Below are 45,892 nucleotides of genomic sequence, written 5' to 3' on the forward strand. Positions count from 1 at the left end.
AAACAGTCGTAGCTGAACAAATAAAAGCTCCGTCAGTTTATTAAAAGAAAAAATTATATTTTAATTATTTTGAAATACTAGTTTTTTATCTTTATATTGGAAAAATTTGTAATAAATTAGTTATTTAAATGGGGTTTAGTATAAGATATTTGATTTGAAATTAAAAGGTATCTTTGAAAATAAAAATAGGATGGATTGGTGTTGATAAAGATAATGAAGAGTTAATATTTATACCCGTAGAAATACAAAATAAATAATTAATGAGAAAGGAATAAAAATATGAGTTTAGTAGCAGGAAAATTAAAATATCAAAGAGGTTTGGAAAGATTAGAGAAAACAAATATATCAAAAGAAGAAATAGAAGAACCTTTGAATTACATACAAAATAAAAAAGGGGATCAATTTTCTTGTATGGAAAGTCTTTCAAGAGGTTTTTTACAATTATCATCTAAAAATTTATTAATAGAAAAAAATATCAAAGAACACAGATTAAATTGTTATATAGGTGGAAAGTTACAAATATTAGGTTGCGATAGAGATAGCAGGTTATTCACTCAGACTTCTCAAATGTTTGAAATGCTGATGTCTAATAATCCAGATTTTATAACATTTTTCAAAAATAATATGGATATGATAATGCCTGATGATTATGACAGTGAAAAAAATAAATATGGATATTTAAAAAATGATTATGGATTATTTTTCTTAATTCGTGTAATTCCTCATGCAATAAGAGGAGATTTTGAAGAAGTGAAAAAAAGATGTGATGCATATTTGAAAAATCCATTGAAAGACAGTTATTATAGATATGGGGAACTGCACTATGAATTTTTAGGTGCTCTGGCAGATAAAGATATTGATGGAATGAAAAAAGCAATAAATGGAATGATGGAACAGAAGGTGGCAAGAAAATTTTCAAATGATAACAACCCAAATTATGAATTTTACTTGCATGTATATGTCATAATATATGCCAAAATAGCCTTATATCATGGAATAGATTTAGAAATAGACCATGAAGTGGCACCAAAAGAATTGATAGACAACACACCGCTAGAAAGTTACGAAGATCCGTATGATTTTATGAAAGATTTTGATTTAGCAACAGTAACTCCGAAAGAATGGAAGGAATGGAAAAACAGCTGGAATTTGAATTTTTAACATAAGAAAATTAACTAATTAAATAAATTATGAACTGTTTTTTTTACATGAATTTATGTACTTTTTAATTTCAATTCGTTATGTCACGTTTTTAGAATTTGTTCAATAAGAATGATTGAAAATCTTTGTTAAAAGTGATAAAATTATAGATATAATGCTAAAAGATAGATTAATTTAACAAATAAAAAATGAGGGGGATAATATGCTGCATGGACTGGCTATAATTATTTCAAGCTGGATAATTCCGTTTGAAAGGCTGCATTATCTGATAATTATTGTATTGGGAGTATCTGTGCTGTTGTCGGATAAATCACCGAATGCGATGCTTGCCTGGATTTTTACAATTTTTACATTTCCACTTGGAGGAGCGGTTTTGTATCTTTTGTTTGGGATTAACTGGAGAAGGAATAAGGTAATTTCTAAGAAGATGAAGGGGGAAGAAAAAAAGCTGTATTCAAGGATTTTTAATTTTATGCAGCGGGATGTGTCGGATATTTTTAGATCACAGGACTTTTTTTATTATAATCGTCTTGAAAATGTCGATGGAAACACAGCTAAAATGACTGAAGCAGAAATAAAAGCTACAATACGGAATCAGATTGATACAATGATAAAAAATATTAATTTAGGCAGTCAGCAAAGTGAACTTGTAAAAATGCTGTATGAGGCTGAAGGTACTTTTTTGACTAATAATGATTCGTATAAATTGTTTTTTCATGGGAAAGAAGCATTTGATTCGATTATTTGTGATATAGAAAATGCAAAAAGTACGATTTATATGGAATATTTTATTTGGAGAGCCGATGAACTTGGGGAAAGAATAAAAAATGCACTTTTGAAAAAGGCTAAGGAAGGAGTTAAAATAAAACTGCTTTTTGACGGAGTGGGAACTTGGAAATTGCCTAGAAAATATAAAAAAGAACTTAGAAACGCTGGAATTGAGATAAGATGGTTTTTAGATGTTAAATTTTTTATTTCCAAGATGAATTATCGTAATCATAGAAAAATAGCGTTAATTGATAATAATATAGTGCATACTGGCGGCATGAATGTAGGGCAGGAATATATAGACGGTGGAAAGAGATTTGACAGCTGGAGGGATACGAATATTCGGATTACAGGAGAAATAATTGGGCAGTATCTGGCAATTTTTGTTACAGATTGGCTAAACAGTGGTTGGAAAGACGATTTTATTGAAGATATAAAAAAAGAGGCAGTTCACGAACTGGAAGAGCAAAAGCCGATAGATAAACAAGAAAAACTGGAATATTTGATGCAGGTTTCATCAAGCGGGCCTGACACCGAATGGACCACTTTGAAATATCTGTATTCTAAAATGATTGCAACGGCGAAAGAGGAAGTGCTGATTCAAAGTCCTTATTTTGTTCCCGACACTGATTTGATTTCACAGTTAAAGATGGCGGCTCTTTCGGGAGTAAAAATAAAGATAATGGTTACAGGAGTGCCGGATAAGAAAATGCCTTACTGGATAGCAGAAACTTATTTTGCGGAATTAATTGAAGCAGGCATTGAGATTTACCGTTATACAGCGGGATTTTTACACAGTAAAAATATTATTGTGGATGAAAAAATATCAACACTTGGAACATGCAACTTTGATATGCGGAGCTTTGAAATAAATTACGAAGTAAACTCGGTATTTTATAATCAAGAAATTAGCAGAGATTTAAAGGGACAGTTCATAGAAGATTTGGAAGTGTGTGAAAGGTTTGACGAGATAAGGCTAAAAAAGGTTACTTTTTTTAAACGGCTAAGAAATTCTGTGTTTAAGCTGATTTCACCGATAATGTAAAGAATATGGCGGGTATAGGAAGGAGTAAAATGGAGAAGAATTTTACAAAGGATGGACTGATACTTTTAAATAAAAGCAAAGGGATAAGTTCGTTTGGGGCGATAAATCATTTGAAAAGAGTGATAAAGGCCAAAAAAGTAGGACATGCTGGAACCCTTGATCCAATGGCCGAGGGACTTATGATTGTTATGATTAATGATGCTACAAAATTTTCTGACAGTTTGATGAAAAAAGATAAGGAATATTATGTGGAAATGGAACTTGGCTATAAGACAGATACTTATGATTCAGAAGGGACAGTTGTTGAAAAATATACTTCTGAAATTAATATAAGTGATTCTGAAATAATACAGGCTGTAAATAGTTTTAAAGGCAAGGTAAAGCAAATTCCTCCAATGTATTCCGCAATAAAAATTGACGGTAAGAAACTTTATGATTTGGCAAGAAAAGGGATTGAAGTGGAAAGAGCCGAAAGAAATGTAGAAATATCAGAAATTAGAGAAATAAATATAGTGCATCCAGAAAAAAATTCAGAAAATGCTCAAAATATTAAAATTTCATTTTATGCAAAAGTCAGTAGTGGAACTTATATCCGTTCATTAGTTTACGATATTGGAGAGAAATTAGGAGTTTTTGCCACAATGACAAGACTTGTGAGAACTAAAATTGATAAATATGTTATCGAAGATGCAATTTCATTAGAAAAAGTTGAAGATGAAATTGAAAAATTGAAAGAACTTGTTCGAGGAAAAAAAGAAATTGACTCTTTTTGGGCTACAAAGGATGATGTTGATATATGGGCTGAAAAAATTAGTGAAATAGCCAGTTTTGTAAAAATAGAGGATGTGCTGGATTATTTTGGAATAAATGTTTCTAACGAGAAGTATGGAAAGTTGAAAAATGGTATGACAGTTATTGATACGTTTAAAAAATTTGAAAACATAGGTAAAGAAATCAGTGAAGTAAATGTGAGAGAAAATCAGAAATTTAAGGTATATGTGAGAAATAGGAGTACAAATATAAGAGAGTTCAAGGGAATTGTGAAAATTGTAAATATTAGAGGAGATAAAATCTATTTGAAGAGAGATAAATACTTTTTGTAACTTTCAGAACTGAAAAGTGGTGATAATGATATATGAAAAAATCAAATAAATATGTATTTGATATTGAAGTTTTTCCAAATTACTTCTGTATTGTCTTAAAAAAGTTAAATGATGACAAAATATTGATTATTGATTCAGATAATTTTAATCGTCAGAAAAAACTTTTATATGACATAATTTCTAAAAATGTTTTAATCTCGTATGCAGGACACGGATTTGATGATATTGTGATTAATAATCTTTTAAAATACAGAAATTCAAATGTAAACAGGAATAAATTAAATAGTGAAATAAAAATAATAAGAAATATGCCAAAGGATGAATATAAAAGTGAAAATCATGAATTTTACTCTTATGACCTGGCTTACGAATACAACTTGAATCTTGGAGTAAAAGGATTTGAGTTTAATTGTGGAGACAGTATTGAGGAACAGGATTTTGCCAATTTTAATTACGTAATTAAAAAAAATATATATGATGAAATTGTGGACAAAGTAATTGACTATTGTCTACAGGATGTACTGGCAACAGAAAAGATGTATAATTTTATAATAAAAGAAAAAAGCAACTGGGATGAAAAGGAAAATCTTTTGAATATTATTACAAAAGGAAGTTATAGCAATAGTATGAAGCTTAAAAATAAGATAAAGTATTTGAAGTACAATAATGACAAGCTGATAACTTTACTTTTAGATAGCGGATTCACAAATGCTAGTCAGTCTGGAATAAACTATTCAAAAAAAGTAAAGATGAATGATTATGACAATTATCTTCAAAAAAAGGTATATAAATTATCAATTCAAAAAGATTATCTGTATGAATGGCTGATTGAAAGTAAACTTTTAATTGAAAAGGATAAAAATATAATAAAAAAAATACCAATAGATATGCTTTTAAATTCATCATTTGCAAAACATACCTTAAATAGATATAAAACAAGTATCATAAAACGGTTAAAAAGAATTTTTGCAAAAGAAAATATAGAAATAGTTGCGGTTTTTGAAAACGATATTTTTATTACAAATATAAACGGTAATATTCTGAATAAAATAAAAAAGAAGATAGCTGTTCAATATAAAAATATTTTCGATATAAAGGATGTTGATAACTTCCTGAAAAATAAAAGTTCGCTCTTATATAGGATAGGCAATGAAGTTATAGGAACCGATGAATTTTACTACAGCAAGTTAATTATGCCAAGAAATCATATTTGGATATCAGAAGTTTTGAAACTATATTTTTGGGAAAAAAAAGAAATAGCAGTGGCAGTAGAAGAAGTTTTTTCCAAAAATCCAGATATATTCTTCATATATGCTTCTGTTTATGAAGATATCTATGCCTGTGATGAAAATGGAAAGATAGACTTTGAAAGTAATGAAGTGTTGTATAAATTTAGAAAATATCGACTATATTTTTCAAAGACGGGACTATACAAGGCAGTTATGCAGAAACAGGAAAAGTATTATGAAAAATACGGTTTTGGAGATATAAACAGCAATTTATACAAAATAAGAAAAGTTGAAACAAATGTAAAAGACTTTGTCAATTATGATGATATTGACTTGAGAAGCTATGTTGACTACACTCGGAACTATATACAAAAATATTTTGAATAGCGTATACGGAAATCTTGCATACAACCTTTAGGTGTGATATAATAAAAAATAAAGAAATAAGAAAGTAAATAAATAGGAGAAACATGAGGATTTTAGGGATAGATCCTGGTACAGCAATAGTAGGATACGCCGTTGTAGATTATGAAAATGGTAAATATGTGCCACTTGATTATGGCTGTATTTTTACGGATAAAGATGAGGATATGCCAGTAAGGCTGGAAAAAATTTATGATGAACTGGAAAATATAATAAAATTATGGAAACCGACTGATATGGCTATCGAAGACTTATTTTTCTTTAAAAATCAGAAGACGGTAATAAAAGTTGGACAGGCTCGTGGAGTTATAACTTTAGCAGGGCAGAAAAATAAGCTGAATTTATACAGTTACACTCCACTTCAAGTAAAAATGGGAATTGCAAGTTATGGTAGAGCTGAAAAAAAGCAAATTCAGGAAATGGTAAAATTAATATTAAAATTAGAAGAAATCCCAAAACCTGATGATGCTGCGGATGCACTTGCTATAGCAATTACTCACATTAATTCCAAAATAGGATTTGGTGGTTTTGATAGAGGAGATAACATTACCAAAAAATTAAATAAAATTACTTCTAATCGAATAAAACTGGAAGATTACAAAAAATTGATGAAATAAATAGATTTGTATGGTAAAATAAACTTGAATAGAAAGAATGGTAGATAAAATGAACATAGTTCTATTAAATCCAGAAATTCACGTAAATACAGGAAATATAGGAAGAACTTGTGTCTTAACAAACACAAAATTACATTTAATAAAACCTCTCGGTTTTGAACTGGATGATAAGAAAATAAAACGTGCGGGACTAGACTACTGGAAAGATGTACAGCTTTTCGTGTGGGAAAATTGGGAACACTTCTGGCAGGAAAACATCGAAAACAGCAATGCAAAAATCTATTTTGCAACAACAAAAACAAAACAGAGATATACAGATGTGAAATTTAATGACAGCGATTATATAATGTTTGGGCCTGAATCACGTGGGATACCTGAAGAAATATTAAATAAATACAAGGAAAGCAACATCACGATTCCAATGCTTCCCCTTGGGCGTTCACTGAATTTGTCCAATGCTGTCGCGATCGTGCTGTTTGAAGCTTTGAGACAGAATAATTTTGAATATTAATTTAAGCCTTATAAAATTAAAATAGGTGAGAAAAATAGAATTGGAGAGAAAATGAAACAATATCTGGATATGGTTAAGTATGTACTTGATAATGGGATAAAAAAAGAAAATAGGACAGGAGTTGATACAATTTCTACTTTTGCTTATTCATATAAAGTAGATTTGAGCAAAGGTTATCCCCTTTTGACAACAAAAAAAATGTATTTTAACTCAATGTTGCACGAACTTTTCTGGTATTTATCAGGAGAAGAGCATATTAAAAACTTGCGAAAAAAGACAAAAATATGGGATGCCTGGGCAGATGAGGAAGGAAGGCTAGAAACGGCTTATGGAAGATTCTGGAGAAGATATCCAGTACCTGAAATTTCATTAGATGGAGAAGTTTTTGCTGATGAGAATAATCCTTGGGTGACTAGAGAAAAAAATGGACAGCTTGTATTTGACCAGATTCAGTATATTATTGACACTCTAAAGGAAATGAAAACAAATCCTAATCACAAAAACGGAAGAAGAATGATAGTTTTAGCTTGGAATCCAGGGAATGCAACAATTAGTAAATTGCCACCGTGCCATTATACTTTTGCCTTTAATGTTCTTGGGAATAAACTTAACTGCCACTTGACTCAAAGAAGTGGAGATATTGCACTTGGGATACCATTTAATCTAGCTTGTTATTCATTGCTTACAATGATGATTGCAAAAGAATGTGGATATGAAGTTGGAGAATTTGCTCACACAATAATTGATGCTCATATTTATGAAAATCATATTGAAGGGCTAAAGGAGCAACTGACAAGAGAGCCGTTAAAACTTGCCAAAATTAATATTGCAGATAAGCCATTTAATGAATTGACATTCGAGGATATTACGTTAGAAGATTATGAAAGCCATCCTGTAATTAAATTTGAAGTTGCGGTTTAAGAATGGAAAAGTTTAAGAAGTAGTAGAATATAGTAAAATCAGTATTTTAAACTAATATATAAAGTTAAATAAAAGATAATGGTTTTTCTATATTTTATTACTTCGATTAAATTATAAAATTAAGGAGTATAAAATGTATAGCATAGTAGTTGCTGTTGGGAAAAATAATGAAATTGGAAAAAATAATCAGCTTTTGTGGCATATTCCTGAAGATTTGAAAAAATTCAAAGAAATTACAACAGGAAAAACAGTTGTAATGGGAAGACATACTTATGAGAGTATAGGTAAGCCGTTGCCTAATAGAAAAAATATTGTATTTTCAAAATCATTTTTTAATATAACTGAAGAAAAAGATATATATGAAACAAAAACTACAAAACTAAAAATATGTAATGATTTTTATAAGTTTGTTAAACAATATGAAAATGTAGAGGAGGAAATTTTTATTATTGGAGGAGAGCAAATTTATAAAAAATCATTAGAATTAGAAATTGTTAGTAAAATTTATATGAGTTATATTGATTTTTCTGATACAGCTGCAGATGCTTATTTTCCAAAGATAGATTTGGATAAATGGATAACTTTGACTGAGGAAAATCACGATGGATGGAAATTTTGTATTTATGAAAAAATTAATGGATAAAACAGATGAAAATCTGAAAAGGAGAAAACGATGCCTAGACTTAAGTTTACGAAAGAAGTGATAATTGAGGCTGGATATGAGTTAATGAAAAAAGAAGGCTTCCAAAATGTAAGTGTCAGAAAAATAGCAAGTTATCTGAAGTGTTCTACGGCGCCTATTTACTTTAACTTTAATACAGTAGATGAATTAAAAGAAGAAATTATAGACAAGTGTAAGGAAAAATTAAAAAAATACTTATATGGAAATTATGCTGAAAGAAAAATATTGAGTGGAGCAATTGGTTTTGTGATATTCGCTAGAGAAGAAAAGGAATTATTTAGGACAATTTTTCTTGATACAACAGAAAGATTTGAAAAACTTTACGAAGTAACACTTGGAGAGTTCTTGACAAAAGAAAATCTACTGGAAAGTTTTCCCGCATTAGAGGAAGAAGAGGCTAAAAATGTCATAAATAAAATATGGTATTTTCTATTTGGTTATGCAACTATGCTTTGTACAAGACTTGATAAAAATTATAGAAAAAATGAGACTAATGAAGTTATAGAAAATAAGATTTCCGATATAGTGAAACATTTTAAAATGCAAATATAATAAAAATTTAAATATCTACTAATTTAATATGGAAATTATAAATTAAGATTTAATCAATTTTGGTTAATTTGATTTGATAAGGATTGGTGTAATTTAAAAATAGTGGGAGAGAAAATGAATAAATATAAATTTTTAGGTTCTATTCTTCATCTTGTATACAGGATATTAAGTTTTATAACTAGAAAAGAATATTTTTATGCAGATGGCGTTAAAATAAATGAACCTAACATCATTGTTTTTTGGCACAGAAAAATTTTTACAGTATGTAATGCTACACGAATTATTGACAAAAAGGCTTCCATCGTAAGTGCCTCAAAGGATGGAGAAATCTTAGCAGAATTACTTAGAAGAGAAGGGAATGAATTAATACGAGGTTCGTCGAATAGAGACAATATAAAAAGTTTAAAGGAAGCTATGAAATATGCCAAGAAAGACTATACTCTTGGAATTGCGATTGATGGTCCGAGTGGTCCTATTTTTGAGCCAAAAGCGGGTGCAATTTTTATAGCACAAAAAACAGGAATGCCGATTGTTCCAGTCAGTTCTTACTGCAGTAAAAAATGGATTTTTAAAAATATGTGGGACAAACTTGAAATACCTGTTCCATTTTCTAAATGTGTTCATTATGTTGCAGAGCCATTTTACTTAACAAAGGAAATAACTTTAGAAGAGTCGATAAAATTAGTAAAAGAAAAAATACATCAGGCTGGAAATAAGGCATTTGAAATTTACAGTGAAAAATATAACAAAAATAAGAATGTTGAATTTAATGAAGAAAGTTTTAAATAAAAAGATAAATTTTTAGATATTGATAAATTATAAAATTATAGGGAGGAAAAATATGTCAAAAGCATTTTACATAACAACGCCAATTTACTATCCTAATGCGGTACCACACGTGGGAACAGCGTATACAACAATAATTTGTGATGTTGTTTCCCGATACAAAAGGTTAACTGGTGAAGAAGTTGGCTTTATGACTGGAGTCGATGAACATGGGCAGAAAATTCAGGAAGCAGCTGAAAAAAATGGATTTACGCCACAGCAGTGGGTAGATAAAATGTCTCTTAATTTCACAACTTTATGGGAAAAGTTAAATATTTCAAATACAGATTTTATGAGAACAACACAAGAAAAACATTTGAAAACTGTAAAAGAAATAATAAAGAGGGTACATGACAAGGGAGATATTTATAGAGGAGAATATGTTGGTAAATATAGTGTTTCTGAAGAAACTTTTGTACCTGAAAATCAGCTTGTTGATGGAAAATATATGGGAAAAGAAGTCATTGATGTAAAAGAAACTTCATATTTCTTTAAATTATCTAAGTATGAAAATGCACTGTTAGAACATATCGAAAAAAATCCTGATTTTATAAAGCCTGAAGGTAAGAAAAATGAAGTAATTGCCTTCATAAAACAAGGGCTTCAAGATTTATCAATTTCAAGAACTACATTTGACTGGGGAATACCATTAGAACTAGAAGAAGGGCATGTAATCTACGTTTGGTTCGATGCATTGAATATTTACTTGACTGGTGCAGGATTTTCGACTGATACAGAGCAGTTTGATAAATTCTGGACTAACGGAACTGTAAATCATGTTGTTGGAAAAGATATTCTGAGATTTCACGCTATTATCTGGCCTGCGATGCTAATGTCGGCTGGAATAAAGTTGCCTGATACGATTGCAGCACATGGATGGTGGACTGTAGAAGGTGAAAAAATGTCAAAATCACTTGGAAATGTTGTTAATCCAGAGGAAGAAGTTGAAAAATACGGACTTGACGCTTTTAGATATTATCTGATGAGAGAGGCGACTTTTGGTCAGGATGCTGATTATTCTAAAAAGGCAATGGTTCAGAGAATAAATGCTGACTTGGCAAACGATTTAGGAAACTTGCTTAATAGAACGATTGGAATGCAAAAAAAATATTTTAATTCAGAAGTTGTATTAAATGAAGTTGAAGAAAGTTTTGATATTGAAATTAAGGAATTATGGAAAAATACATTGATTGATTTGGATAAGCATATAAATAATTATCAATTTTCTGAGGCATTAAAGGATATTTGGAAATTTATTTCAAGAATGAATAAATACATTGATGAATGTGAGCCTTGGAAACTTTCAAAGGATGAAAGCCAAAAAGATAGATTGTCAACAGTCATGTATAATTTAGTGGATTCACTTTACAAAATTGCAGTGCTTATTTCACCATTCATGCCAGAAACTGCACAAAAAATGATAAATCAGTTAGGACTTGAAAAAGATATTACAAAATTACATTTAGATGATATAAAAGAATGGAAAAGTTATCCCTTTGGAAATCGGTTAAATGAAGCAGTTCCGCTGTTCCCAAGAATTGAATTGGAAGAGGAACCTAAAAAAGAATACAATGAGGACTTGAAAATTGAAAATCCAATTACAATAGATGATTTTAATAAAATTGAAATAAAAGTTGTTCAAATTGAAAAAGTAGAGAAAATTGAAAATGCGGATAAATTGTTAAAATTTATTGTAAATACTGGAAAAGAGAAGAGGCAGATTATTTCAGGAATTGCAAAATGGTATCCAAATGAACAAGAACTAGTTGGGAAAAAAGTACAGGCTATACTGAATTTAAAACCAGTAGAATTAAAAGGGGAATTATCACAAGGAATGCTACTGACAGCAACTGAAAAGAAAAAAACGAAACTTATAATTATTGACGATGAAATAAAAATTGGAACTACTGTGAAATAGCAGTATCAAAAATCAATAACTCTAGGTTTATCAGATTCTAAGTAAAAGCGGGGGGAAATTTTTTTACGAATAGGAAATGTGATAAAAGTATGAAAAAATGGATATATATAATAATTGCATTATTATTTTCAGTAGCTTGCTCAAAAACAGATGCTGGTTATGATGCACTTGAAAAAGGACTTATTGGAATTCTTGAAAAAAAGGATTATGAATATATTATGAAAAATATAAATGAATCAGCAAAAGCTGGAAATGAAGATGTTTATGGACTTGCCTATACTTATCTAGCTGAAAATGGAACTATGTTCTTTAATAGATATATGAAAAAAAGTAAAGGTCTTGCTGAATATTATCAAGCACTTTTGCTTCAGCAGACAAATGGAGACGAAAGTCAGATCATAGACCTTTTGGAAAGTTCTGCAAAACAGGGAAATGTAAAAGCCTATTATGTAATAGGAACTATATATGAAAATAAGCTTGAATTTACAAAGGCACAGGAATATTTGAAAAAAGGAAGAGACGCTAATGAAATTTATGCACTGTATTCTTATGAGTATAACAAAAATTTGATGAATTTTTATAAAAGGATAGAGGAATTAAATAAAAAATTAAATAATGGAAGTATTTCTGTGGAAGAAAAAAAGGAACTTGGAACTTTAGTTTTGGAAAAAGTTTCTAATATTGAAAAAGCCTATGATATTTTAAAAGATTTTTTGTCTGAAAATTACTCGCCTGCACTTTACGCAAAAGCAAAATTGTTGGAAAATGATGATAAAGAAGAGGAAGCAGTACAAATTTACAACCAGATATTTTCACAGAATAAATATTATCTTGCAGCATTTGAACTTGCTTCAAGGCTTGTAAAAGGGGAAAAGAATTATGATCTTGCATTAAAAATACTGGAAGATACAAACTCAGACGAAGTATTAATTCTCGGATATAAAGGATTTATCTATGAAAATTTAAAAGATTTTACAAAAGCAGAAGAACTTTATCAAAAAGCTGCAAATAAAAATGATATTGATGCAATGAATTATCTAGGTCGTCTATATGAGACTCAAAAGGAAATAAAAAAAGCAAAAAATATTTATAGTAAAGCATATTTACTAGGTTCAATCTCAGCTGGATATAAACTTGCTTATATTCTAGAAGATATGGAAAAAGAGAAAAATCCAGTAAAAGCTGAGGAAAATCAAGTAAAACAAAGCAAAGAAGCAAAAAAAATACTAGAAAGACTTGCAAGTAGCGGAGATGATTATTCAATGGTTGACTTGAGCCTTTACTATCCTGAAACTGACAAGATGGTAAGAATTCTGAATCTACAGGCTGCTGCAAAACTTAATACAACAGCCTTTTACAATCTAGGAGTTTATTATTATAATCAAAAAAATAAACAAAAATCAAAATTCTATTTTAAAGTCGCTAAAGAAAATGGCTATGATATTGGAGAAATTTTTGATGCTTATTTAGTAAACTAAATGAAATATTAGAAAGAGAGAATTATGAAAAAATATATCTTATTGTTGTTAAGTATGATTCTAATGACTATAAGCTGTGGAAGGGATGCTGTCGCTAAAAGAATATTTGAACAGCATATGAAAATTATTCAATCTGGAGATATGAATAAGATAAAAAAATGGGATTCATCAATGAATATTCCTGAAATTGGAATTGTACTTGAAGGATTTAAAAAAATTACCTACAAAATAAATAAAGTTGAGACAAAAGATAAAACAGCCACAGTAAATGTTACTATAAAGTATCCTGATTATAGCACTTTTGGAAATGAATTTCATAATATGATTACTGAAAAATATAAATCTTCAAATATAGCTTCAGAATCAGAGATCGATAAGATAGTTGTTCAGGAAGCAACTAAATTCTTTAATGAGAAAATAAAAGAAAACAAGTTATCTTATAGTGAGAAAACAATAAATATAATTTTGGAAAAACAAGGAAATAACTGGGTTTTAGATGGAGAAAAAAATTTAGAGTTTATTTCTATTTTAACACTTGGATTAGATAAATAAAAATAAATATTTTGACAGAAAATTCTAATAACAATAGTGTATAATTACAAAATTGTATAAACAATAAAAAATTAAGAAAAAGGAGAAAACATATAAAATGAAAAAAATAATTTTAATGATGTCATTGCTTTTATTATTTGTGGCATCTTGTGGAAAAGAATTTAGTGTTGATGTAGATGGGAAAGGGAAAGTTCCAAAATTTGAATTGAAGGAGTTAAATAGCAATAAAACTGTTAATAGTGAAAAAATTATGAACAATGGTAAAAAAACATTAATGATTGTTGCTGCTGAATGGTGTCCACATTGTAAGGAAGAATTGCCTGAAGTTCAGAAATTTTATGATGCAAATAAAGATAAAGTTAATGTAGTAGTTGTATTTACAAATTCTCAGACTGATTTAGGGAAAACACAGACTTATGTAAAGGATAATGAGTATACATTCCCAGCCTACTATGATGAAAGTGGTTCAATTGCTCGTGGTTTTGCAGTTGATGCATTTCCATATAATTTAAAAATAAATAATGGTAAAGTTGAAGAAAAGCTTGATTTGCCAGTTGATTTTGATTCATTAACAGCTTCGTTTGCAAAATAGGAAATTTTTGAAAAAATGAAGTTGGAAGCCTTTACAAATAGAAAAATATGTGATAGAATAACATTTGAATTTATACTATGAATATAAGTTTGCCGCTATATTCTTGGTTTAAATAATAATTATTAGGAGGAAAACAATGGCATTAAAACCAAAAAAAGAAATTATTGAAGCATATGGAAAAAATGCTCAAGATACAGGATCTGCTGAAGTACAAGTTGCACTTCTTACAGATAGAATCAGTCATTTGACAGCTCACTTAAAAACACATCCTAAAGATGTGCATTCAAGAGTAGGATTACTAAAAATGGTTGGTAAAAGAAGAAGATTATTAAACTACATCAAAAATAGAAACGTTGATGATTATAGATCATTAATCGAAAAATTAGGAATCAGAAAATAGTAATTAAGATAAAAGAGCGTATTTTATGTATGCTCTTTTTTTAAAAATAAATTTTTAAGGAGTTTAAGAATAAGATGAAATATAAAATAAGTGAAGAAATAACAGGATTTTTTGTTATTTTGATAAAAAAGATTTTGTCAATTTTTTCTCTTAAAACAAGATATAGAATTTTTGAAAGTTTCGGGATGGCAGCATATTATCTTATAAAAAAAAGACGTCTACTTACGATAGATAATATAAAAAATGCTTTTCCTGAAAAAAATGATAAAGACATTGAGAAAATTGCAAAAGAATCATATAAGACAATGGGAAAGATGATTATGACTTCTATTTTTTTGGAAGAGATTACACGAGATGGGAATACTGTTGTAGAAAATGAGGAGCTAATGAGACAGGCTTGTGAAAATAATGAAAAGGCTGTTTTAATTGTTTCGCTTCATCTTGGCGGATTTGAAGCTGGCAGCAGAATGAGGGATATAAGAAAGTTTTATGCTGTTTTTAGAAATCAGAAAAATAAAAAAATTAATGACTTGATGACAAAATGGCGTGAAGAAGGAGGTCTTAATTCCTTGCCGTTACATGATAGTGATAATTTGAGAAAAGCAATAAATGAAAAATCAATCATTGCTCTTGCTTCGGATCATTATGGAAAAGATGTGGATGTGAAATTTTTTGGACGTGAAACAACTGGAGTTGCAGGACCTGTTTTGCTTTCTATGAAACATAAAATACCAATAGTTCTTGCGTATGCGGTGTTTGATGGAGATGTAATACGAGTTAAAAATAAGAAAATTATTGAAATAGAAAAGCAGGAAAAATTAAAGGAAACAATGCGATATAATATGCAAAAAATTTATCACGAATTTGAGGAAATTATTAGAGAATATCCAGAGCAGTATATGTGGCAGCATAAAAGATGGAGAAATAAGAAAAAATAGTGGAAAAAAACGAAAAAATTTATTTTTTCTAACTTGAATATGTGAAAAAATTGTGATAAAATTAAATGACGAAGTTTTTGGAGGAAAATATGAAAAAATATTTATGTCTATTTATTTTGTTGATTCTTATGAGCTGTACCAGCCTTACTGCCTCTGAAAAAAAAGTAACTCAAATTGAAGCTAAGACAATTAGCTCTCAAATAATGCAAGTTACAGAAGAGTTAAAAGATGCTGCCAGTTCAAACGAATATAATAAATTAAAAGAAGTTTTTTTACCTACATTTAAAAATAATATTATTGTAAAAAAAATGCAAGAATACGATCTTTCGGGATTGACATTTGTTTTTTCTGATGTTAATGTCGTATCTAAAAATAGGGCAAATAGTGTTATGGTAGTTAATTTTGCCACAGCAAGCAATTATTATAAACTAACTTGGAAAAAAACAAATGATAATACTTGGAAGATTTCAAATGTAGCTGAAAAAAAATAAGAAGGGAGAAAAATGAGCATATCAATAGCGATTTTGTTGATTGTTATTTTTTCTTTTTTAACTTTTTTTATAGCTTATTTTTTTGGGAGTTCAATTTTTAAGAAAAAATACGGAGATTTGAACGAACTGGAATTAAAAATCGTTGATGCTAAAAGAAGACTTGAAACATCAAAAAAAGAAGTTGAAAGAGAAATTGAATCGTTTAGAAAAGAAGAAACACTAAAAGTAAAAGAAGAATTGTTAAATGAGAAAAAAATAGCAGATGACGAAATAAAGAAAATGAAATCAGAACTTGCTACAAAAGAAGAAAGAATTGCCAAAAAAGAAGAGACATTAGAAACAAAAATGGAACGGTTGGAAGAAAGAGAAGCTAAAAATGAGAAATACCGTGAAAAATTGTTCCGAAGAGAAAAAGAACTAGAAGAAATGATTGCAAATGAAGAAAAAGAATTGGAAAGAATTTCAGAACTGACACAGGAAGATGCAAGAAAAATTATTTTAACTAAGTTGGAAAATGAACTAGATCACGATAAAGCTGTATTAATAAGAGATTATGAACATAATTTAGACAGGGAAAAAGATAGAATTTCAAAAAGAATTATTTCAACAGCAATTGGAAAAGCTGCTTCAGATTATGTTGTTGATTCTACAATTTCAGTTATTCAGTTGCCAAGTGAAGAAATGAAAGGTAGAATTATTGGACGTGAAGGAAGAAATATAAGAGCCATTGAAGCTGCAACAGGAGTTGATTTAATAATAGATGATACACCTGAAGCAGTTGTGCTGTCTTCTTTTGATGGTGTAAGAAGAGAAGTAGCTAAAATTGCACTTGAAAAATTGATTTCAGATGGACGTATTCATCCAACAAAAATAGAAGAAGTTGTAGCAAAAGCACAGCATGAAGTAGATGAAAGTATATTAGATGCTGCAGAACAGGCTATTTTAGAAGTGGGGATTCCAACATTGCCACGTGAAGTATTAAAAGTATTTGGACGTTTGAAATTCAGAACATCTTTTGGGCAAAATATTTTACAGCACTCAATAGAAGTTGCACATATAGCTTCAACTTTAGCAGCAGAAATTGGTGCAAACGTTGACATTGCTAAAAGAGCAGCATTATTGCATGATATAGGAAAAGCATTTTCACATGAGCAAGAAGGATCACATGCTATAAATGGTGGAGAATTTTTAAGAAAATTTTCAAAAGAAAGTGAAATTGTAATAAATGCTGTAGAATCACATCATAATGAAGTAGAGCAATTAAGCATAGAAGCTGTATTAGTACAAGCAGCAGATTCAATTTCAGCCTCAAGACCAGGAGCAAGACGTGAGACATTATCAAATTATTTGAAACGTCTAGAACAATTAGAGGAAATTGCTAATAGTCATGAAGGAATTGAAAGCTCGTATGCAATTCAGGCTGGAAGAGAACTAAGGTTAATCGTTCACCCAGATAATATTGATGATGATAAAGCTACAATACTAGCTAGAGATGTAGCAAAAGAAATAGAAGAAAAAATGCAATATCCAGGACAGATAAAAGTTACTGTTATTAGAGAAACTAGAGCTGTGGAATATGCAAAATAAATAAAAATGAACTAAAAGAGAGCTTATCCATTAAAAATATCTTTTTTAAGATAATTTTTATTCAGGAGGCTCTTTTTTATAGTAAAACCAACCTAAAAAGATTAAAATATCAAAAAAATAAATTAAGAAAAACTATAAAAAAATTATAATATGTAGTATAATAAATATTAGATAAATTTGAGATGCAAAGGAATGATTTTACATGAAATTTTTAATAATTGGTGATATTGTCGGTAGACCAGGTAGAACTACATTGTTTAAATATTTGGAAAAAAGAAAACAGAATTATGATTTTATTATTGTAAATGGAGAGAATTCAGCTGGTGGTTTTGGAATAAATGTAAAGATTGCAAAAGAAATGTTTAATCGGGGAGTAGATGTCATAACTCTTGGAAATCATAGCTGGGATAAAAGGGAAATCTATTCATACATAAATGAACAGAAAAATTTGATTAGACCGATAAACTATACAAAGGAAGCACCTGGAAGCGGTTATACAATTGTTGAAAAAAATGGAGTGAAAGTAGCAGTTATAAATGCCCAATGTAAAGTATTTATGCCACCAATTGCTTGTCCATTTTTGGCGGTTGAGGAAGTTTTGCCACAGATTAAGGAACAAACAGATATAATCATTCTTGATTTTCATGGAGAAGCCACTTCAGAAAAGCAGGCAATGGGATGGAACTTATCTGGAAAAGTGTCAGCAGTTTATGGAACTCATACACATACACAGACGGCAGATGAAAGAATTTTGCCAGGAGGGACTGGATATATTTCAGATATAGGGATGACTGGAGGACATGACGGTATTCTAGGAATGAATAGAAAAGAAAGTATACAAAGATTTAAGGACGGAATGCCAACAAGATATTCTGTATGTGAAGAAAACTTGAGAATCAATGGAATTGAGCTGGAAGTGAATGAAAAGACCGGTAGGGCATTATCAATTAAACGTGTGAACATGGGATATGATGAAATATAAAAAAAGGAAAATGAAAAAATGAAATGGATAAAAGTAAAAGTAGATTATTTTTCGGATAACTTAAAAGAAACGAAGACAAAATTAGTAAATATGTTTGATGAAATTGGAATTAAACAGATAGAAGTTATTGATTACTTTTCTGAAAATATACTGGATTATAATGCTAATTTTGCAATAAAAAATGATGTTTGGAGTATAATTGGATATGTTGTTGATAATAGATTTGCAAATACAAAATTAAATATTATTTTTAATAATTTAAAAGAATTTCAGAATTCAGATACAGAGTTTATGTATGAAATTTACACAGCTAAATGCAATGACGAAGACTGGCAAGATGAATGGAAAAAATATTTCCACACTGTAAATATAACTGACAACATTGTCATAAAGCCAAGTTGGGATAAGTATGAACCAGAAAATAATGAAATTGTAATCGAAATTGATCCAGGGCTTGCGTTTGGGACAGGAACACATGAAACTACTTCGTTGTGTGTAGAATTTTTAGAGAAATATTCGGAAAATAAAAAGAAATTAATGGATATAGGCTGTGGCTCCGGTATTTTGATGTTGATTGGGAAAAAATTAGGTGTGAAAAAGGTTGTTGGAATTGATATTGATGAAAAAGTTCGAGATGTTGTTTTGGAAAATTTTTCTAAAAATGATATAAATGATAATTTTGAAGTGATAATTGGAAATTTGGTAGATGATGTCAGTGAAAAATATGATTTAGTTGTGTCAAATATTTTGGTAGATGTTCTGGAAAAATTGCTTGAAGATATAGAAAAAACTCTGGAAAAAGGTGCAACTGTTATTTTTTCTGGAATTTTGAGTGAAAAGGAAGAGGCATTTGTGAAAAAGGCTGAAAATTATAATTTGGGACAAGTTGATAGAAAAGAAAAAAATAACTGGGTTTCACTTGTTTTTAAATATAAAAACTAATTGATTTAAAGTAGAAAAATCTCGTTATTTTTGTGAAATAGTCAAAATTTTCAATTTTAAAATAATTAAAATTTAAAAATAGAAAATGAAATAAAAATAATAAAAAAGAAAGTAGGAAGAATATGATAATTGCTATTGATGGTCCTGCTGGAAGTGGGAAAAGCACTATCGCAAAATTGATTGCAGAGGAGCTGGGACTTGTTTATCTTGATACAGGAGCAATGTATAGGCTTGTTACGTTAAAGGTTTTAAATGATGGAATTTTGGGTAATTTAGACAAAATCATAAAAATGCTGGATGATTTGAGAATTGATATTAAAGAAAACGGATTTTATCTAGATGATACAAATGTGAGTGAGGAGATTAGAAAACCTATTGTTTCGGAAAATGTATCCGATATTGCAGCGATACGTGAGGTTCGTGAAAAAATGGTCGATTTACAGAGAAAATTTTCAGAATCGAAAAATGTGATTCTAGACGGGCGTGATATTGGGACAATTGTTTTTCCAAATGCGGATGTAAAAATATTTTTGATTGCAGATGCCAAAGAAAGAGCGAATAGACGTTATAAGGAACTTGTTGCAAAAGGGGAAAATGTTAAAATTGAAAAAATTTATGAAAATATTTTGAAAAGGGATAAAATTGATTCAACAAGAAAAGAAAGTCCACTAAAAAAAGCTAATGATGCAATTGAAGTAGATACAACTTCTAAAAATATTGAGGAAGTAAAAAATGAAATTTTATATATAATTAAACAAAAGAAGTAATAAATTTTTTTTATACGAAAAAATTAGAATCTTATTTTAAACATATACATAAAAGCATGAAATTTAATAAATAATTTGATTTTATTTTTAAAAAAATTAGAAAAAACATAGAATGATAAAAAAATGAAAAAAAATCGAGAAATTTAAAAAAAATACTAGACAAATACTGAAAATAGTGTATAATAGTTTAGTACTTTAATTAAAGAAGAATAATTTGGAGGTTTGATTAATATGTCAAAAAAAGAATTTGTAGATGCTTATGCAAAGCTACAGGAGAAACTAAAAAAAGAGCAGAAGAATTGGTAAACCAATTTTTAGAAACTGTTGAAGAAACATTATTAAAAGGAGATTCTGTTCAATTTGTTGGATGGGGAACATTTGAAGTAAAAGAAAGAGCTGCAAGAACAGGAATTAATCCACAAACTAAAAAAGAAATTAAAATACCTGCTAAAAATGTTGTTAAATTTAAAGTAGGTAAAAAATTAGCTGATAATGTAGCAGAAGGAAAATAATTTTTACTTTGCAAATTAATAAAAGGCTATTTCTAATGTAAATTCATTAAGAGATAGTCTTTTTACTTAAAATTAAATTAAAAAATGAGGAAGATATGATTTTATATAATTTATTACGAATTCTACTTTATTTTATAATATCTATTCTGGCAATATTCAATAAAAAACTGTTAATTTTTTTTAAATCACGTCTATTTCAAAAAATGGGAAATGATAGTTTCCTTAATAGTAATAAAGAGACAATACTTATCCATTTCTCGTCAGTAGGGGAGTTTAATCTAACACAGGAATTAATTGAAAAAATATTGAAAGATAAAAAACAGAAATTAATTCTTTCTGTTATGACAGATACTGGATTTTCGGCAGTTAATAAAAAATATTATGAAAATAAGAATATTAAAATATTTTATTTTGCACTTGATGATTTTTTTGCAATCCGTAAAATTTATAAAAAATATAAAATTAAAAAAACAATTGTTATAGAAACAGAGATTTGGCCAAATTTATATTATTTTGCTTCAAAGAATGGAGAACTATTTATTGTCAATGGAAGGCTTACTGAAAAAAAATTAAAATCGTATCTTAAATTTAAATGGATTATAAAGAAAGTAATAAATTATGCTAAAAAAATAATGGTGCAAAGCTTTCCTGACAAAGAGAGATATGAAAAATTAGGAATTGACAAGAATAAAATCAAAGTTTATAAAAATCTGAAATATTCGATTAAATACAATAAAATCACGGAAGAACAGATAAAAAAATATCATGAAACAGTTATAGATAAAAATAAAAAAGTAATTGTATGTGGAAGTACACGTCCAAATGAAGAAAAAATTTGGTTGGAAGTATTTAAACAGATAAATATTAATAATGAATATCAATTAGTACTTGTACCAAGACATTTGGAAAGAATTAGTGAAATTGAAAATATTATTTTGGAAAATTTTTCAAAAGATGATTATTTGCTAATTACACAAATTGAAAAAGATAAATCAAATTATAAAATTCAAAATTATAAAAAAATAATTATAGTTGATAAAATGGGAGTTTTAACGGATTTTTATCAGATGGCAGATTTTGTCTTTGTTGGTGGAACTCTCACTGATATTGGGGGGCATTCGATTTTGGAGCCACTATATTATGGTAAAAAGCCAATTATTGGGAAATATTTTCAGAATATAGAGGAAATTGTGAAGTATGCTAAAGAGCTAGGATTTATTGAAATTGTGGAAAACGAAAATGAAATTATCGAATATTTGAAAAAATCTGAAAATATTGATACAAAAACATTTTTTGAAAAAAATAATGAGATAGATAAAATTTTGAAAGAAATTTTTGGTTGATATTATCTAAAATTTTATGGTGATTCTATTTTAAGATGAAAATAGAAGGCTAGACTCTGACTTTTAAGTTGAAAAAATAATTTTAAAAATAAGGAAAATAATTAAAAATGGAAAATACGAATAAAATTGAAATTATCGGAAAAAATGGACAAAAAATAAAAATTACAGAAGCTGAACAGAAACGAAGGAATAAAATAAAAAAAGTAAATGATGAATTTAAAAAAATTAATGCTGAAAAAAGTAAAATTATAAATGAAAAAGAGATTTGGAAGTACTTTTTTGAAAAGCCTAAAAAAAATTATAATAAATATATGTATGAAATGCTTGAATTTCCTGAGCATTTGATGTATAATAATAAAAGTGTTGATGAATATCGTGGAAAATGGAATGAGTTTTTTCAAAATAATAACGATATTTATTTAGAAATTGGCTGTGGAAGTGGAAATTTCACTGTTGTAAATGCACAAAAATTTAAGGACAGAAACTATATTGCTTTAGAATTACGATTTAAGAGACTTGTTTTAGGTGCAAAAAAATCTAAAAAAAGAAATTTAAATAATATTCTGTTTGTAAGAAAAAGAGCAGAGACAGTATTGGATTTTATTGGAGAAAACGAGATAACAGGAGTTTACATTAATTTTCCTGATCCTTGGGAAGGTGAAGAGAAGAAAAGGGTAATAAATGAAAACTTGTTTGTAAGACTTGATACTATAATGAAATCAGGTGGAATGTTATTTTTTAAGACTGATCATGAACAATATTATGAAGATGTCCTGGAATTAGTAGATAGACTTGATAACTATAAGACTATTTATCATACGAAAGATTTACATAATTCTGAAAAAGCAGATGAAAATATTAGAACTGAATTTGAAGAAATGTTTTTAAGCAAACATAATATGAGTATCAAGTATATTGAAATTAAAAAAGTTAAATAAAAATTTAAATTAATAAAATATTGAAAGGAGATTAAGTATAAGAATAAATCTTAGATTATGTAATGGTTAGAAAACTATTAATCTAGATTTCTTATATTAAAAAATTATGGAAAATAAAAATACATATAATGAAGTACTTTACAAATCTAATCCATTTAATTACACTATACCAGCATTACTAGAGGCTCAAGGAAAGTTATTTGGATTGACACCAAAGGATTCTAGAAAAGCTAGAGTCTTAGAATTAGGATCATCGTTTGGAGGAAATATTATAACACAGGCGTTGTATAATCCTGAAGCTGAATTTATTGGAGTTGATTTGACAGCGGAACAAGTAAAAAAAGGAAATGAAGTTATTGAAAAAATTGGATTACAAAATATTAAATTAATTGAAAAAAATATTTTGGATATAAATGAAGATTTTGGAAAATTTGATTATATTATCGTTCATGGTGTATTTTCATGGGTTCCTGAAATTGTGAAAGAAAAAATTGTGAAAATATGTAATGAGAATTTAGCTGAAGAAGGAATCGCTTATATTTCTTATAATACATATCCTGGATGGAAAGAACCTGATAAAATACGTGAAATGATGATTTATGCCAACAAGTATTTTCCAGAAATTTCATTAGGAGATAAAACTCAACGTGGAAAGACGTTTATTTCAATTGTGGCAGAACAAATGAAGAGTTACATAGATATTATTGAGAAAAAAGGAGATTTCGTTCATCAAATAGAAGAAATTTTAGGAATGCAAGATTATTATGTTGGACATGAGTACTTAGAAAATTTCAATAAACCAATTTATTTACATGAATTTGTAGATCTATTAAAAAAAGAAAATTTAGAATACATCTCAGATATTTCATTAAGATTATCTATTATAAGTGTATATAATGAAAGTACGAAAGAAAAGTTGTATCAGTTATCACAAGGTAATAATGTAATAAAAGAACAATGCCTTGATTATATACTTGATACTAAATTTAGAAGATCACTAATCTGCAAAAATAGTCAAATAGAAAAATTGAATTTTACTGAAACCTTCCCTAATGATATAATAGATTCATTTTTATTAACATCAAAATTTACAAAAGAAGAATTAGAAACTTTAAATGAAGAAAATATAAAAATGATAATGCTTCATTTTTTAGAAATACCAAATAAAAGTTTTAAGATTAATGATGCTATAAAATATTGGGAAGAAAATTCTCAAGAGGAAAAAACAGAAGAAGAGAGAAATGAAATTATCATGAATCTAAGAAAATTTGTTTTAAATAGTATGATTAATGGTAAAATAAAATATTACTGTTCTGAAAATGAAATAATAACTTATGAAGAAAATAAAGTTTATATTCCTAAAAAATTTAGAAATTATATAAGAGTTTTAACTATTGGAGAAGGAGTAGGAGCGATTGGAATTGGAAATTCTAGAAATGAAATAGTAGGTGATATAAATGATGTAGATGTAATTGTTGCAGATATTTTATCAGAACCAAAAACAGAAGCAGAAGCTATAAAAGAACTAGAAAAAACAAATATTTATAGAACAATGCCAACTGGAGAAAGAATACAGATAACTGCTAAGGAATATTTTCCTGAAAGTATAAAAAAATTAGAGAATCTAGGATACTTTGTTAAAAAATAGTGGAATAGAAATAATGAAATGTGACAGGTAAAAATATATACTTATCACATTTTTTGTTTTGTTAAAAAAATAATAAAAATTATAGTAAAACCCAGTCAAAACAGAGAGTTTTTCATGAAATTTCCATTAATTTATGAGATTTATAATTTTGGATTATAGACTGTCGAACAGGGCTAATATAATTTTATTTCTAAGTTACTTTACTTTATAATCAAAGTAATTTTAAAAATAAAAAGTTTAAAATAAGACGTGTACTATATTTAAAACTAACTTTTAAATAATTATATGAAAAAGAAATAAAAGGAAAGGAATGTATATATAGTTATACAACTTTTATATACTGTCATATATATTTATGAAAGAATTACAAAAATTTTTGGAATTAGAGAATATAATTAAATTTTTGAAAACTAATATATTTAGACTGTTTATAATCTTTTTAATTATAAAAATTGGAAAAATATTTAAGACTAGAATTGAAAAAATTTTGAAAATTATAATGGAAAAGTCAAATGTTGATAAAAGTTTAGCTTCATTTTTACTTTCAATTTATTCTATTTTATATTATTTTATTATAGTTTATTCTTCTATTGGAATTCTTGGAATTAACACATCTTCCATCACAACTTTTCTAGGAGCGGCTGGGATAATTTTTGGGATTGCTTTTAAGGAAACTTTGGGTAACTTTTGCGGTGGACTTATAATTCTTACATTTAAGCCATTTCGAGTTGGTGATACAATTGAGTATAATAATTATATTGGTACGGTTAAAAAGATTGAGCTTTTTTATACAAAAATGTTAAATCCACAAAATGAGCTTGTAATAATTCCAAATGGAATAGTTACGAATACGGAAATCCGGAACATTAAGCAGGATGGGGAGCGTAGGCTTGATTTGAAAATTGGCGTTTCGTATAAGAGTGATATTCAGAAAGTAAAGAAGGTCTTAGAAAGAATAGTGAAAGAAGAAACGATGGATGAAGTAGAAGAAACTAAAATAAAAAATAACTTGCTTGCAAAAATTCAGAATACAATATTAGAAAATAAAGAAAAAAGTAAAGTCAATTTATTTTCAGCGATTTTTTCTAGAAAAAAAATGAAGGAAGCTGAAGATGAAGTAACTAAAAAAATAGAAGAAGAAACTTCCAGAAATAGTAAAAATATGCAAAATACTGTAATATTGAAAAAAGATAGCGACGAGGATAAAAAGATGATTCTAGCTTCAAAAGATTCTATTATTGGAGTCGGAGAATTAGCTGAATCTGCGATAATTTTCTATATTTATGTTTATACACGTTCAGAAAATTATTTGAATCTTAAGCTAAAATTAAATGAAAAAATTAAGACTGAGTTTGATAAGGCTGGAATTGAGATACCTTATCCGCAAATGGATGTACATATAAAAGAATTTGAAAATAAGATGTAAAAAATGTTTAATCTAAATATTTTTAATTTTATCAATTTAATGTAAAGTAGTTAAAAATAATAGAAAAATATAAAAGGAGAAATTATGGAAATAAGGAGATTTTTGAATGATAATGCGGTACAAAGTAACTGTTATGTGATTTCTTATGGTAATGATTGCTACGTTGTAGATCCTGGTCAGGAAAAGATGAATGAAGTTGTTAGTTATATTAGTGAAAATAAATTAAATTTGTTAGCAATACTTCTTACTCACGGTCATTGGGATCATATTCTAGGAATTCCATCAATATTGGAATATAAAAAAGTTCCAATTTATATAAGTGAAGGCGGATATGAATTTTTGTTTAATCCTGAATTGTCACTTTTTGTTTGGAGAGAAGGAAAATTTGAATTAGATAAGGAAAGTGTTCAAATTGTAACACTAAGGGAAAATGATAAAATTGGAAAAGAAGGGAAAGTCCCTGAAAGCTGTCTAGAATTTAATTTTGAAATAATTGAAACGCCAGGACATAGCAGAGGGGATATTTGTTATTACGATAAGGTAAACAAGATATTGATTTCTGGAGATACAATGTTTCAAGGGACTTATGGAAGAGTAGATTTACCAACTAGTAATCCTATTGAAATGGGAAAATCATTAAAGAAATTATTGGCATTGGATGAAGATATCAAGGTTTATCCAGGGCATGGTTTTGATACTACAATTGGTCAAGAAAGAAGATATTATTAAAGTTATGATTTAAAGAATAAGGAAAAAAATGAAAATAATAGTTCAAAGAGTAAATTTTGCAGAAATATTTGTAAATAATAAATTTAAAGGGAAAATTCAAAAAGGAATAGTTGCATATATTGGAATTACTAACGGAGATTCTGTAAAGGATATTGATTTTTGCATTGACAAATTAATTAATCTGAGAATTTTTGATGATGAAAGTGGTAAACTAAATTTATCAGTAAAAGATATAAATGGAAATCTTCTAATTGTAAGTAATTTTACAATTTATGGAAACACAAAAAAAGGGAGAAGACCAAGTTATACTGATTCGGCACCAGCTAGTGAAGCTTATGAAATTTATAATCTTTTTGTAAAAAAACTGGAACAGACAGGAATTAGATTTGAAACTGGAGAATTTGGACAATATATGAGAATTATTTCTGAAAATGACGGACCTGTAAATTTGATAATTGATTCAAAATAATTTTAGAGAGGAGAAAAGATGGTACGAAAATCAACTTTTACTATGGCATGCATGCTGATGACTGTAGGATGTGCTAATTTACAGACAAATGAAACAAGTAAGGGAAAAACTGGAGAAACAAACAATAATGATTTTTCATCAAAAAATAATTTAGGAAATGAAAATATTACTATTGAAATTATAGGAGGAAAAAAAGAAAAAATAGAAAATCACTATTCTACTTCAAACAATAGTTCAGAACAAAAAAAGAGTGCACATAAAAGTACAGATACAGTTAGAAAGTCTGAAAAATATAGTGAGTTAAATGAAAAAATAGATGATTTGAAAGTAACAAAGTTATTTGATGAAAATAGACTTGTTGATCGTTCAATGCCAAATTCACAATTGGTATTACAAAAATTATCTGAATTAAAGAGAAGACATCAAGAAATATTGTTAAATGGTACTTTTAGCCAAAAAAAAACAGTAGAGTTGCAAAATCAATTATTAAAGGCATATAGTAATTGGAAAGGTACAAAATATTCGCTTGGTGGAGATTCAGAAAATGGAATGGATTGCTCAGCATTAACACGTAGAGTTTATCGTGAAGTTTATGGATACGAACTGCCAAGACAAACTGTGCAGCAAGTAAAAGTAGGAACTCATGTTTCAAAAGAAAATTTGAAACCTGGAGATATTGTGTTTTTTAGACCAGAAGAAAAAAACAATCATACAGCAGTTTATTTAGGAGATACGCTTTTTATTAATGCTTCAGCTTCAAAAGGAGTTGTAATCTCAACTTTGGAAAATACATACTGGAATAAATATTTTAAATACGGTGTGAGAATAAGAGAAGTTTAATAAGATTTAAGAAATATGTATTTTTGGATACATATTTTTTATTATTTCATTTTTCATATTGAAAAAGACATAAGAATAGTGTATTATATATACATTAGATTTAGGGTAATGTAAAGAAATAATCAAATTTTTAGATATAGAACCTTAATCAAAAAAGTTTTTAGGAGGAAAAATAATGAAAAATTACAAAGTAGCAATTGTCGGGGCAACAGGACTTGTTGGAAGAACATTTCTAAAAGTATTAAAGGAAAGAAACTTTCCAGTAGAAAAATTATACCTTTATGCTTCAAAAAATTCAGCTGGTAAAAAAATTGAATTTAATGGAACAGAATATACTGTTATGGAATTAAAAGATGATGCAATAGCTGAGGATATTGATGTGGCTTTATTTTCAGCTGGTGGAGCAGTATCGCTTGAATATGCTCCAAAATTTAAGGCAAAAGGTGCAGTTGTTATAGACAACAGCAGTGCTTGGAGAATGGATAAAAATATTCCGTTAATAGTTCCTGAAGCAAATCCAGAAGCGTTAGAAAATCATCCAGGAATTATTGCAAATCCAAACTGTTCAACAATTCAGGTGATGCCTGTATTAAAAGTTTTACAAGAAAAATATGGATTGAAAAGAGTAATCTATTCAACTTATCAGGCTGTGGCAGGTTCTGGACAGAGAGGACTTGATGATTTGGAAGCTAATCTAAAAGGAGAGCCTTCAAAAGGATATCCGCATCAAATTGCATTTAATGCATTGCCACACATTGATGTTTTCTTAGATAATGGATATACAAAAGAAGAAGAAAAAATGATTAATGAAACTAGAAAAATATTGAATTTGCCAGATTTAAAAGCAACTGCGACTTGTGTGAGAGTACCAGTTAGATATGGGCATGCGGTATCTGTAAATGTCGAATTAGAAAGACCATTTGAATTGGAAGATGTAATTCGTGCATTTGAGGAAAAAGAAGGAGTTATAGTACAAAATGATAGTAAGAATAATGTTTATCCAATGCCGATAAATGCTCAGGATACTGATGAAGTTTATGTTGGAAGAATTAGAAGAGATTTTTCAGCAGACAATGCTTTGAATTTATGGGTTGTAGCAGATAATATAAGAAAAGGTGCCGCTACAAACACAATTCAGATAGCTGAAACTTTAATAAAAAAAGGAGCATTATAATAAAATATGAAATTCAGTACAATAAGAAATAAAATATTAATATTATTAGTTTTTGTTGCAATTTTCATAACAGGCTATAGTGATGATATAAAGGTTGGGATGGAGTGTGGATACGCTCCTTTCAACTGGTTTCAAAATGATGCTAAAAATGGTGCTGTAAAAGTTGATGGAGGTTATTGTGGGGGATATGACGTTGAAATAGCCAAAGTTATTGCAAAAAAATTGAATAAAAATCTGGTAATTGTAAAAACAAAATGGGAAGCATTGCTTGGCCCTGCACTGACTTCTGGAAAAGTTGATTTAGTTATAGCGGGAATGTCTGCAACGCCTGAAAGACGTCAAAGTCTAACATTTTCAAAACCATATTATGAATCAGATTTAGTAGTAGTTGTGAAAAAGAATGGAAAATATGCAAATGCCAAATCAATTAATGATTTTACAGGAGCAAAAATTACAGGGCAATTAAACACACTTCACTATGATGTTATTGATCAGATGAAAGGCGTACAGAAGCAAACTGCAATGGAAAGTTTTCCAGCTATGATAGTAGCGTTAAATTCAGGGAAAATAGATGGATACATATCAGAAAGACCTGGAGCTATGGCGGCTCAATTTTCAAATCCTAATTTAAAATTCATTTCATTTGATAAAAATACAGGATTTAAATACGATACAGAAGAAGTGAATGTAGCTATTGGAATGAAATTGGGAAATACAGAGCTGGAGGAAAAAATCAATAAAATATTAGATGAAGATTTAACTCCTAAAGTACGTCAACGTATTATGGAAAAGTCTATACAAAATCAGCCAAATGAAGCCTCACGTTCATTTTTTGGATGGGTAATATTTTTTATTAAAAACAACTGGATGACATTTGTGAAAGGTACAGCTTCAACACTGTATATTTCAATTACGGGTACAGTAGTTGGATTTTTCATTGGATTACTGGTTGCATTATTAAGGTATTCAGAAGCAGAAATTGATGGACAGTCTCATAAGTATAAAAAAACTGGATTAAAATTTTTAAACTGGTTTTCTTCAATTTATATTGCTGTATTTAGAGGAACCCCAATGATAGTACAGTCAATGGTAATTTATTACGGATTATCACAAGTATTTCATATTAATCTGTCACCAATGGTGGCGGCACTGTTTATTGTATCAATAAATACGGGTGCATATATGAGTGAAATTATACGTGGAGGGATTGATTCGATTGATAACGGACAGTTTGAAGCGGCAAAAGCTATTGGAATGACGAATTTTCAGTTGATGCAAAGTATCATTTTTCCACAGATGTTTAGAAATATTTTACCAATGATTGGAAATGAGCTTATTGTAAATATTAAAGATACATCTGTATTAAATGTAATAAGTGTTACTGAACTGTTCTTTATTTCAAATTCTGTTGCGGGAACTTACTCACGTTATTATGAAGTATTTATTATAACAAGTGTGATTTACTTCTTCTTAACGTTTACATTATCATTAATCTTAAAACAAATCGAAAAACGAATTGACGGGCCTCAACATTTTGAAATTTTAGATGATGCTAATGGGGAGGAGAAATAATGAGTAAAAAAGTTATTGAAATAAAAAATATTAGAAAAGATTTTGGAAAGAGAACAGTTTTAAAGGATGTAAACTTTGATGTTTATGAAAAGGAAGTTGTAAGTATAATTGGTTCGTCTGGAAGTGGAAAATCAACACTTTTAAGATGTATAAACTTACTTGAAAAGCCTACTAGCGGACAAGTCTTAATTCATGGAAAAGATGCGATGGCAGGAGATGTGTCACTTGTTACATTGCGAGAAAAAGTAGGAATGGTATTTCAGCAATTTAATTTGTTTAATAATTTAAGTGTTTTAGAAAACTGTGTAATTGGACAAATGAAAGTTTTGAAAAAGTCAAAAGACGAGGCTGAGAAAATAGCAAGAGAATTTTTGGCAAAAGTAGGAATGGAACGTTTTGTTCATGCAAAGCCAAATCAAATTTCTGGTGGTCAGAAGCAACGGGTGGCAATAGCAAGAGCATTGGCGATGCAGCCAGAAGTTTTGTTGTTTGATGAGCCAACATCAGCACTAGATCCTGAAATGGTTGGAGAGGTTCTAAAAGTAATGAAAGATTTGGCAAAAAGTGGACTTACGATGATTGTTGTAACGCATGAAATGGATTTTGCCCATGATGTTTCGAGTCGAGTTGTATTTATGGATCAAGGTATAATTGTGGAAGATGACAAGCCTGAAAATATCTTTGAAAATCCAAAACATGAAAGAACTAAAGAATTTTTGAGTAGAATGTTAAGTAAATAACTTGGGAGTATTTATAAATTAATACTAAAAAAGTATTAAAACTAAAAATATTCCTTGAAATTTTTTAAAAAATAGTGTAAAATAGTAAAAGTTAAAAAAACTAAAAATAAAAAATTATTAGAATTAAGGAGAAAAAATGGCAAAAAAGAAAGCTGAAGATATTAAATTAACTTTAACAGATGAAGAAAGAGAAGGATTAGACAACGAGGGGATAAAAAGAGTTTTAACTAATAAAGCTGTTTTAGAAGCTGCTAAAAAATATAAATTTACTGATGAAGAACAGGAAGAATTTGATTATCTCGTTGAAAATGAAAAACATAAATTCTTTGTTGCAAAGGCAATTGAAGACAAAATTTCTGTAAATGAAAATGATGTTACAAAATTATACACTGACAACAAACCTAGTTTTGATGCACAAAATATTCCATTTTCTCAAGCAAAGGAAATTATTCAAAGAGATTTGTTGAATCAACAAGTTGCTATATTAGAAGCTGAAGAATTAAATAAATTAGTTGAAGAAATGGGTGATAGTGTAGAAATTACAAAAAAAGAACTATTATTCTCAAAAGGAAATCCTGATATAATTAAAACTATAATTGTTGGTAAAGTAATCGGTAAAAAAATGGCTGATGAAAAATTTGAGGAACAAGAACAAAATAAAAAAGATCTTGAAATCATTAAAGATAGTGTATACATAAACTATTACTTAGACTTAGAAGTAAGAAAAAATGTAAAAGTTACTCAAGAAGAAATTACTGAAATTTATGAAAATGAAAAAGTAAAATTAGGAAATGTAACACCAAATAGCGCTTATCAACAAATTGCCAATGGATTATTAAATAATAAGGCAATTGAAGAAAGAAACAACTTAATTAACAAAATTGCTGAAGAATATAAAGTTGATGAAGTTGCAAAAGAATATACTGAAAATGAAGAAAATTAATAAAAAATAAATTATGATAAAAACTTGAAGAGTAGTAAATTTACGAAATTCAAGTTTTTTTGTTTTACAATTATTTCTTTATTATTTATAAAAATGTGGTAAAATTATTTTGTAGTAAACTTTGTTAAAAAATAGAAATTATAAATTTTGCGTAGATTTCAAAATTATTTAATTTTAATAGTTTGATATAAAAAATTTGAAAATAGTAAATTTTTTGGGAAATGGAGAAATTATTATGAAAAAAGTATTCTTAGGAATAAATATAATTTTATTGTGGATTACGATTTGGCATTTTTATAAATTTCCAATAACTGAAAATATGAGTTTGTCTTTGCACAATAAAAAAATTTATAGAAGGCTGATATTTAATACAATTGATTCGCTTGTTAAAGATAAAAATGATTTATTATTTAATATTAATTTTGGCGGGGAAGAGCAGGATGATGTAGGAAGAGCGTATGTGAAAGGATTGATGAAAAAAGGAGATGTGTGGATAGGATATGTTTACTATTTTGATGAAATTATAAAAGAAAGTCCAGCTTATGCTAGCAATCCACCAAATGGAGATGGATTGGTAGTGGAAGAATACGTAAATAAACATTCAGGATATTTTTATGTAACTTCAAATGAGACTAAATATCATTTAACAAAAGAAGAAATAATGAGAAAATTTAATTTAAAAAAATTAAGTTTAAAAAGTCCTAGATTTTTTGTAGATAAGTTTGGGACGGATAGAGAATTGTCAAATTGGCATAAATATACTTATGAACTGCCACAAAGCAAATTAAAGGATGAGAAAGATATAAAGAAGGCAAAGAATATTGAAAAAAGAATAAAAAAGAGAAGAGTTTTTTGTGTATTGAGTTTAATTCTTTGTTTAATATTGCAAATATTATTTTTAGTAAAAAATAAAAAGGAGACGATACATAATGATTAATTTTATAGAAATAACGAATGAACTTTTTAAAAATAGCTTTGTAAATAAATTAACTGTAGAAGTTGTTTCTCTCAGATTGCTACTGGCAGTTGTCTTTGGAGGAATTGTTGGATATACACGTGAAAAAGACAATAAGCCTGCAGGATTTAGAACACATATATTGGTATGTTTTGGAGCGGCAATTATTTCTATGGTACAGGATCAGTTGAGACTTAATATTCTGGAACTTGCCAGTATAAATTTAAAATTATCTGGGGTTATAAAAACAGATTTGGGAAGACTAGGTGCTCAAGTTGTAAGTGGAATAGGATTTTTAGGTGCAGGAAGCATAATGAAAGAAAAGGGTGAAACTGTTGGAGGAATGACAACTGCCGCTGGAATATGGGCAACAGGCTGTGCAGGACTTGGAATAGGATGGGGATTTTATAATTTAGCAATTCCAGCAATAGTATTTATGCTTGTAATAATAGTGATATTTAAAAAATTTGAGCCTAAAATTGTAAAAAAAACAAAACTTTTAAAATTTGAAGTAAAATTCTTGGAAGATAAAAATTATGCCAAAGGGCTTTTGGCAACATATGAAGTATTTAATCAGAAATTGATAAAAATAACACAAATAGATAAAAATGAGGCTGAGAATACAGTAATTTTTACTGTAAATATGGATGAAAAAATTGATATTTCTGATATAATTGTATCACTTTCAGCTATTAAGGCTGTGGAAGTTGTGAAAGAGAACTATAATTAAAAAAGGAGCCTTTGACGCTCCTAAATTTTTTATTTATCTCGATAATGTGAATCACATTGCCATATTTCTAATGTATCATAGTAAAACTTATTTAAAACCAAACTCAAAAGCTATGACTATTTTACTCAAACCATAAATTTATATAATTTTAACAGTTTAATTTAAAATAGGTTTGAGTATATTTACAATTTTAAAAACAATTCGATTTACTTCATCAATTCTGACACTCCAATATCCAACAAGATTTTCAGATAATTGTTCAGATTTTACTGTAGAATGATATTCATTCCTATCTATATTTTTAATTAAATTATTTATTTTTCTTATAATTTTTTTGTCCTGAGTTTGCCAATAGAGATATTCTTTCCATGCTTCATCAGACCATACTTTTTTCACTATTCCACCTCAATTAATTCGTGTTCTTTTAATGCAGTTTTTCCCTTTTTTACATTTTGGATTGATTGATTTAGACATTCCATATTTTGTTTGCTATACAAAAAGTTTAGATAATTAGTAATTTGGCTCTGATTTTTATATTATTATAAATTTTAAAAAATATTTTATATTTTCTAAATACCGTAATTACAGTCTTTGTTGAGTATATTATAAATTTTTTGAAAAAATGTAAAAAAATTTTCAAAAAACGATTGACAAAAATATTAAATAGTGATATATTATATTTGTTAGCAATCATATAAGAAGAGTGCTAATAAATAAAAATAATTTAAACTAAAAAAGAAGGTGATGTGTATGGAACAGAACTTTACGCAAAAAAGTATTGAGGCTATTTCAGAGGCTAATAACTTTGCGATTAGATATAGACATTCTGATATAAAGGTGGAACATTTGTTGCTTGCACTTGTGGGGCAGATGGATGGACTGATTCCTAGCGTGCTTAAGAAAATGGGAATTGATACGACTGATATGATTAGGAAAATTGAGGGCAAACTGGAAAGTTTTCCTAAGATTGAAGGCGGAAATAGTGAGCCAAGAGCGAATAGTGAATTAAATAGAGTTCTCGTTGGAGCAAGAGATATTGCAAAGAAAATGGGAGACAGCTATATTAGTACAGAACATTTGTTTTTGGCAAGTTATGATAATAACAGCTTTTTAAAAGATTATGGAATAAATAAGAAACAGTTTGAAACTGTACTTGAAAATGTAAGAGGAGGTAGAAAAATTATGACAGATAATCCAGAAAGTACATACGAAGCATTAGATAAATTTGGAAAAGATCTGGTTGAACTGGCTCGAAAAGGTAAACTTGATCCAATTATTGGAAGAGATAATGAAATCCGACGGGCTATACAGATTTTATCAAGAAGAAATAAAAATAATCCGATTCTGATTGGTGAGCCTGGAGTTGGGAAAACAGCTATTGCAGAAGGGATTGCACAAAGAATACTAAAAGGCGATGTACCAGAAAATTTGAAGGATAAGACAATTTTCTCGCTTGACATGGGTGCCTTGGTTGCAGGGGCGAAATATCGTGGGGAATTTGAGGAAAGATTAAAAGCGGTATTAGAAGAAATTGAAAAAAGTGAAGGAAGAATAATTCTTTTCATTGATGAAGTACATAATATTGTGGGAGCAGGAAAAACAGAGGGATCTATGGACGCTGGAAACCTTTTGAAGCCAATGCTTGCACGTGGGGAAATAAAGGTTATCGGAGCTACTACAATTGACGAATATAGAAAATATATTGAAAAGGATGCGGCACTTGAGCGTAGATTTCAGCCTGTAATGGTAGATGAGCCGACTGTGGAAGATACAATTTCAATCTTACGTGGATTGAAAGAAAAATTTGAGATTTTCCATGGAATTAGAATTACGGACAATGCTATAGTTACTGCGGCTACAATGAGTGACAGATATATAAACGACAGATTTTTACCAGATAAAGCGATTGACTTGATTGATGAGGCTGCCGCAAAAGTTAAGACTGAAATTAATTCAATGCCAACAGAACTGGATGAAGTGACAAGACGTGTTATGCAGCTTGAAATTGAAAAAGTGGCACTTGAAAAAGAAAAGGATCAGGCTTCTAAGGACAGACTTGTTATATTGGAAAAAGAATTGGCAGAACTTAACGAGAAAAAAGCCACATTTAAGGCACAATGGGAAAGTGAAAAGCAGGAAGTTGAAAAAATCCAAAATATTAATACAGAAATTGAAAAAGTTAAACTTCAAATTGCTGATGCACAAAGAAAAAATGACTATAACAAACTAGCTGAACTGCAATACGGTAAATTGCCGGAACTAGAAAAACAAAGGGCAGATGAAGAAGAAAAAGCCAAAAATCAAAATCCAGATGCAAATAAATTATTAAAACAGGAAATTGACAGTGAAGAAATAGCAGAAATTGTTGGAAAATGGACTGGGATACCAGTTTCAAAATTGTTACAGGGAGAACGTGAAAAAATCTTACATCTTGCAGAACAAATGATGAAAAGAGTAATCGGACAAGATGAAGCAATCGCAACAATAAGCGACACAATAATTCGTTCACGTGCTGGATTAAAAGATCCAAACCGTCCAATTGGTTCATTCATCTTCTTAGGACCAACAGGGGTAGGTAAGACTTATTTGACAAAAACTCTTGCATTTAATCTGTTTGATGATGAAAGCAATATTATTAGAATTGATATGAGTGAATACATGGATAAATTCAGCACCACAAGATTAATCGGAGCACCTCCAGGGTATGTAGGATATGAAGAAGGTGGTCAGTTGACAGAAGCAGTAAGAAGAAAACCTTATTCAGTAATTCTATTTGACGAAATCGAAAAGGCTCATCCAGATGTATTTAATATTCTGTTGCAGCTACTTGACGATGGAAGGCTTACAGATGGTAAAGGGAAAGTTGTAGACTTTAAGAATACAATTATCATTATGACTTCAAATATTGGAAGTGAAATCATATTAGAAGATCCGCAAGTTTCAGAGCCTACAAAAGAGGCTGTGTTAAATGAAATGAAACATAGATTCAAGCCAGAATTCTTGAACAGAATTGACGATATTATCGTATTTAAGGCATTAGGAAAAGAAAGTGTGAAAAATATTATATCACTTATCCTTGATGAAATAAACGATAAATTAAAGGAACAATACATAAAAATTGAATTTACAGACAAAGCTCTGGACTACATCGTAAACGAGGCTTATGACCCAGCTTATGGAGCAAGACCTCTAAAACGTTTTGTTCAAAAAGATATAGAAACTAACTTATCAAAAATGATTTTGAGCAACGAAGTACCTGAAAATAGTACGGTTGTGCTGGATAGTGATGGGGAAAAATTAATTTATGATGTGAAGAAATAAATTAGGGATTGAATAAAACTTTAAAATGTTTTTTTGGAAGAATAAGGAAGTATCAGAAATGGTACTTCTTATTTTTTTGTAAATAGATAAAAAATAATGGAGTGCCATAACGACACTCCATATAAAAAAGAATTTAAAAGAATTTAAAAAACTAAAAATCAAATATTTTATTGTTATTTATTAATTTTTACCAAGTTCATCCGCTACTAATATTGCAGCAAAAACATCATCGGCAGTAACTTTGAATGGCATATTATGAATTGTTTCACCTTCGGCTGTACTTGCTTCTGCCACTTCATACAGTCTTTCTTTAGAAACACTTCCCATTCCTAATTCATCCAATGTTGTCGGAAGTCCTACACTCTTACAGAACTCTACAACTTTTTTGATTTCACATAGACATCTGTTTTCTAGAACTAATTGCGTAATTGTTCCGAATGCAACTTTTTCTCCATGATACATGTGGTGTCCTTCTTCCAGAATTGTAAGTCCGTTGTGAATAGCGTGAGCTGCTGCAAGTCCTCCACTTTCAAATCCAATTCCACTTAAATAAGTATTTGCTTCGATTATATTTTCAACAGCTTGCGTAACTACTTTATTTTCTACTGCAATTTTAGCTTTTAAACCGTCTTGGAATAAAGTATCTTTACATAATTCTGCAATTGCAATAGCAGCTTTTGTAATGCCACCTCCAGCGATTGAAGAAGCATTTGAATCAACACAGGCTTTGGCTTCATAATAAGTGGCAAGTGCATCTCCAATTCCAGCGACAAGAAGTCTGGCAGGTGCATTTACTATTACATCAGTATCCATTATTACCATATCAGGATTTGCCTTTAAGAACAGGTATTCTTCAAATTCTCCATTTGGAGTGTAGATTACTGACAAAGCGCTGCATGGTGCATCTGTTGAAGCAATTGTCGGAACGATGAAGACAGGGATATTTTCGTAATACGACACTGCTTTTGCCGCATCAAGAGTTTTTCCTCCACCGATTCCAAATACTGCATCACATTTTTTTTCTTTTAAAATATCAATATTTCGGTTAATTTCATTTTTTGAACATTCTCCCCCAAAAACTTCAACATGGTAGTTAATACCTTCTTTTTCAAAGCTTTCAACAATTTTATCCTTAAAATTATCAAAAATAAATTTATCTACTAAAAGATATGCTCCGCTGTTACCACGTAATTTGTAATAAGATGCCAAATTAGAGATTTCATCTTTTCCTTGAATGTATTTTGATGGCGAATTAATAATCTTTCTCATAAAAAATCATCTCCTATAAAATTTAGAATTCTTTAATAATATTATAGTGCATTTTTTCACAAAGTCAATAGTAAAATTAAAATAAAAAATCAAGAAATTATTCAAATATAATGTTTAAAGTAACTTCCTGATTTTTAAATTTATTAAATTTTCAAAATGTTTTTCAATTCCTCTTCTAATTTAGTATAATCTGGCAAATGAAGTCCTTTGATTCCTTTATTTTCGGCGGCTTCAATATTTTCCTTCATATCATCAATAAATAATGTTTCTTCTGGAATTAATCCAAATTCATAAAGAAGAGTGTCATAAATTTTTTCTTCTGGCTTTAAAAGTTTGAAATAGCATGAAATTAGGCAGCCTTCAAATAATTTAAAGAAATCGTTGTGTTTAAAGACATATTCATATGAGTCCTTGTGGAAATTTGAAAGCACGTATAATTTGTATTCATAATGATCTCTTAATTTGTAAAGAAGTTCAATATTTTGTTTTATAGGCTTTAACAATTCAAAAAAGTCCTTGTCAAAAAAATTATCAATTTCAGTAGCCAAATGTGGACTTCTTTCCTTAAAAATTTTCTTAGCTTCAGGATAAGTCAAAGTTCCCCTGTCAAGCATTAACCATTCCTTTGTATTAATTACATTTTCATGAAATGCCACTCTTTTTTCTTTAGGTAATTTTTCTTCTAAATATGTATCTTTGTCAAAATTTATTAAAACATTTCCTAAATCAAATACTATATTTTTTATTTTTTTAGAATTTATATTTTCCATTTTGTTTGCACCTCTAACTATTTTTTATTTTATATTTTCTTTCTGTTTTTGATAATCGACATTTACAAAAATAATTGATATTAAAGATATAGAATATATTGCGGACAAAGCTGGGACAAAATTTTCTATAAATGCTTTAAATACCAACATTCCTATGTTTTTAATGTCTATATGCAACCAAATTATAAAGAACGCTACTACTATTTTAATTATTTCTTTTATAATAACAAAAGCAATATTTTCAATTAAAAAACAAACTATATATCGCCATCTGTTTGATTTGGAAACTTTTAAAGTGTATTTCAATGTTTTTCTCAAAGATAAATCTTTTGACATATGAACTTGTAAGAAATAAATAAATACACAAACCATAATGGCTGTAAAAATTAGTGTAATTAATAATATTTGACTGCTTAATAGAAATAATAGATAAGAATAATTATATTGAAAAAAATTCATATAAAAATTGCATATCGTTATAATTAAAATAGGTATTGAAATTATAATTACTGTAATAAATGCTCTTATATAAGATTTTAAAATATTATAGTTTTCTTTTTTATCAGTCAATTTAAAAATAATTTTTCTGTATAAAACCCAGTATGTTGCATATAGTGGGTATGTTAAAAAATGATTATAAAATATATATTTAGTATTCTCTTTTAAATCTAATTCCACATCAGTTTGTAGTCTATTTTCCAACATCGCAGAAATCAGTAAAATAGAAAAAATTAAAAAAATCCACCTTTTTTCTTTTTTTATAAAATACCGGAATAGTTTAAATGCTTCATTGAAATAATCAAGAATAGAGATATAACTGTTTTTTAACTTTTCTTTCAATATCTTCATTTCTTTCTCCCAATCCTAATTAATATTTATCCTTTTAAACAGGTATTTTAATCTGTTGCACATAATGTACATTCCTCTTAGATATAGAATTTATATATCAAAGTTTTTTACTCTGCCATAAAATTCTTCACAAAATTCAAAACTTCCTCAACTTTTACATCCGTACTTTCTCCAGTTTTTCTATCTTTCACTTCCACAATTCCATCAGCTGCACCTTTTCCAACAACTATTTTTAGTGGGAAACCTATTAAGTCGGCATCTTTGAATTTGAATCCTGCTCTTTCATTTCTGTCATCTAATACAGTTTCAATTTTATTTTGATTTAATTCATTATACAATTGTTCACCTATATTTACCTGTGTTTCGTCTTTTATATTGGCGATTATTACATCAACGTGGTAAGGGGCTATTGCTTTTGGCCATATTATACCGTATTCATCGTGGTTCTGTTCGATTGCGGCTGAAATGATTCTTGACATTCCCATTCCGTAACATCCCATTTTCATAATGGCTTGTTTTCCGTTTTCATCAAGAACAGTAGCATTTAGGGCTTTTGAATATTTTTCCCCAAGTTTGAAAATATGCCCAACTTCTATTCCACGTGCAATTTTTAGTACTCCTTTTCCATCAGGGGAAATATCTCCAGCTCTGGCAGTTCTGATATCTGCAACTAAGTCATATGCCAAGTCTTCAATATTTACGTTTACATAGTGATAATCAGCTTTATTAGCACCCAAAGCAAAGTTTCTTACATATTTTACAGTTTCGTCAATTACAACGTATAAGCCTTCTTTTTTCTCGTAAGAACCTGCATATCCAGCAACCAGCCCAAATTTTTTGCATTCTTCCTCGCTCATCATTTCAAGTTCTGTAGAAGCTCCGATTACATTTTTTAATTTTATAGGATTTACATCCAAATCTCCACGAATTAGGGCTAGCACAAATTTTTCCCCATCTTCAAGAATTTCCTTCAGCATTACTGCCTTTACAGTTTTTTCTTTAGGGATATTCAAGAAATTAGCCAGCTCTTCAATTGTTTTTGCATTTGGAGTTTCAACTAATTCTTTTGGAAGTTTTTCTTCACTGCTTTCTTTTAGTTCAATAATGCTTGTTGCTTTTTCAACGTTTGCCGCATAATCTGAAGAGTCGCTGTATAAAATGTCATCTTCTCCGCTTTCTGCAAGCACCATAAATTCATGCGAAGCATCTCCTCCAATAGAACCTGTATCAGCCTCGACTGCCCTGTAATTAAGTCCCATTCTTTCAAAAATTCTTGAATAAGTGTCTTTCATGTTTAAATATTCCTCATCAAGCGACTCCTGTGTTAAATGAAAACTGTAAGCATCCTTCATGACAAATTCCCTTCCACGCATAAGACCGAATCTTGGACGCATTTCATCCCTAAATTTTGTCTGAATCTGATAAACGTTAAAAGGCAGTTCCTTGTACGATGAAATCGAATCTCTTACAACATCTGTAATAACTTCCTCGTGAGTAGGCCCAAGCGAAAATTCCCTTTCGTTTCTGTCTTTTAATCTCATAAGTTCAGGCCCGTAAGCAAACCAACGTCCGGATTCTTCCCAAAGTGAAGCAGGTTGCAGTACAGGCATAAGAAGTTCCTGAGCCCCTGCTCTATCCATTTCTTCTCTTGTAATATTTTCTATTTTTTTTAGAACTCTGTATCCAAATGGTAAATAAGTATAAACCCCTCGCGTAAGCTGTTTAATCATAAATGCTCTAAGCATAAGCTGATGGCTCACAATTTGAGCCTCTTTTGGTGCTTCCTTATATGTTTTTAAAAATGCTTTTGATAATCTCATATTTTCTCCTTCTATATTTAATTTTTATTGTATTGTAATGCTTATATTGTATATTTTTTTTGAATTTTTAGCAATAGTTTTTTGAAAAATAATGAGAAGACATAAAGATTGATATTAAAATAATATTTGAAATATTGAAAAAATAAAATGATTTTTATTGAAGTAATAAAAAAATTAGGGTATAATATTAAAGAGAATCAATAGAAAGGGGAGGTATTAATGAATAAAAAAAATGTAATTTCATTTTTGAATATGAAAGGTGGTGTAGGAAAAACAACACTTTGTAAAGAAATTGCATATTATTTATCTGAAAAAGAAAAAAAGAAGATATTGGTTATAGATATTGACCCACAATCTAATTGCACTCAATCTTTTTTTGAAAAGTTTAAGATATTTGAAGGAGAAGACATAAAGAAAGATTTGAATGAAAAAAGAGAAATACCTTCTATTCAAAATATTTTTAAAAGAACAGAAATTATTGATGAGAATGTAGAAAAAGAAAAAACTATATGTAAGTTATCAGATACATTAGATATTATTCCAGGCGAGCTTGAAACCATATTTATGGAAAGAGAAACTTCTGGAAGTGTAGAACAAAAATTATATAATTTTATTGAAGATTACAGAATAAAAGAGGAATATGATTTCATTTTTATTGATTGTCCTCCAACTTATTCTTTTTATACAATCTCTTCATTATTAGCATCAGACTATTATTTTGTTCCATTAAAGCCTGATATTTACTCATTATTTGGATTAGATTTATTAGAAAGAGTAATAAAAGAAATTACAAAAAGTTACAGAGCAAATTTTAGAATAAAATCAATTCAAAATTTAGGTGTAATATTTACAATGATAAAGGAAGAACAAAAAGGAAGAAAAATTCAGCGAGTTAAACAGATAAAAGAAAATAAAATGTTTAAAAATATGTATTTTTTCAAAAATAATTTTAGATACTATGATAAAATAAATACATCAAAACTTCAAAGTTTCATTTTAGATAGGAAAGATAAAGGTTTAATGAGTAATTTAGACGATATATGTCAAGAATTTATTGAAAGGATGAGTGAATTAAATGAGAGTAATAACAAAATTAGATAAAATTAAATCAATGAAATCAGAAGAAAATAAAAGATATGAATTATATGCAATTTTTTCTGTACTAATAATAGAAAAACAACATTTCAAAAGTAATCCTGACTTAAAAAAGTTTATATATAGCTTAGGATTCGATTTTAAAGAATATATTATGAAAAGTAGACCAATGATATTATCCAAAGTCTTAAAAACAATTTCATTATCAAAAAATGAAGAGATAATTCAATATTCGAATAAAATTTACGATGCAATTAAAGGATTAAAATCAGAAGAAGAAGTCATAAAAAATAAAAAAACCAGAAAAAATGGTGAAGAAAATTATATTGAAGAATTATTACAAAAATTTTCTAGAAATAAGTAGGTAATTCATGAAAAATAATAAATATTTAAGATTTTTAAATCAAAATTATAATTTTATAGATATTAATACAGTATCTGAAGTAACTAAAGAACAGTTAGAAAAACTATATATAGAAATAGAAAATATATTTGTAGTATTAGTATTAATAGAAAAAAATTGTAAAAATGAAATAAAAATTGATTTTATAGAAGTTATTACGAATCATTTAATGGGATTGTTGTTAAATATTCCTAATAATTTTTATCCTTCTATTAATTTCTGTTTTAGAGGAGTTATTGAAGGTAGTATAAAGTTCATTTATCAGAATAAAATAGAAAAAGATCAAAATTATGAAAATGTTTCAAAAATAGGTTATCGAAACTTAAAAGAAAAATTAAAAAAACAAATAAAAGAAGAGTATTTAAATACCCTTTATTCTTTATATTCTGAATATTCAGATGATTTACATATTAAGAATAAAAATAAAATCGATATATCAGATTCAATAAATGAAATTGTAAAAAAATTAGATTATAATTATGAAAAATTAATAAAAGATTTGAGACTTCTCTTTGAATCATTTATGAAATTTTTAAATATTGAATTTAAAGTGAATGAAAATAATTTTCCGTTAGAAGATAGAAAATATTTAAAGAAAAAATTATCTAATAGCAAATATAAAAAAGTTATGAATATAAAATATTAAAAAATTAGAAAAAAGGAGAGATTTACAATGAAAAAACTTATTTTATTGGGATTATTGGCATTTTCAGCTTTTGGAATAGCGGAGCCTTATAGAGATGAAAGAGGTGTGTTGTTTATGAGTGAGGAGGAATGGACAGAATTTTATAACAAAGATGGTCAAGAAGTAGCCGCTTGTGTGCCAATTGGATCTATAATTATGGAAGAAAGCTACATAAAAGATGGTAAGAAAATGACGCATACTTTAGCAGAAGTTCAACAAGGAATTAAACAATTTAATGAAATGCTAGGTGAAACTGGACTTCGTGATATTAATGGTAGAAAAGATAAAATCCACGAGTTTTACTACGCAGCAGTATGTAAAAGACCTACACAAAAGCAATATGATTTAGTAGGTTCTCCAACATTCAAAAAAACAATGGAGAGAATTTTTGAAACTCATAAAGTTATAGAAGAATAAATTATTAAAATTTCTAGTTTGGAAGAGAAAATTTATCAGAATAATTCTTTAAAAAATTGAGATTTTTTTAAATCGTAATGAGATAAATAACTTGACAAATGAATAAAATATGGTAACATATAATAAACAATGTAATTAAAAATGTTTGGAGGAGATATAATGTCAAAAAAAGAATTTGTAGATGCTTATGCAAAAGCAACAGGAGAAACTAAAAAAAGAGCAGAGGAATTAGTTAATGCTTTTTTAGGAACAACAGAAGAATTTTTAGTAAAAGGTGAAAGTATCCAATTTGTAGGTTGGGGAACTTTCGAAGTAAAAGACAGAGCAGCTAGAGAAGGAAGAAATCCATCAACTGGTAAACCAATCAAAATAGACGCTAAAAAAGTAGTAAAATTCAAAGTTGGGAAAAAATTAGCTGATAAAGTTGCTGATACTAAATAATAAAATATTTTATTTTTAATAAATTAAAGCTATCTTGAAGATTATTTATTTTTTCAAGATAGTTTTTTTATATATCATTTTATTTTGATTTATATACTCTTTTAAAATAGAAATAAATTTTTATAATAGAGTTATTTGATAACTAATTCACAATCATTAAACTTTTTTATTTTCGTAGAATTGCTCATTGCCGCACTTTTTATTTTCGTAGGATTGCTCATTGCCGCAAAACCTACAACCTATGGCTAGACTCCGACTTTTATTTGTCCATCTCCGAAATCCCTTCTTGCAGTCGTCAAACAGTCGTAGCTGAACAAAT

At 28.5% G+C, this 45,892-nt stretch carries 45 protein-coding genes and 1 pseudogene; 41 read left to right on the forward strand and 5 right to left on the reverse strand.

Annotated elements, in window-relative coordinates; translation table 11 throughout:
• Nucleotides 1-279: 279 nt before the first annotated feature.
• From HMPREF1552_RS00325 to HMPREF1552_RS00495, 35 genes and pseudogenes are all read left to right on the forward strand, one after another.
• Complete coding sequence (locus HMPREF1552_RS00325; RefSeq protein WP_021743027.1) at nucleotides 280-1,161, forward strand: Imm49 family immunity protein; 882 nt, start codon at nucleotides 280-282, stop codon at nucleotides 1,159-1,161.
• 202 nt (nucleotides 1,162-1,363) lie between these two features.
• Nucleotides 1,364-2,974, forward strand: coding sequence for a cardiolipin synthase (cls, locus tag HMPREF1552_RS00330; RefSeq protein WP_021743028.1), 1,611 nt, complete (start codon nucleotides 1,364-1,366; stop codon nucleotides 2,972-2,974).
• Between the two features lie 29 nt (nucleotides 2,975-3,003).
• Nucleotides 3,004-4,077: a tRNA pseudouridine(55) synthase TruB gene (truB, locus tag HMPREF1552_RS00335; protein WP_039900859.1), complete on the forward strand. Its 1,074-nt coding sequence runs from the start codon at nucleotides 3,004-3,006 to the stop codon at nucleotides 4,075-4,077.
• Nucleotides 4,078-4,109: 32 nt separating this feature from the next.
• Nucleotides 4,110-5,693, forward strand: coding sequence for a hypothetical protein (locus HMPREF1552_RS00340; RefSeq protein ID WP_021743030.1), 1,584 nt, complete (start codon nucleotides 4,110-4,112; stop codon nucleotides 5,691-5,693).
• A gap of 83 nt (nucleotides 5,694-5,776) precedes the next feature.
• On the forward strand, nucleotides 5,777-6,346 hold the full coding sequence (ruvC, locus tag HMPREF1552_RS00345; RefSeq protein ID WP_021743031.1) for a crossover junction endodeoxyribonuclease RuvC: 570 nt from the start codon (nucleotides 5,777-5,779) through the stop codon (nucleotides 6,344-6,346).
• Between the two features lie 49 nt (nucleotides 6,347-6,395).
• The gene (locus HMPREF1552_RS00350; protein ID WP_039900861.1) at nucleotides 6,396-6,857 is read left to right on the forward strand and encodes a tRNA (cytidine(34)-2'-O)-methyltransferase; all 462 of its coding nucleotides are present in this window, start codon (nucleotides 6,396-6,398) and stop codon (nucleotides 6,855-6,857) included.
• A 51-nt stretch (nucleotides 6,858-6,908) separates the two neighbouring features.
• On the forward strand, nucleotides 6,909-7,778 hold the full coding sequence (thyA, locus tag HMPREF1552_RS00355; RefSeq protein ID WP_021743033.1) for a thymidylate synthase: 870 nt from the start codon (nucleotides 6,909-6,911) through the stop codon (nucleotides 7,776-7,778).
• A 133-nt stretch (nucleotides 7,779-7,911) separates the two neighbouring features.
• Nucleotides 7,912-8,421: a dihydrofolate reductase gene (locus HMPREF1552_RS00360; RefSeq protein ID WP_021743034.1), complete on the forward strand. Its 510-nt coding sequence runs from the start codon at nucleotides 7,912-7,914 to the stop codon at nucleotides 8,419-8,421.
• 30 nt (nucleotides 8,422-8,451) lie between these two features.
• A complete protein-coding gene (locus HMPREF1552_RS00365) occupies nucleotides 8,452-9,012 on the forward strand; it encodes a TetR/AcrR family transcriptional regulator (protein ID WP_021743035.1) in 561 nt (186 codons plus the stop codon).
• 114 nt (nucleotides 9,013-9,126) lie between these two features.
• The gene (locus tag HMPREF1552_RS00370) at nucleotides 9,127-9,801 is read left to right on the forward strand and encodes a lysophospholipid acyltransferase family protein (protein WP_039900863.1); all 675 of its coding nucleotides are present in this window, start codon (nucleotides 9,127-9,129) and stop codon (nucleotides 9,799-9,801) included.
• 52 nt (nucleotides 9,802-9,853) lie between these two features.
• Nucleotides 9,854-11,755 carry a methionine--tRNA ligase gene (gene metG, locus HMPREF1552_RS00375; protein ID WP_021743037.1) on the forward strand — a complete coding sequence of 634 codons (1,902 nt, stop codon included), beginning with the start codon at nucleotides 9,854-9,856 and terminating at the stop codon, nucleotides 11,753-11,755.
• 89 nt (nucleotides 11,756-11,844) lie between these two features.
• Complete coding sequence (locus tag HMPREF1552_RS00380; RefSeq protein WP_021743038.1) at nucleotides 11,845-13,233, forward strand: sel1 repeat family protein; 1,389 nt, start codon at nucleotides 11,845-11,847, stop codon at nucleotides 13,231-13,233.
• Nucleotides 13,234-13,257: 24 nt separating this feature from the next.
• Nucleotides 13,258-13,785, forward strand: coding sequence for a hypothetical protein (locus HMPREF1552_RS00385; RefSeq protein ID WP_039900866.1), 528 nt, complete (start codon nucleotides 13,258-13,260; stop codon nucleotides 13,783-13,785).
• Between the two features lie 97 nt (nucleotides 13,786-13,882).
• Complete coding sequence (locus HMPREF1552_RS00390; RefSeq protein WP_021743040.1) at nucleotides 13,883-14,377, forward strand: TlpA disulfide reductase family protein; 495 nt, start codon at nucleotides 13,883-13,885, stop codon at nucleotides 14,375-14,377.
• Nucleotides 14,378-14,513: 136 nt separating this feature from the next.
• Nucleotides 14,514-14,777: a 30S ribosomal protein S15 gene (gene rpsO, locus HMPREF1552_RS00395; RefSeq protein ID WP_021743041.1), complete on the forward strand. Its 264-nt coding sequence runs from the start codon at nucleotides 14,514-14,516 to the stop codon at nucleotides 14,775-14,777.
• Between the two features lie 74 nt (nucleotides 14,778-14,851).
• Entirely contained in the window at nucleotides 14,852-15,715 is an 864-nt protein-coding gene (locus HMPREF1552_RS00400; RefSeq protein WP_021743042.1) for a lysophospholipid acyltransferase family protein, read from the forward strand.
• Between the two features lie 89 nt (nucleotides 15,716-15,804).
• Nucleotides 15,805-16,206 (forward strand): hypothetical protein, encoded by a 402-nt coding sequence (locus HMPREF1552_RS00405; protein ID WP_039900869.1) that lies wholly within the window; start codon nucleotides 15,805-15,807, stop codon nucleotides 16,204-16,206.
• Between the two features lie 12 nt (nucleotides 16,207-16,218).
• Nucleotides 16,219-17,793, forward strand: coding sequence for a ribonuclease Y (gene rny, locus HMPREF1552_RS00410; protein WP_021743044.1), 1,575 nt, complete (start codon nucleotides 16,219-16,221; stop codon nucleotides 17,791-17,793).
• A 202-nt stretch (nucleotides 17,794-17,995) separates the two neighbouring features.
• Entirely contained in the window at nucleotides 17,996-18,775 is a 780-nt protein-coding gene (locus tag HMPREF1552_RS00415; protein WP_021743045.1) for a TIGR00282 family metallophosphoesterase, read from the forward strand.
• Nucleotides 18,776-18,793: 18 nt separating this feature from the next.
• Nucleotides 18,794-19,717, forward strand: a complete 924-nt coding sequence (gene prmA, locus HMPREF1552_RS00420; RefSeq protein WP_021743046.1) for a 50S ribosomal protein L11 methyltransferase — start codon at nucleotides 18,794-18,796, stop codon at nucleotides 19,715-19,717.
• A gap of 122 nt (nucleotides 19,718-19,839) precedes the next feature.
• Nucleotides 19,840-20,484 carry a (d)CMP kinase gene (gene cmk, locus HMPREF1552_RS00425; protein ID WP_021743047.1) on the forward strand — a complete coding sequence of 215 codons (645 nt, stop codon included), beginning with the start codon at nucleotides 19,840-19,842 and terminating at the stop codon, nucleotides 20,482-20,484.
• Nucleotides 20,485-20,715: 231 nt separating this feature from the next.
• A pseudogene (locus HMPREF1552_RS00430) lies at nucleotides 20,716-20,996 on the forward strand (HU family DNA-binding protein).
• A 95-nt stretch (nucleotides 20,997-21,091) separates the two neighbouring features.
• Nucleotides 21,092-22,339 carry a 3-deoxy-D-manno-octulosonic acid transferase gene (locus HMPREF1552_RS00435; protein ID WP_039900870.1) on the forward strand — a complete coding sequence of 416 codons (1,248 nt, stop codon included), beginning with the start codon at nucleotides 21,092-21,094 and terminating at the stop codon, nucleotides 22,337-22,339.
• A gap of 107 nt (nucleotides 22,340-22,446) precedes the next feature.
• On the forward strand, nucleotides 22,447-23,277 hold the full coding sequence (trmB, locus tag HMPREF1552_RS00440) for a tRNA (guanosine(46)-N7)-methyltransferase TrmB (RefSeq protein WP_021743050.1): 831 nt from the start codon (nucleotides 22,447-22,449) through the stop codon (nucleotides 23,275-23,277).
• 106 nt (nucleotides 23,278-23,383) lie between these two features.
• Nucleotides 23,384-24,925 carry a class I SAM-dependent methyltransferase gene (locus HMPREF1552_RS00445; RefSeq protein ID WP_021743051.1) on the forward strand — a complete coding sequence of 514 codons (1,542 nt, stop codon included), beginning with the start codon at nucleotides 23,384-23,386 and terminating at the stop codon, nucleotides 24,923-24,925.
• A gap of 355 nt (nucleotides 24,926-25,280) precedes the next feature.
• Nucleotides 25,281-26,351 carry a mechanosensitive ion channel family protein gene (locus tag HMPREF1552_RS00450; protein WP_021743052.1) on the forward strand — a complete coding sequence of 357 codons (1,071 nt, stop codon included), beginning with the start codon at nucleotides 25,281-25,283 and terminating at the stop codon, nucleotides 26,349-26,351.
• Between the two features lie 84 nt (nucleotides 26,352-26,435).
• Entirely contained in the window at nucleotides 26,436-27,080 is a 645-nt protein-coding gene (locus tag HMPREF1552_RS00455; RefSeq protein ID WP_021743053.1) for an MBL fold metallo-hydrolase, read from the forward strand.
• Between the two features lie 28 nt (nucleotides 27,081-27,108).
• Entirely contained in the window at nucleotides 27,109-27,549 is a 441-nt protein-coding gene (dtd, locus tag HMPREF1552_RS00460; protein ID WP_021743054.1) for a D-aminoacyl-tRNA deacylase, read from the forward strand.
• Nucleotides 27,550-27,567: 18 nt separating this feature from the next.
• Nucleotides 27,568-28,389: a C40 family peptidase gene (locus HMPREF1552_RS00465; RefSeq protein ID WP_021743055.1), complete on the forward strand. Its 822-nt coding sequence runs from the start codon at nucleotides 27,568-27,570 to the stop codon at nucleotides 28,387-28,389.
• 175 nt (nucleotides 28,390-28,564) lie between these two features.
• A complete protein-coding gene (locus HMPREF1552_RS00470; RefSeq protein ID WP_021743056.1) occupies nucleotides 28,565-29,563 on the forward strand; it encodes an aspartate-semialdehyde dehydrogenase in 999 nt (332 codons plus the stop codon).
• 6 nt (nucleotides 29,564-29,569) lie between these two features.
• Complete coding sequence (locus tag HMPREF1552_RS00475) at nucleotides 29,570-31,135, forward strand: ABC transporter substrate-binding protein/permease (protein WP_021743057.1); 1,566 nt, start codon at nucleotides 29,570-29,572, stop codon at nucleotides 31,133-31,135.
• Complete coding sequence (locus HMPREF1552_RS00480) at nucleotides 31,135-31,875, forward strand: amino acid ABC transporter ATP-binding protein (RefSeq protein ID WP_021743058.1); 741 nt, start codon at nucleotides 31,135-31,137, stop codon at nucleotides 31,873-31,875. Before HMPREF1552_RS00475 ends, HMPREF1552_RS00480 begins: the two co-directional genes overlap by 1 nt.
• A gap of 136 nt (nucleotides 31,876-32,011) precedes the next feature.
• Nucleotides 32,012-32,818, forward strand: coding sequence for a hypothetical protein (locus HMPREF1552_RS00485; protein ID WP_021743059.1), 807 nt, complete (start codon nucleotides 32,012-32,014; stop codon nucleotides 32,816-32,818).
• A gap of 235 nt (nucleotides 32,819-33,053) precedes the next feature.
• On the forward strand, nucleotides 33,054-33,755 hold the full coding sequence (locus HMPREF1552_RS00490; protein WP_039900871.1) for a hypothetical protein: 702 nt from the start codon (nucleotides 33,054-33,056) through the stop codon (nucleotides 33,753-33,755).
• Nucleotides 33,748-34,503 (forward strand): MgtC/SapB family protein, encoded by a 756-nt coding sequence (locus HMPREF1552_RS00495; protein WP_021743061.1) that lies wholly within the window; start codon nucleotides 33,748-33,750, stop codon nucleotides 34,501-34,503. The genes HMPREF1552_RS00490 and HMPREF1552_RS00495 overlap by 8 nt, the downstream gene beginning before the upstream one ends.
• Before the next feature lie 156 nt (nucleotides 34,504-34,659).
• On the opposite strand, the gene HMPREF1552_RS00500 is transcribed toward HMPREF1552_RS00495, so the two are convergent.
• Nucleotides 34,660-34,899: a Txe/YoeB family addiction module toxin gene (locus HMPREF1552_RS00500; protein ID WP_021743062.1), complete on the reverse strand. Its 240-nt coding sequence runs from the start codon at nucleotides 34,897-34,899 to the stop codon at nucleotides 34,660-34,662.
• 354 nt (nucleotides 34,900-35,253) lie between these two features.
• Between HMPREF1552_RS00500 and clpB the strand changes: the two genes are divergently transcribed.
• Entirely contained in the window at nucleotides 35,254-37,824 is a 2,571-nt protein-coding gene (gene clpB / locus HMPREF1552_RS00505) for an ATP-dependent chaperone ClpB (RefSeq protein WP_021743063.1), read from the forward strand.
• A gap of 180 nt (nucleotides 37,825-38,004) precedes the next feature.
• On the opposite strand, the gene HMPREF1552_RS00510 is transcribed toward clpB, so the two are convergent.
• From HMPREF1552_RS00510 to HMPREF1552_RS00525, 4 genes are all read right to left on the reverse strand, one after another.
• Nucleotides 38,005-39,093, reverse strand: coding sequence for a glycerol dehydrogenase (locus tag HMPREF1552_RS00510; protein ID WP_021743064.1), 1,089 nt, complete (start codon nucleotides 39,091-39,093; stop codon nucleotides 38,005-38,007).
• A gap of 143 nt (nucleotides 39,094-39,236) precedes the next feature.
• Complete coding sequence (locus tag HMPREF1552_RS00515; protein WP_021743065.1) at nucleotides 39,237-39,863, reverse strand: HAD family phosphatase; 627 nt, start codon at nucleotides 39,861-39,863, stop codon at nucleotides 39,237-39,239.
• 24 nt (nucleotides 39,864-39,887) lie between these two features.
• Nucleotides 39,888-40,703: a hypothetical protein gene (locus tag HMPREF1552_RS00520; RefSeq protein WP_155827464.1), complete on the reverse strand. Its 816-nt coding sequence runs from the start codon at nucleotides 40,701-40,703 to the stop codon at nucleotides 39,888-39,890.
• 116 nt (nucleotides 40,704-40,819) lie between these two features.
• Nucleotides 40,820-42,532 carry a proline--tRNA ligase gene (locus HMPREF1552_RS00525; protein WP_021743067.1) on the reverse strand — a complete coding sequence of 571 codons (1,713 nt, stop codon included), beginning with the start codon at nucleotides 42,530-42,532 and terminating at the stop codon, nucleotides 40,820-40,822.
• Between the two features lie 219 nt (nucleotides 42,533-42,751).
• Here HMPREF1552_RS00525 and HMPREF1552_RS00530 point away from each other — a divergent pair, with 219 nt between their 5' ends.
• The 5 genes from HMPREF1552_RS00530 (at nucleotide 42,752) to HMPREF1552_RS00550 (ending at nucleotide 45,573) form a co-directional block, all read left to right on the forward strand.
• Nucleotides 42,752-43,633, forward strand: coding sequence for a ParA family protein (locus HMPREF1552_RS00530; protein ID WP_021743068.1), 882 nt, complete (start codon nucleotides 42,752-42,754; stop codon nucleotides 43,631-43,633).
• Nucleotides 43,608-43,991 carry a hypothetical protein gene (locus tag HMPREF1552_RS11515; protein WP_021743069.1) on the forward strand — a complete coding sequence of 128 codons (384 nt, stop codon included), beginning with the start codon at nucleotides 43,608-43,610 and terminating at the stop codon, nucleotides 43,989-43,991. The genes HMPREF1552_RS00530 and HMPREF1552_RS11515 overlap by 26 nt, the downstream gene beginning before the upstream one ends.
• 7 nt (nucleotides 43,992-43,998) lie before the next feature.
• The gene (locus tag HMPREF1552_RS00540; protein ID WP_021743070.1) at nucleotides 43,999-44,676 is read left to right on the forward strand and encodes a hypothetical protein; all 678 of its coding nucleotides are present in this window, start codon (nucleotides 43,999-44,001) and stop codon (nucleotides 44,674-44,676) included.
• A gap of 27 nt (nucleotides 44,677-44,703) precedes the next feature.
• Nucleotides 44,704-45,132 (forward strand): hypothetical protein, encoded by a 429-nt coding sequence (locus tag HMPREF1552_RS00545; RefSeq protein ID WP_021743071.1) that lies wholly within the window; start codon nucleotides 44,704-44,706, stop codon nucleotides 45,130-45,132.
• A 159-nt stretch (nucleotides 45,133-45,291) separates the two neighbouring features.
• The gene (locus tag HMPREF1552_RS00550) at nucleotides 45,292-45,573 is read left to right on the forward strand and encodes an HU family DNA-binding protein (protein ID WP_039900872.1); all 282 of its coding nucleotides are present in this window, start codon (nucleotides 45,292-45,294) and stop codon (nucleotides 45,571-45,573) included.
• Nucleotides 45,574-45,892: the final 319 nt, after the last annotated feature.

It is taken from the genome of Leptotrichia sp. oral taxon 879 str. F0557 (genome assembly GCF_000469385.1).
Lineage (GTDB): Bacteria > Fusobacteriota > Fusobacteriia > Fusobacteriales > Leptotrichiaceae > Leptotrichia > Leptotrichia mesophila.

Bases quoted from the DNA above. Each gene is read 5' to 3' on its own strand.
- HMPREF1552_RS00325 (WP_021743027.1), top strand. From the start codon at position 280: ATGAGTTTAGTAGCAGGAAAATTAAAATATCAAAGAGGTTTGGAAAGA.
- cls (WP_021743028.1), top strand. From the start codon at position 1,364: ATGCTGCATGGACTGGCTATAATTATTTCAAGCTGGATAATTCCGTTT.
- truB (WP_039900859.1), top strand. From the start codon at position 3,004: ATGGAGAAGAATTTTACAAAGGATGGACTGATACTTTTAAATAAAAGC.
- HMPREF1552_RS00340 (WP_021743030.1), top strand. From the start codon at position 4,110: ATGAAAAAATCAAATAAATATGTATTTGATATTGAAGTTTTTCCAAAT.
- ruvC (WP_021743031.1), top strand. From the start codon at position 5,777: ATGAGGATTTTAGGGATAGATCCTGGTACAGCAATAGTAGGATACGCC.
- HMPREF1552_RS00350 (WP_039900861.1), top strand. From the start codon at position 6,396: ATGAACATAGTTCTATTAAATCCAGAAATTCACGTAAATACAGGAAAT.
- thyA (WP_021743033.1), top strand. From the start codon at position 6,909: ATGAAACAATATCTGGATATGGTTAAGTATGTACTTGATAATGGGATA.
- HMPREF1552_RS00360 (WP_021743034.1), top strand. From the start codon at position 7,912: ATGTATAGCATAGTAGTTGCTGTTGGGAAAAATAATGAAATTGGAAAA.
- HMPREF1552_RS00365 (WP_021743035.1), top strand. From the start codon at position 8,452: ATGCCTAGACTTAAGTTTACGAAAGAAGTGATAATTGAGGCTGGATAT.
- HMPREF1552_RS00370 (WP_039900863.1), top strand. From the start codon at position 9,127: ATGAATAAATATAAATTTTTAGGTTCTATTCTTCATCTTGTATACAGG.
- metG (WP_021743037.1), top strand. From the start codon at position 9,854: ATGTCAAAAGCATTTTACATAACAACGCCAATTTACTATCCTAATGCG.
- HMPREF1552_RS00380 (WP_021743038.1), top strand. From the start codon at position 11,845: ATGAAAAAATGGATATATATAATAATTGCATTATTATTTTCAGTAGCT.
- HMPREF1552_RS00385 (WP_039900866.1), top strand. From the start codon at position 13,258: ATGAAAAAATATATCTTATTGTTGTTAAGTATGATTCTAATGACTATA.
- HMPREF1552_RS00390 (WP_021743040.1), top strand. From the start codon at position 13,883: ATGAAAAAAATAATTTTAATGATGTCATTGCTTTTATTATTTGTGGCA.
- rpsO (WP_021743041.1), top strand. From the start codon at position 14,514: ATGGCATTAAAACCAAAAAAAGAAATTATTGAAGCATATGGAAAAAAT.
- HMPREF1552_RS00400 (WP_021743042.1), top strand. From the start codon at position 14,852: ATGAAATATAAAATAAGTGAAGAAATAACAGGATTTTTTGTTATTTTG.
- HMPREF1552_RS00405 (WP_039900869.1), top strand. From the start codon at position 15,805: ATGAAAAAATATTTATGTCTATTTATTTTGTTGATTCTTATGAGCTGT.
- rny (WP_021743044.1), top strand. From the start codon at position 16,219: ATGAGCATATCAATAGCGATTTTGTTGATTGTTATTTTTTCTTTTTTA.
- HMPREF1552_RS00415 (WP_021743045.1), top strand. From the start codon at position 17,996: ATGAAATTTTTAATAATTGGTGATATTGTCGGTAGACCAGGTAGAACT.
- prmA (WP_021743046.1), top strand. From the start codon at position 18,794: ATGAAATGGATAAAAGTAAAAGTAGATTATTTTTCGGATAACTTAAAA.
- cmk (WP_021743047.1), top strand. From the start codon at position 19,840: ATGATAATTGCTATTGATGGTCCTGCTGGAAGTGGGAAAAGCACTATC.
- HMPREF1552_RS00435 (WP_039900870.1), top strand. From the start codon at position 21,092: ATGATTTTATATAATTTATTACGAATTCTACTTTATTTTATAATATCT.
- trmB (WP_021743050.1), top strand. From the start codon at position 22,447: ATGGAAAATACGAATAAAATTGAAATTATCGGAAAAAATGGACAAAAA.
- HMPREF1552_RS00445 (WP_021743051.1), top strand. From the start codon at position 23,384: ATGGAAAATAAAAATACATATAATGAAGTACTTTACAAATCTAATCCA.
- HMPREF1552_RS00450 (WP_021743052.1), top strand. From the start codon at position 25,281: ATGAAAGAATTACAAAAATTTTTGGAATTAGAGAATATAATTAAATTT.
- HMPREF1552_RS00455 (WP_021743053.1), top strand. From the start codon at position 26,436: ATGGAAATAAGGAGATTTTTGAATGATAATGCGGTACAAAGTAACTGT.
- dtd (WP_021743054.1), top strand. From the start codon at position 27,109: ATGAAAATAATAGTTCAAAGAGTAAATTTTGCAGAAATATTTGTAAAT.
- HMPREF1552_RS00465 (WP_021743055.1), top strand. From the start codon at position 27,568: ATGGTACGAAAATCAACTTTTACTATGGCATGCATGCTGATGACTGTA.
- HMPREF1552_RS00470 (WP_021743056.1), top strand. From the start codon at position 28,565: ATGAAAAATTACAAAGTAGCAATTGTCGGGGCAACAGGACTTGTTGGA.
- HMPREF1552_RS00475 (WP_021743057.1), top strand. From the start codon at position 29,570: ATGAAATTCAGTACAATAAGAAATAAAATATTAATATTATTAGTTTTT.
- HMPREF1552_RS00480 (WP_021743058.1), top strand. From the start codon at position 31,135: ATGAGTAAAAAAGTTATTGAAATAAAAAATATTAGAAAAGATTTTGGA.
- HMPREF1552_RS00485 (WP_021743059.1), top strand. From the start codon at position 32,012: ATGGCAAAAAAGAAAGCTGAAGATATTAAATTAACTTTAACAGATGAA.
- HMPREF1552_RS00490 (WP_039900871.1), top strand. From the start codon at position 33,054: ATGAAAAAAGTATTCTTAGGAATAAATATAATTTTATTGTGGATTACG.
- HMPREF1552_RS00495 (WP_021743061.1), top strand. From the start codon at position 33,748: ATGATTAATTTTATAGAAATAACGAATGAACTTTTTAAAAATAGCTTT.
- clpB (WP_021743063.1), top strand. From the start codon at position 35,254: ATGGAACAGAACTTTACGCAAAAAAGTATTGAGGCTATTTCAGAGGCT.
- HMPREF1552_RS00510 (WP_021743064.1), bottom strand. From the start codon at position 39,093: ATGAGAAAGATTATTAATTCGCCATCAAAATACATTCAAGGAAAAGAT.
- HMPREF1552_RS00515 (WP_021743065.1), bottom strand. From the start codon at position 39,863: ATGGAAAATATAAATTCTAAAAAAATAAAAAATATAGTATTTGATTTA.
- HMPREF1552_RS00525 (WP_021743067.1), bottom strand. From the start codon at position 42,532: ATGAGATTATCAAAAGCATTTTTAAAAACATATAAGGAAGCACCAAAA.
- HMPREF1552_RS00530 (WP_021743068.1), top strand. From the start codon at position 42,752: ATGAATAAAAAAAATGTAATTTCATTTTTGAATATGAAAGGTGGTGTA.
- HMPREF1552_RS11515 (WP_021743069.1), top strand. From the start codon at position 43,608: ATGAGAGTAATAACAAAATTAGATAAAATTAAATCAATGAAATCAGAA.
- HMPREF1552_RS00540 (WP_021743070.1), top strand. From the start codon at position 43,999: ATGAAAAATAATAAATATTTAAGATTTTTAAATCAAAATTATAATTTT.
- HMPREF1552_RS00545 (WP_021743071.1), top strand. From the start codon at position 44,704: ATGAAAAAACTTATTTTATTGGGATTATTGGCATTTTCAGCTTTTGGA.
- HMPREF1552_RS00550 (WP_039900872.1), top strand. From the start codon at position 45,292: ATGTCAAAAAAAGAATTTGTAGATGCTTATGCAAAAGCAACAGGAGAA.